Source organism: Saccharothrix luteola (assembly GCF_020859565.1).
Classification (GTDB): Bacteria; Actinomycetota; Actinomycetes; order Mycobacteriales; family Pseudonocardiaceae; genus Actinosynnema; species Actinosynnema luteola.
The window spans coordinates 105,014-162,684 of record NZ_JAJHUO010000001.1; the positions used below are offsets into that span (position 1 = coordinate 105,014).

The 57,671-nt window shown below is 70.5% G+C and carries 44 protein-coding genes and 5 pseudogenes (1 of these 49 cut by a window edge); 14 read left to right on the top strand and 35 right to left on the bottom strand.

Features of this window, described 5'->3' with window-relative positions; all coding sequences use genetic code 11:
• Positions 1-377: 377 nt before the first annotated feature.
• From LNK82_RS00400 to LNK82_RS00410, 3 genes are all read right to left on the bottom strand, one after another.
• Positions 378-3,752, bottom strand: a complete 3,375-nt coding sequence (locus tag LNK82_RS00400) for an NACHT domain-containing protein (protein ID WP_230564847.1) — start codon at positions 3,750-3,752, stop codon at positions 378-380.
• Between the two features lie 805 nt (positions 3,753-4,557).
• Entirely contained in the window at positions 4,558-4,935 is a 378-nt protein-coding gene (locus LNK82_RS00405; RefSeq protein WP_230564848.1) for a hypothetical protein, read from the bottom strand.
• Positions 4,936-5,210: 275 nt separating this feature from the next.
• Positions 5,211-5,777, bottom strand: coding sequence for a dihydrofolate reductase family protein (locus tag LNK82_RS00410; protein WP_230564849.1), 567 nt, complete (start codon positions 5,775-5,777; stop codon positions 5,211-5,213).
• An 865-nt stretch (positions 5,778-6,642) separates the two neighbouring features.
• Between LNK82_RS00410 and LNK82_RS00415 the strand changes: the two genes are divergently transcribed.
• Positions 6,643-7,650: a S1 family peptidase gene (locus tag LNK82_RS00415; RefSeq protein ID WP_230564850.1), complete on the top strand. Its 1,008-nt coding sequence runs from the start codon at positions 6,643-6,645 to the stop codon at positions 7,648-7,650.
• Positions 7,651-8,289: 639 nt separating this feature from the next.
• On the opposite strand, the gene LNK82_RS00420 is transcribed toward LNK82_RS00415, so the two are convergent.
• The gene (locus LNK82_RS00420) at positions 8,290-8,829 is read right to left on the bottom strand and encodes a hypothetical protein (protein WP_230564851.1); all 540 of its coding nucleotides are present in this window, start codon (positions 8,827-8,829) and stop codon (positions 8,290-8,292) included.
• A gap of 215 nt (positions 8,830-9,044) precedes the next feature.
• Between LNK82_RS00420 and LNK82_RS00425 the strand changes: the two genes are divergently transcribed.
• Complete coding sequence (locus LNK82_RS00425; RefSeq protein ID WP_230564852.1) at positions 9,045-9,416, top strand: hypothetical protein; 372 nt, start codon at positions 9,045-9,047, stop codon at positions 9,414-9,416.
• 153 nt (positions 9,417-9,569) lie between these two features.
• Positions 9,570-12,320 (top strand): AfsR/SARP family transcriptional regulator, encoded by a 2,751-nt coding sequence (locus tag LNK82_RS00430; RefSeq protein ID WP_230564853.1) that lies wholly within the window; start codon positions 9,570-9,572, stop codon positions 12,318-12,320.
• Positions 12,321-12,474: 154 nt separating this feature from the next.
• Here the strand turns inward: LNK82_RS00430 and LNK82_RS00435 are convergent, their stop codons facing one another.
• Complete coding sequence (locus LNK82_RS00435; protein ID WP_308257134.1) at positions 12,475-13,641, bottom strand: LLM class flavin-dependent oxidoreductase; 1,167 nt, start codon at positions 13,639-13,641, stop codon at positions 12,475-12,477.
• Here LNK82_RS00435 and LNK82_RS00440 point away from each other — a divergent pair.
• Positions 13,591-14,625 carry a hypothetical protein gene (locus LNK82_RS00440; protein ID WP_230564855.1) on the top strand — a complete coding sequence of 345 codons (1,035 nt, stop codon included), beginning with the start codon at positions 13,591-13,593 and terminating at the stop codon, positions 14,623-14,625. The genes LNK82_RS00435 and LNK82_RS00440 overlap by 51 nt on opposite strands.
• Before the next feature lie 115 nt (positions 14,626-14,740).
• On the opposite strand, the gene ileS is transcribed toward LNK82_RS00440, so the two are convergent.
• From ileS to LNK82_RS48175, 7 genes and pseudogenes are all read right to left on the bottom strand, one after another.
• A complete protein-coding gene (gene ileS / locus LNK82_RS00445) occupies positions 14,741-17,887 on the bottom strand; it encodes an isoleucine--tRNA ligase (protein WP_230564856.1) in 3,147 nt (1,048 codons plus the stop codon).
• A 347-nt stretch (positions 17,888-18,234) separates the two neighbouring features.
• The gene (locus LNK82_RS00450; protein ID WP_230564857.1) at positions 18,235-18,603 is read right to left on the bottom strand and encodes a carboxypeptidase-like regulatory domain-containing protein; all 369 of its coding nucleotides are present in this window, start codon (positions 18,601-18,603) and stop codon (positions 18,235-18,237) included.
• Positions 18,604-18,898: 295 nt separating this feature from the next.
• A complete protein-coding gene (locus tag LNK82_RS00455; RefSeq protein WP_230564858.1) occupies positions 18,899-19,699 on the bottom strand; it encodes an aminoglycoside phosphotransferase family protein in 801 nt (266 codons plus the stop codon).
• A gap of 346 nt (positions 19,700-20,045) precedes the next feature.
• A complete protein-coding gene (locus LNK82_RS00460) occupies positions 20,046-21,449 on the bottom strand; it encodes a hypothetical protein (protein WP_230564859.1) in 1,404 nt (467 codons plus the stop codon).
• Between the two features lie 38 nt (positions 21,450-21,487).
• Positions 21,488-22,537: a hypothetical protein gene (locus tag LNK82_RS00465; RefSeq protein WP_230564860.1), complete on the bottom strand. Its 1,050-nt coding sequence runs from the start codon at positions 22,535-22,537 to the stop codon at positions 21,488-21,490.
• Between the two features lie 349 nt (positions 22,538-22,886).
• On the bottom strand, positions 22,887-23,132 hold the full coding sequence (locus LNK82_RS00470; protein ID WP_230564861.1) for a CHAT domain-containing protein: 246 nt from the start codon (positions 23,130-23,132) through the stop codon (positions 22,887-22,889).
• Positions 23,133-23,232: 100 nt separating this feature from the next.
• Positions 23,233-23,565, bottom strand: a pseudogene (locus tag LNK82_RS48175) (CHAT domain-containing protein); the annotation flags it as partial.
• On the opposite strand from LNK82_RS48175, the gene LNK82_RS00475 reads away from it, so the two are divergent.
• A complete protein-coding gene (locus LNK82_RS00475; protein WP_230564862.1) occupies positions 23,500-24,069 on the top strand; it encodes a hypothetical protein in 570 nt (189 codons plus the stop codon). The pseudogene LNK82_RS48175 and the gene LNK82_RS00475 overlap by 66 nt on opposite strands.
• A gap of 201 nt (positions 24,070-24,270) precedes the next feature.
• Positions 24,271-24,429 (top strand): annotated as a pseudogene (locus LNK82_RS48675) (DUF8691 family protein); the annotation flags it as partial.
• A 55-nt stretch (positions 24,430-24,484) separates the two neighbouring features.
• Here the strand turns inward: LNK82_RS48675 and LNK82_RS00480 are convergent.
• Positions 24,485-25,180: a hypothetical protein gene (locus LNK82_RS00480; protein WP_230564863.1), complete on the bottom strand. Its 696-nt coding sequence runs from the start codon at positions 25,178-25,180 to the stop codon at positions 24,485-24,487.
• A 175-nt stretch (positions 25,181-25,355) separates the two neighbouring features.
• Here LNK82_RS00480 and LNK82_RS00485 point away from each other — a divergent pair, with 175 nt between their 5' ends.
• Together LNK82_RS00485 and LNK82_RS00490 are read left to right on the top strand one after the other, a co-directional pair.
• On the top strand, positions 25,356-26,708 hold the full coding sequence (locus tag LNK82_RS00485) for a sensor histidine kinase (protein ID WP_230564864.1): 1,353 nt from the start codon (positions 25,356-25,358) through the stop codon (positions 26,706-26,708).
• Positions 26,709-26,758: 50 nt separating this feature from the next.
• Positions 26,759-27,421, top strand: a complete 663-nt coding sequence (locus LNK82_RS00490; RefSeq protein WP_230564865.1) for a response regulator — start codon at positions 26,759-26,761, stop codon at positions 27,419-27,421.
• Between the two features lie 40 nt (positions 27,422-27,461).
• Here LNK82_RS00490 and LNK82_RS00495 read toward each other — a convergent pair whose 3' ends face one another.
• Both LNK82_RS00495 and LNK82_RS00500 read right to left on the bottom strand, forming a co-directional pair.
• Positions 27,462-28,334, bottom strand: a complete 873-nt coding sequence (locus LNK82_RS00495; RefSeq protein WP_230564866.1) for a DUF8832 domain-containing protein — start codon at positions 28,332-28,334, stop codon at positions 27,462-27,464.
• 317 nt (positions 28,335-28,651) lie between these two features.
• Entirely contained in the window at positions 28,652-29,371 is a 720-nt protein-coding gene (locus LNK82_RS00500; protein WP_230564867.1) for a TetR/AcrR family transcriptional regulator, read from the bottom strand.
• A 117-nt stretch (positions 29,372-29,488) separates the two neighbouring features.
• On the opposite strand from LNK82_RS00500, the gene LNK82_RS00505 reads away from it, so the two are divergent.
• Positions 29,489-30,865, top strand: coding sequence for a serine hydrolase domain-containing protein (locus LNK82_RS00505; protein ID WP_230564868.1), 1,377 nt, complete (start codon positions 29,489-29,491; stop codon positions 30,863-30,865).
• 146 nt (positions 30,866-31,011) lie between these two features.
• On the opposite strand, the gene LNK82_RS46450 is transcribed toward LNK82_RS00505, so the two are convergent.
• The 4 genes and pseudogenes from LNK82_RS46450 to aztB form a co-directional block, all read right to left on the bottom strand.
• Complete coding sequence (locus tag LNK82_RS46450; protein ID WP_268995570.1) at positions 31,012-31,137, bottom strand: hypothetical protein; 126 nt, start codon at positions 31,135-31,137, stop codon at positions 31,012-31,014.
• A gap of 212 nt (positions 31,138-31,349) precedes the next feature.
• Positions 31,350-32,510 (bottom strand): zinc metallochaperone AztD, encoded by a 1,161-nt coding sequence (aztD, locus tag LNK82_RS00510; protein WP_230564869.1) that lies wholly within the window; start codon positions 32,508-32,510, stop codon positions 31,350-31,352.
• 34 nt (positions 32,511-32,544) lie between these two features.
• Positions 32,545-33,453 (bottom strand): zinc ABC transporter substrate-binding protein AztC, encoded by a 909-nt coding sequence (gene aztC, locus LNK82_RS00515; protein WP_372470379.1) that lies wholly within the window; start codon positions 33,451-33,453, stop codon positions 32,545-32,547.
• A gap of 1,172 nt (positions 33,454-34,625) precedes the next feature.
• Positions 34,626-35,444: pseudogene (aztB, locus tag LNK82_RS00520) on the bottom strand (zinc ABC transporter permease AztB); the annotation flags it as partial.
• Positions 35,445-35,497: 53 nt separating this feature from the next.
• On the opposite strand from aztB, the gene aztA reads away from it, so the two are divergent.
• Positions 35,498-36,211, top strand: a complete 714-nt coding sequence (aztA, locus tag LNK82_RS00525; RefSeq protein ID WP_230564870.1) for a zinc ABC transporter ATP-binding protein AztA — start codon at positions 35,498-35,500, stop codon at positions 36,209-36,211.
• Between the two features lie 193 nt (positions 36,212-36,404).
• On the opposite strand, the gene LNK82_RS00530 is transcribed toward aztA, so the two are convergent.
• The 7 genes from LNK82_RS00530 to LNK82_RS00560 form a co-directional block, all read right to left on the bottom strand.
• Complete coding sequence (locus LNK82_RS00530) at positions 36,405-37,664, bottom strand: MDR family MFS transporter (protein ID WP_230564871.1); 1,260 nt, start codon at positions 37,662-37,664, stop codon at positions 36,405-36,407.
• 522 nt (positions 37,665-38,186) lie between these two features.
• The gene (locus LNK82_RS00535; protein WP_230564872.1) at positions 38,187-39,458 is read right to left on the bottom strand and encodes a tetratricopeptide repeat protein; all 1,272 of its coding nucleotides are present in this window, start codon (positions 39,456-39,458) and stop codon (positions 38,187-38,189) included.
• Entirely contained in the window at positions 39,451-40,056 is a 606-nt protein-coding gene (locus tag LNK82_RS00540; RefSeq protein ID WP_230564873.1) for an O-methyltransferase, read from the bottom strand. Before LNK82_RS00540 ends, LNK82_RS00535 begins: the two co-directional genes overlap by 8 nt.
• An 18-nt stretch (positions 40,057-40,074) precedes the next feature.
• Positions 40,075-41,445 (bottom strand): MATE family efflux transporter, encoded by a 1,371-nt coding sequence (locus LNK82_RS00545; protein ID WP_230564874.1) that lies wholly within the window; start codon positions 41,443-41,445, stop codon positions 40,075-40,077.
• A 26-nt stretch (positions 41,446-41,471) separates the two neighbouring features.
• On the bottom strand, positions 41,472-42,728 hold the full coding sequence (locus LNK82_RS00550; protein ID WP_230564875.1) for a hypothetical protein: 1,257 nt from the start codon (positions 42,726-42,728) through the stop codon (positions 41,472-41,474).
• The gene (locus LNK82_RS00555) at positions 42,712-44,592 is read right to left on the bottom strand and encodes a S9 family peptidase (protein ID WP_230564876.1); all 1,881 of its coding nucleotides are present in this window, start codon (positions 44,590-44,592) and stop codon (positions 42,712-42,714) included. Before LNK82_RS00555 ends, LNK82_RS00550 begins: the two co-directional genes overlap by 17 nt.
• Positions 44,589-46,781, bottom strand: a complete 2,193-nt coding sequence (locus LNK82_RS00560) for a SagB/ThcOx family dehydrogenase (RefSeq protein ID WP_230564877.1) — start codon at positions 46,779-46,781, stop codon at positions 44,589-44,591. The genes LNK82_RS00555 and LNK82_RS00560 overlap by 4 nt, the downstream gene beginning before the upstream one ends.
• Before the next feature lie 532 nt (positions 46,782-47,313).
• Here LNK82_RS00560 and LNK82_RS00565 point away from each other — a divergent pair.
• Together LNK82_RS00565 and LNK82_RS00570 are read left to right on the top strand one after the other, a co-directional pair.
• Entirely contained in the window at positions 47,314-48,273 is a 960-nt protein-coding gene (locus LNK82_RS00565; protein ID WP_230564878.1) for a transposase, read from the top strand.
• Positions 48,224-49,614: pseudogene (locus tag LNK82_RS00570) on the top strand (arabinofuranosidase catalytic domain-containing protein). Before LNK82_RS00565 ends, LNK82_RS00570 begins: the two are co-directional and overlap by 50 nt.
• A 254-nt stretch (positions 49,615-49,868) precedes the next feature.
• Here the strand turns inward: LNK82_RS00570 and LNK82_RS00575 are convergent.
• The 3 genes from LNK82_RS00575 to LNK82_RS00585 are packed head-to-tail and all read right to left on the bottom strand — an operon-like array spanning position 49,869 to position 52,149.
• Entirely contained in the window at positions 49,869-50,798 is a 930-nt protein-coding gene (locus tag LNK82_RS00575) for an ABC-2 membrane transporter-related protein (RefSeq protein WP_230564879.1), read from the bottom strand.
• Positions 50,799-50,851: 53 nt separating this feature from the next.
• Positions 50,852-51,757 carry an ABC transporter ATP-binding protein gene (locus LNK82_RS00580; protein ID WP_230564880.1) on the bottom strand — a complete coding sequence of 302 codons (906 nt, stop codon included), beginning with the start codon at positions 51,755-51,757 and terminating at the stop codon, positions 50,852-50,854.
• Positions 51,754-52,149, bottom strand: a complete 396-nt coding sequence (locus tag LNK82_RS00585; protein ID WP_230564881.1) for a GntR family transcriptional regulator — start codon at positions 52,147-52,149, stop codon at positions 51,754-51,756. Before LNK82_RS00585 ends, LNK82_RS00580 begins: the two co-directional genes overlap by 4 nt.
• Positions 52,150-52,966: 817 nt before the next feature.
• On the opposite strand from LNK82_RS00585, the pseudogene LNK82_RS00590 reads away from it, so the two are divergent.
• A pseudogene (locus LNK82_RS00590) lies at positions 52,967-53,122 on the top strand (integrase core domain-containing protein); the annotation flags it as partial.
• Here LNK82_RS00590 and LNK82_RS00595 read toward each other — a convergent pair.
• The 6 genes from LNK82_RS00595 to LNK82_RS00620 all read right to left on the bottom strand — a co-directional run bounded on the left by LNK82_RS00595 (position 53,119) and on the right by LNK82_RS00620 (position 56,981).
• Positions 53,119-53,646, bottom strand: a complete 528-nt coding sequence (locus tag LNK82_RS00595; protein WP_230564882.1) for a hypothetical protein — start codon at positions 53,644-53,646, stop codon at positions 53,119-53,121. The pseudogene LNK82_RS00590 and the gene LNK82_RS00595 sit on opposite strands and share 4 nt — an antisense overlap.
• Positions 53,647-53,879: 233 nt before the next feature.
• A complete protein-coding gene (locus LNK82_RS00600; protein WP_230564883.1) occupies positions 53,880-54,122 on the bottom strand; it encodes a hypothetical protein in 243 nt (80 codons plus the stop codon).
• Positions 54,123-54,402: 280 nt separating this feature from the next.
• Positions 54,403-54,924 carry a DUF3291 domain-containing protein gene (locus tag LNK82_RS00605; RefSeq protein ID WP_230564884.1) on the bottom strand — a complete coding sequence of 174 codons (522 nt, stop codon included), beginning with the start codon at positions 54,922-54,924 and terminating at the stop codon, positions 54,403-54,405.
• Between the two features lie 32 nt (positions 54,925-54,956).
• A complete protein-coding gene (locus tag LNK82_RS00610; RefSeq protein ID WP_230564885.1) occupies positions 54,957-55,616 on the bottom strand; it encodes a helix-turn-helix transcriptional regulator in 660 nt (219 codons plus the stop codon).
• A 91-nt stretch (positions 55,617-55,707) separates the two neighbouring features.
• Complete coding sequence (locus tag LNK82_RS00615) at positions 55,708-56,181, bottom strand: hypothetical protein (RefSeq protein ID WP_230564886.1); 474 nt, start codon at positions 56,179-56,181, stop codon at positions 55,708-55,710.
• A 32-nt stretch (positions 56,182-56,213) separates the two neighbouring features.
• Positions 56,214-56,981 carry a tetratricopeptide repeat protein gene (locus LNK82_RS00620; protein ID WP_230564887.1) on the bottom strand — a complete coding sequence of 256 codons (768 nt, stop codon included), beginning with the start codon at positions 56,979-56,981 and terminating at the stop codon, positions 56,214-56,216.
• Between the two features lie 431 nt (positions 56,982-57,412).
• On the opposite strand from LNK82_RS00620, the gene LNK82_RS00625 reads away from it, so the two are divergent.
• Positions 57,413-57,671, top strand: the start of a protein-coding gene (locus tag LNK82_RS00625) for an ABC transporter ATP-binding protein (RefSeq protein WP_230564888.1). The gene runs 1,490 nt beyond the window's last position; only the first 259 of its 1,749 coding nucleotides appear in the window; the start codon lies at positions 57,413-57,415; its stop codon lies off the right edge, out of view.

Here is a 57,671-nt window from a genome sequence, read left to right on the forward strand (position 1 = left end):
TTATGTAGTCGGAGGGCGCGTGCTAGCTGGGGGCCACCACCCGCCGGGGGTCGAACCGGACGGCGGCTACCGGGCAGCACCAGCCCGGTAGCCGCCGTCTTCGTCGTGGAGGGCCCGAGCTCAGCACCGGCGCCGCGTCACGGGCCCCCATCGCGATGCCACCGGGCTCCGATTGGCCGCACACGGCTCACGACCCCGACGTCGTCCGCATGAAGCAGTCGTGGTTCGACCTGCTGACCTGCATTCCGGTTCTGGCGGTGCTGCTCGTGATCACCATGACGACGACCTGGACGTCAACGCTCCACTGGGCAGCCGTGCAACACCAGCGGGCCGCAAAGGCCTTTCCGGCGTTCACAGGTGAGCGGCCCTCACCAAGGTCACGGAGTACCGCCCTGCCGATTGACCGGCAGCCACTCCTCCTCTATCAGGCGGTCGACGATGGGGTCGGCGGGGTCGAGGAGGAATGGTGGGCGGTGGGCGACAACACGGCGTGCGATCAATGCCTGCACGAACGGTTTGCGGCGCCACGGTCGGACGCCCGCCCAGAGTTCGGCGGGCGGTGTCATCGCGAGCAGTTGCAGGTCCGCCAAGCTCTTGGCCGCGGCGCCGACCACGCCGCCCATGACCAGGCCCAGGGCCAACTCGAAGACCGTGCCGAACCGGGGTTGTCCGTCGAACATCACGTACAGCGTGACCGCGTAGGCGAACAGCGGCCACTCGCGCACGGCCATCGCGGCGACCAGCACCACGCCGAGGGCGGCGGCGGTGGCGGTCGTCGGGGAGTCGCCGCTCTCGGTGAACGCCAGAGCGATCCCGCGCGCGACGGCCCACAGGCCGAAACCGGCCGCGATCCCGACCACGAGCCCGGTCAGGCGTGCCAGGACACCGATCAGCGGTGGCCGTCGCAATGGTGTCGCCACCGCACCGGCCAGTACCGCGGCGGCCCAGGGCAAGCCGAACGCCAGCGTGGTGGCGGTCATCGCGGCGGGTAGCAGGACGGCGGTGCGCAGCGCTTCGTGCACCAGCCAGCCCACCTTCGAGGTCAGTCCCGAATACCAGAGGCGTGCGGCCCGGGGGAAGCCGGTGAAACGTTCGTCCACATAGGACTCTCGCGAAACCGCCTCGGCGACTCGGCGCACGCGGTCCACGGTGTCCAGCGCGGACCAGTGGTCTGCGGCCAGCCGCAGGGCTGCTGGTCGGCCGGCGAGCGCCGCCTCGGCTTCGGCGCGGGTGAGCGGCGCGACGGTCAGCTTCGTCGTGCCTGCGGGCAGCGGTGGACCGTCCGCCCACCCCGCGATCACGGCGGGAACGTCGTAGGCGGCGAGGAACTCCTCGACCATGCCGGCGTTGCGCACCGCGTGCGGGCCTTGACCGTGCCCGTCGAGCAGAATCACCACGCGCCGTTCGGCCAGCCACCCCAGGACGGTGGCCGCGGGGACGCCTTGTTGCCGCACCAGCCACCGGGTGAACGGCCGCCGCACGCCGTCGACGGGCTCGATGCGGGCGGGCATGGTCGACAGATCCACCAGCAGCGTTCGCTCCCGCGACTCGTCCGCGAACTCCGACAGCAGCGTGGACGTCCCCGACCCGACCCGGCCCACTACCGCCACCCTGCCGGTCGGGAAGACGTCGGCTATCCGGACCGGCTCGTCGGAGCCTTCCAGCAGCAGTCGGGGCTCGATCCACAGGCCCGATCGCGGTCGGCGGGGTCTCACAGGCGGTGACGCGGTGTCCGGGGCGAAAGGCGGAACGCCGTCGAGCACGTCGATGCCGGCGACGTGGTCGCGTACCAGCGGGTGCGGGAACCGGAACCCCCGACCGGACGGGCTCACCAGTCCCCGGCGCGCGCACTCGTGGAGGAAGGCCCGTAACCGCAGCGGGAGCAGCCCGGTCCACACCAGTGCTGCCCGCCGCACGAGTGGGCCCAGCAAGAATCCGAGCAGGGCGCCTGCCGGCAACGTGAGCACCGAGCCCGGAACCGCCAGCACCAACGCGGTGAACTCGTCGCCCAACCGGTGCTCGCCGGGTCGGACGGCCAGGACGACACCGAGCCCGAGCCCTGCGGTCAACGCGACACCGGAACGGCTGGTGCGCCACTTCCGCCGAGCGTCGAGCACGTGCGAGTCGTCCGGCAGGAGCGCCACGGCGGTGGCCCCGATCATCCCGATCATGCTCACCAGCACCACCCGCTGGAGTTCCGGGTCGGTCAGGTCGAACCACCACAGCACGAGCGCCGCCCCGACCGTCACCGCCAGCGCAGTGCCGAGCTTGGCCGGCCCGCGGGCCGCGAGGACCGCCACGCCGAGCACGCCACCGAGCGCAAGGGTCCGGCCGACGTCCGGCAAGGCCCCGAGCACACCCGCGAGCACCGCGCACACCCCGCCCACCGCGCAGCCCAGCACCAGCCCCGCCACCACGCCCAGCGCCTTGCGCCACCACCGGTCCGCAACAAGGTCGACCGCGTAGCGCTCCGGCTGCGACATCCACCCCAGCACGACCGCCGCACCGGTCGCGAACAGCACGGCGAGCACACCGACGTGGAACCGGGCGACGAGCGGCAGCACCAGGCCGGTGAGCAGCGCGCCGGACAGCGCGGTCGGCAGCACCCACGCCCGCAGCACGGTGGCGACCTCGGCGGACGCGGGAGCGCCCGGCCGGGTCAGTTCGCGCGGGTCCACGCCGTCCGGGTCGGCGGTGTCACGGGCGAGGCGGGTCAGCAGGGCCAAGCGGCGCAGCACCTGGCTCCGGTCCCCGCCCCGCCGGTCGACCAACTCGGTCACGTAGGCGTCCAGCAGCCGTCGGCCCAGCTCGCCGGGACCGGCCGGCCTCGCGGACACGGTCCGCGCCACCCGCAGCCACAGGGGTGTGTCCACGACCTGCCGCAAGTCGTCGTCCAACGGGACGTCCAGGTGCCGTTCGACCTCGGCGGGCGTGAGCGGGGCAATGGTGACGGTCTTGCGCAGCAGCAGCGCCTGCGGCAGGTCGTGGTACGCGGCAGTGCGACAAGACACCACGACGAACGGCTTGGCGCCGGAGTCGACCACGTCGTTCAGTTCCCGCACACACCGCGTCCGCAGGTCGGCGCGGACCTCGTCCAGACCGTCGAGCAGCAGCACGGCACGGCGGGCGCGCAACCACTCGCGCGTGACCTCCGGCGGAACCCGGTACAGGGCGTACGTCCGCTCCAGCAACCAGTCCAGCAGCGCCTGCGGCTCGTCGTCGCGCCGCCTGCGCAGCAGCACGTCCACCGGGCGTGGCCGACGCGGCCGTCGCCCCCAGCCGGCCAGCGGCAACGGCAGCGGCACCGGGTCACCGCCGTCCGCGCGACGTGCGAGCAGGTCCGCGAGCCGCCACAACTCCGTCGACTTCCCCGACCCCGCCGCGCCCAGGACCAGCAGCGACTCCTCCGCGTCGTAGGCCGCGACCAGCGAGTCGGCACCGTCGATCGCGAGCACCAGCGGCTGCACGCCACCCAGGTCGTCCTCCAGCAACTCCCCCACCCGCGCCCGGATTCGCCGCAACGCACCGACCCGGTCCCGCTCCCCGCCGTCGGTCGCGTCAAGCCCGGACCTGCCGCGCTTGCGCAACTCCACCAGGGTCATCAGGCCACCCAGCACCAGCCACAACGGCAACAGCCACGGCCGCAACGGCTCCAGGAACGCCGGGAACTCGTCCGTCACGAGGTTCGTGACCAGGCCGGCGAGCAACGCGAGCCACACGCTCGCGACGAGCGGTCCACCAGGTGGTCTCATCAACGCGGCAGCGTACCGCTGCCCCGGCTGCCACCGGCCTGAACCGGCCGTACTGGTCTGGAAGCGCCGGTGGCCGGTCGGCCGGTGGTGAGCTGGGGTCAACCCCCTCAGCGGTGGGAGTTCGGGGTGAAGGGGGTGTCGTTGATCTTCTGCGAAGCTCAGACCGGTGACTCCTACTACCGCCGGGTCAGCGCGGTGTTCCGGGACGGGATGAACGGGGAACCCTGCCGGCGGACCGGCGACAGCGGTTGGCGGACGCACTGGAGGGCAATGACCCCAAAGCCTTCGGGCAAGGTCGTGTGGTCTCGGGCAGGCTCGCGATCGAGCCCGGCTTCCGCTTCGTTCACGGACCTCGGAACGCCGCACAGCACGTCAACGTCCGTTCCTCGGCTGAAGCGGAGGTCGTTCGCAGGTAGCCCGCGCACACCCACAGCTCCAAGGCGGCACCGGTGACCAGCGCATTGCGCCCGCCGCCGATCGCCGGCCGCATCCCGCCCCGATCAACAGCACCGCCGCCACCACTTGGACGAGGACCACCGACCACGCGAGCAGCGCGAACCGGCCCGTCCCCGATGAGCGTCCCGACCCCGACGCACACGCCAAGGACCGCGGCACAGGTCACCGATCCCGGCCGCAGCCCCGCCTCGTCCGACAACGCGTCCAGCCGTGTCACGGTGCTCCTCCGCCTCGACCACTCGATCTCCGTATCGTCGAGTTCCTCCCGACGGTTGCGCGTCGACGTGATCGCGCGGTGGATCGGGTTGCCGAGGACGCAGTGGGCCGGCGGGTCGAGGTTCGTACCGCCCTACGCCCGGAACAGTTCCCAGCGTGGCATCAGCACGAAGGCGAAGGCGCACAACCAGACGACCCGGCCGGCGACGATCAAGCCCGAGACGTCGCCCATCACCGATCCGACCACTCCGACCGCGACGCCGATCGCGAGCAACGACAAGCCCCACCGCTGCCACGACCACAGACCAGCCAGGGCGATCGCCTCACCCAGCAAGCCCAGGATCAGCAGCATCAACGGGATACCGAGCGTCCGCCCGCGGTCCACCTCCCCCACGGCCTCGACGAGGAACATCGCCCCGACCACGAGCACCCCGGCGCTGTAGATCGCCAGCCACGCGGTCAGCGCGAACCCGCGCCCGGAAGGCTTCTCCACCACACTGCCACCCATCACGATGCCGTCCTCCGCGTCCCCTGCTCGCCTCCGACGCAGGCGTCACCTCGATAGGTCCCCGACGACATCGCATTCCCCGGATCGGAGCAATGTGGAGACGGCGGTGCTCCGCGGTACCCCAACGGGCAGCGCAGACCCGAGCATGAAGAGCCAGGGCCCGCACACCCACCGGACATCGACCCACACCATCGACCCGCCTGGCGAGTACCCACGCATTGGGATGTGCAGGCGTTTCGGAGCAGGGAGCCTGCCCCTGGGGTGGTCGCCGGCGTCCTCTAGTCGCGGACGGTCTTGTAGCGCAGGAGGACCGCGCCCGATCCAAAGGTGCGGTTCTCCACCAGCTCCAGCTTCACCCAGTCGTTCAGCGACGGGAAGAACGGTGTGCCGCCGCCGATCGCGACCGGCGTCACCAGCACGTGGAACTCGTCCACCAGGCCGGCCCGGACCAGCGGTGCGGCCAGCGTCGCGCCGCCCACCTCCATCAAGCCGTCCGTCTCGGCCTTGAGCCTCCTGGCGGTCTCGACCACGTCACCCCGCTCCAACCTGGAGTTCCACTCGACCGACTCCAGGGTCCGCGAGAAGACCACCTTCGGCATCGCCAGCCACAGCCGCGCGTACTCGGCCTGCACCGGGGGCACGTCGGGCGCCTGACCGGCCGTCGGCCAGTGGGCCGACATCAGCTCGTACAACCTGCGCCCGTACAACGACAGCGCGACCTGCCCGGTCCGGTCGTTCCAATACTGGTGCAGCTCCTCGTCCGGCACGCTCCAGCCGAGGTCACCGTTCGCGTCGACGGTGTAGCCGTCCACCGAGACGTTCATGCCGTAGGTCAGCGTTCCCATGGCGGTACACACTGCCGCAGCGCGGCGAACCCACCGCGCCGCCACGCCGTCCCCCATCTCGTCGGGGCACAACGCCCGGTCCAGAGCAACACCGCACGGGCCCGACGCCAGGCATCGAACGCCGAGTAGACCTTCTCAGGCGACACGGTCAGAGTCCGGTAGTGCTCCGATGGCGAACCAGCGGGGTGTTCGAGCACAAGACCTCTGAACCATCCACCCGGCCGAACGGGTTCCAGCATGCCGCTCGATTTCGAGGAGGCCTCACCAATCGGCGGTCGTCGACTACTGGTACGCGCATGCCTCACCATGCCGTGGCCCGACCTCGGTGGCCTGAAATTCGAGAGACCGGTGGTCGATCGTGTACGTGGTCCGCCCGTTTCGCCGATGGTGACGCCGGGCCGCGTACACGGCACACGATCGGGTCGTCGCCTGGTCCGAGCAGGGGTGATCACGGTGGGAACGGCCGTGATGGCGGTCGGAGGACGCCGCCGTCGACCGGGAAGCGCAATCACCTGTCTTCCAGTTGCCGTGAATTGGTCGAATAGTCCGGGGAAAGCCACCGTCTCGGCGGTATGGGAGCATCGATCGGGAAAGTATCGTTTCGAATCCGTTGGTTCTCACCGGCGACATCAGCGGTTCCGGGGTCTCCGCGTGCACTTCCCCGCAACCGACTGGTGCACTTCCCTGCCCATTTGTGCGAAAGGCTGCCCAAGTGACTCCTTCTCGTGCTGCCCGATTAACCGGCGCGGTCGTCCTCGCGATCGGGCTGGCCATTCCTTCCCTGCCGGCGGTCGCCGCGCCCGTCGACGTGGCGACCGTTTCGTCCACCGCTGCGCCCCGCGTGTCCCTCGGCATGGCAGAGGCGATGAAACGCGACTTCGGCTTGAGCGCCGAAGGCGTCGAGACCCGCTTGGCCCAGGAGGAACGGGCTCGCGGGGCCGAGGTCGTCGCCCGCAAGCTCTACGGCTCCGCGTACGCCGGGAGCTGGTTCGACCCGGCGACCGGCAAGCTGGCCGTCGCGGTCGCGGGCGCGACCGCGGCCGACCGGACCGGCCTCGACGCCACCGTCGTGCCCGTCGCGCACAGCTACGCGCAGCTCGACGCCGCCAAGACCGCCATCGACCGGCAGGCGGGCCGCGCCGCGCCCGGAGGTGTGAACGGCTGGTACGTCGACGTGCGGACCAACACGGTGGTCGTGACCGTCAACCGGCACAAGGTCGACGCCTCGGTGAAGGCGTTCCTCGAGCGGGCCGAGGCCGTGCACGAGGCCGTCCGCGTGGTCGAGGAAGACCACTCGCCGGTGCCGTACGCCGACGTCGTCGGCGGCTGGCCGTACTGGATCAACAACGCGGGTCGGTGCTCCATCGGCTTCGCGGTGTACGGCGGGTTCGTGACCGCCGGCCACTGCGGCACCCCCGGCTCCCAGGCCACCGACCAGTACGGCGCGCTCTACGGCTACTTCGCGGGCTCCACGTTCCCCTACTACGACTACGCGTGGGTGCAGACCGGCGCGGGCGTGAACCTGTGGGGATACATGGAGGGCTACGACGGCTACTGGTACTACGTCCGCGGTTCCGCGCAGGTCCCGGTCGGCTCCGGCGTGTGCCGGTCGGGTTCGACCACCGGAATGTGGTGCAACTACATCCAGGCCCGCGGTCAGACCGTGAACTACCCGCAGGGTGTCGTCTACAACCTGACGCGCACCAACGTCTGCGCCCAGCCCGGCGACTCCGGCGGCTCGTGGCTGAGCTCCAACCAGGCCCAGGGCGTCACGTCGGGCGGTTCGGGCAACTGCTCCTCGGGCGGCACGACCTACTACCAGGAGGTCAACCCGATCCTGTCGGCCTACGGCCTGTCGCTGATCCTGACCTAGGGCGCTGACCACGTACTTCCACCGGCTCGGGGACGCACCCGGCAAGATCCCCGACACCGGCTCGTGGTGATCTCATGCTCGGTGGTGACGTGGTCGCCGCCGAGCATGAGGCCGGGTCGACGCCCGAACCGGTCAGGGCACGTCGATCAATATGTTCGCCCAAGCGGTCACCCACAGCCGCGGTGGCACCCGGACCTCCTCGCCGGCCGCGACTACGACCGCTCCTCGGACGACCTCCGCGCGCGGTTGGTGGAGTGCTCGCGTCGAGCGTCGCGCGCCACGACGGTGGAACGCCGCTCCACATGATCCTCGGCTACCCCGCCCCACCCACTGGTCATCCACCATTGCGGGTGGCGTCACCGACGACAGCCTTGGCACAGGCGGCGACCGGCCGCAGTTCGGCCGCGGTGGGGCCGCGGGCTTCACCGGCGAGTTGGCCGCGGTCGCCGGCGTGTCCGGATCGATCGGCGATGCCTTCGTGCCACGGCGCCGGCCCGGTGACTCGCCAGTGGACGACGCGTCGGCGGTCGGCCTCCTCAGGCCTCGAAGCCGGTGCGCACCGCGGTCGCGAGGCCGTGGTGCGCTTGACCGGAGGGCGTCCGAGCCGGCTCCGGTCGTGGGTTGACCGGTGCCGGCCCGCTACGCCCTTCCCTGCAAGTACGCCAACTGGTCGAGGTTGTTGGGGTCGTTGTTGTCGTTGACCGACATCGTGACCGTGGCGCCGTCGGTGATGCTGAGGTTGTAGGAGTTGGAGCCGTTGACCGGCCCCCGGTAGGGCCCGTAGGAGGCGCCGGATTCCCCGACCTGCAGGGTGGTGTAGATCGTGTCGCTGTCATCGCGGGTGTCGTAGGCCCAGAGCACTTCCCCGTAAGGGTGGAACTCGGACTTCGCGACGAGAGTGGAGCCGACGTACAGCTCGACCTTGATCGCGATGCCGCCGGCGTCCTTGCGGAAGAAGGTGCCGTCCCAGGGATCGTTGATCCGGCAGCCGTCGCTCTGGGCCACCACGGTCAGGGTGCCGGACAGGCGTTGGCAGTTGCCCGTGTCGACCTGAGCCCAGCGGACCGTGGGATTCGGGCTGTACGCCTGGGCGTTGCTCGTCGTGAAAGCGAACGAGCCCGTGAAGGCCAAGGCCGTGATGATGCCGGCCGCCAGTCGACGTCGGTGTGTTCCGCGCATGTTCTTCTCCATCGCTCGAGGTCGTCCGCGCCCTGGACTTGATGGGAGCGAGCGGTATCGGAGTCGTCGGGGACGAGCCTCTCGACTGGGTCTTCAGAAAATCTTGTGCGCCGTCGACCGGGCCGCGGACCCGGTGTCCGAGGTGTCCAAGGTTTCGACCAGGTCGCACGGCCATCGTCGGACACCTGGTCGGTGACGGAACAGAAGGGGGAACCATGCGAATCCGGCGGATCTTGACGGCCGCGGCGCTCGGAGCGCTGTTCGTGCTCGCTCCGGCAGGGGGCTCGTCGCAGGCCGCGCCCGTGGAGGCGGCGGCGGTGACCTGTGGCAACGCCCACTGGCCGCACGAGGTGGAAGACGGGAGGACGGGAGCCGTGCGGGCCGCGGCTGCGCCCGCGGCGGTCCACACCGGACCGTACGGGGCGTGCACGGTGGTGGGGTACCTCGGTGACGGGGTGCCGATCCAGTACGACTGCTACGTGGTCAATAGCTACGGCAACACGTGGACGTGGGTGCACGGGTTCGGGTGGGTGTTCGACGATTACCTGGTGGGCAACGGGGCTTACTACCCGTGCCCGTCGAGCTGACGGCCGGATGCGCCTGGTCGGCCGCACGCGACTCGCATCCGCGACCTGGAATTCCCGGCGCGGATGCGATCGCGCTTGGAATGCGTGCCGCCATTGGCGTGGCGGCCTGCGATTTGTGAGGTGGCGTCGGAAACCTCCTGCGACGATGCGTTGATGGGGGTTCGCTTCGCTGTGCTCGGGGACGTGGAGGCCCAGGTCGACGGGGTGCGGGTGGATCTCGGCCACTCACGCCAACGCTGCGTGCTCGTCGCTCTCCTGGTGGACGTCAATCGCGTGGTGCCGACCGGTCGGTTGATCGACCGGGTATGGGGTGATCGGGCGCCTGAGAGGGCGCGCACGACGCTGTACGGCTACCTGCACCGGTTGCGCAAGGTGTTCCCGCCCGGCTGCGGCGCCGTGATCGAACGCCGGTCCGGTGGGTACGTGCTGGTGGCGGACGCGCGGGAGGTCGACCTGCACCGGTTCGCCGGCCTGGTCGAGCAGGCCCGAACGACGTCGGACCGCGCCGAGGCGCTCGGCCTGCTGGACCGCGCCGTGGCGCTGTGGCGGGGCGAGCCGTTCGCCGGGCTGGACACGCCGTGGCTCGCCGAGGTCCGGTCGGAGGTGGAGCGCGGTCGCGTGGACGCGGAGGTGGACCGCGCGGAACTGGCGCTGGAGCGGGGACGGCACGCCGAGGTCGTGGACGTCCTGCGCCCGTTGGTCGCCGCGCACTGGACCGACGAACGTCTCGCCGTCCGACTGCTGCGGGCGTTGCACCGCGGCGAGCGCCGCGGGGAGGCGTTGACGTTCTACCGGACGTTCCGCGACCGGCTCGTGGAGGAACTGGGCGCCGAACCCGGGGCACCGCTGCGCGAAGCGTTCCAGGAAGTGCTGGTCGCCGATCAAGGGCTGCCCGCCAGCCCGGCGGGATCGGTGGGCGCCTGGCGGCAGCTGCCGATGGACGTCGAGGAGTTCACCGGGCGCGACAGGGACCTGCGGCAACTGCGCGAATGGGCGAGGATCGGCTCCCGCCCCGCCTCCTCTGCGCCGACGATCGCCGTCATCACCGGCATGGCCGGTGTCGGCAAGACGCGGCTCGCCGTGCGCGTCGCGCACAGCCTGGTGGCGGACGGTCGGTTCGACGAGGTCCAACTGTGGTCGGACCTGCACGGTTTTCACGAGGCACGCGACCCCGCCGACCCGTCAGCGGTGCTGGAGCGCTTCCTGCGGCTGCTGGACGTGCCCGGCGAACGCATACCGCAGGACCTCGACTCGCGGGCCGCGCTGTACCGGGACAGGCTCGTGGGCAGGCGCGCCCTGGTGCTGCTGGACAACGCCGCGTCGGCCGAGCAGGTGCGGCCGCTCCTGCCCGCCTCGCCAGGGGCGCTGGTGCTGGTGACGTCCCGGCACGTGTTGTCCGAAGTGGACGGGGCGCGCCTGCTGCCGCTCGACGTGCTCAGCCGCCAGGAGTCGGTGACCGTGCTGGCTCGCGTGGTGGACGACGGCCGCGTTGCCGTCGAGCCGGAGGCCGCCGCGAAGGTCGCGCAGCTGTGCGGGAACCTGCCGCTCGCGGTGGTGCTCGCCGCGCGGAGGCTGCGGACCCGGCCGAGGTGGACGGTGGCCGACCTCGCCGACCACCTGACGCCTTCCGGTCGGCGGCCGGCAACCGCGCTCACGAGCCTGGACACCGTGTTCGACCTGTCCTACCGGGCGCTGCCGCCGGTGGCGCGCAGGACGTTCCGGCTGCTGGCGCTGCAAGTGGGCGACGACTTCACCGCCGAGTCGGTCGCGGCGCTGTCCGGGCACGGGGTCGAGGACGCCGAGCAGCAACTGGAGCACCTGCTCGACGAGCACCTCGTCCAGCAGGCCGACGCGCGTCGCTACCGGCTGCACGATCTCGTCCGCGAGTACGCCCGGCGGCGCACCGCCGTCGAGGGCGACGAGGTGGACCGGGCGGTCCGCCGGCTGCTCGTCTGGTACCTGCACGCGGCCGAGTCCGCGCGTGGCGTGCTCGACCCGACCCGCGTGCGGATCATCGACCTGCCCGAGCCACCCGCCGACGTGGTGGTGCCGTCGTTCTCCGGATACGACGACGCGGTGCGGTGGTTCGAGCAGGAGCACGCCGCGCTGACGGCCGCGGTGCGGACGGCGGCGGCGCAAGACCTCGCGGTCGTCGCGTGGCAGCTGGCCTGGGTGCTGCTCAGCTTCCACTACCCGCGCAGCCACTGGGACGACTGGATCGGCTGCTACCACGCCGGCCTCGCCGCCGCCAAGCAGGCGGGTCTGCGTCGCGGCGAGGGCATCATGTGGCGCGGGCTCGGCGTCGCGTACAGCGACCTGCGCCGCTACGACACCGCCGTGCACTGCCACGTGCGGGCGCAGGGCCTCCTCGAGGAGGTCGGCGACGTGCACGGCCAGGCGTGGAACCTGAACAACCTCGGCGTCATCCACGTGGACCTCGGCGAGCTCGACCGCGCCGCCGACTGCTTCCGCCGCGCCCTGCCGATGTTCCGCGCCACCGGTGACCGGCAGGGCGAGGGCTTCGCGCTGAACAACCTCGGCGACACCTACCTCGGGCTCGGCCGCACGGACCTGGCCGCCGACCACCTCGAACGCGCTCTCGCGATCCAGCGCGAGACCGACGACCAGATGGGGCTGCAGTTCACCTTGAGCACCCTCGGCGAACTGCACCACCGGACCGGGTCGTACGGCGAGGCGCTGCGCTACCACCGCGAGGCGCTGGCGTTGAGCCGACGGCTCAACCACCCCCGCACGACCGCCCGCGCCCTCACCAACCTCGCCCGCACCCACGACCAGCTGGACGAGCCGGCCGAGGCCAGGCGTCACCGGCAGGAGGCTCACGACATCTTCCAGGAGATCGGCGACCCCCAGGCCGCGGAGGTGCAGGACCCCGTCAGGACCTGATCGCGCGCCGACCCGGCCGTCCTCCGACAGCTGTCCTGCACCCCCGTGAGGTGCGCGGGTCTTGGTGTTCGCGTGCCCGGATCGCCCGACGGGAGGGTGGCGGCGATCCACTCGGCGAACGTGGTGGGGCGCGGTGGTGGTCGTCGGGCTGGGGTCAACGGGTGAGTTGTCGGGCTTCGGCGAGGGCGCGGTGGGTGTGGTGGAGGTCGTCTTCTTCGGCGGGGACGTCCAGGACCAGGGTGCGGACGCCCAGCGCCAGGTAGCGGGAGAGGTAGGTGCCCACCTCTTGGTAGCCGCCGACCAGGTAGGGGCAGAAGGTGTTGTAGTTGCGGAACGGGTGGAGCCAGTACGGCGTGTCCGTGCCGGTGTGGGCGGTTTCGCGGGCTGCCAGGTGGCCGTGCCAGTGGGAGTCGGAGACTTCTACCGCCATCTCGTGGATCAGCCTGCCGGTCTCCGAGTGGGGGAACCGGGTGGTGGCGGCGCGCCAGGCCTCCGCGCTGTCGGGGCGGGCCAGGACGCCTATCCGGATGCCCTCGGGACAGGGTTCGCCGGCCTCGTAGTCGTGCACGGGACGGGGATAGGCCAGGCGGGGTACGCGCAGGTCCCGGGCGGCTCGTGCGGCTGCCGGTGAGGAGCCGGAGAGGAAGTAGCGCGGGGCCAGGTCGGGTCGCAGCGGGCGGGAGAAGTGGGCGTTGCGCACGCTGAAGTAGTCGCCGGAGTGGCTGTAGGTGGTGTTGCCCAGCAGACCCTGGACGATGCGGGCGTACTCGACCAGGCGGGTGTAGCGGGTGTCGTGCGGCAGGTGGTCGTCCAACGACTCCAGGTGTTTCACGAAGCCGCCGGAGACGAGGTTCACGTGGACGGGGCGTTCGTGCAACTGCCCCAGCGTGGTGATCATCTTGGCGACCGAGTGCGGGTGCATCGCGATGGGTTGCACGGCCACCAAGGGCACGGAGCGTTCGGTGTGCAGCATGGCCAGTTGGGCGAGCAGCCACGGGTCGACGTTGTCGTTGTCGCTGTAGATCAGGAACCCGGTGCAGCCGCTGCGTTCGGACCAGCGCATCACGTCCGAAGCCCGCGAGCGTCGGACAAGTCGGGCTCGGTGCGGCTGCTCGGCGCGCGCATCGGGCGGAACCTGGAGCTCGACGGTGCCCTCTTGCGCAACCCCGACGGCCCTGGACTGCACGCTGAGGGCGTCAGGGTGGGCCGGGCCCTCAGGATTCGCAAGGCGGATGTGAACGTCGAGTGCAAAACGGGTGCGATCCAACTGGTGAACGCACGGGTGGGCGGCGACGCGTGGCTGGACGGAACCCGGGTCCACAACGACTTCGGCCCGGCGGTGAACGCGGAAGGGTTCAGCGTCGGCGGCTCTCTTCTGCTGTGCCGGGGGTTCACCGCGACCGCGGAGTCGCCGGAGCTGGGGACCGTGCACCTCATGTCGAGCCGGGTCGGCTCACGACTCGACCTCGGCGTGGGCCGGAAGGACACGGGTGACATCGTGGAGGCGGCCGCAGGATGGGAGCCGACGGAGAATCCCGCGACGCTCTGCAACAAGGCGCAGAACGGGCTTGTGCTCGACCTGTCGTGCGCGACGACGAACGACCTGAGGTTGCCCCCGGAGGTCGTGTGCGAGCCCGAGGACGGGTGGTGTTCGACGGGGAACAAGGTGATCCTCGTCGGCCTGAAGTACACGACGTTGTCGAGGGAGTCCACCCACCGGCATTGGCCCCATCTGCTCGGTCACCACGTGGACCTCTTCGATGCCGAGCCCTACCAGCACCTCGCCACGGTCCTGCGAGGCAGTGGTCGGGCGGGTGAGGCGCGGCAGTTGCTGATCGAGTTGGAGAACGAGCGCCACCGCCGGAGGAGCCGACCGGTGCCGACCGGATCCAGCGCGTGGCACTGGACCAAGCGGATCGTCCTCGGGCACGGGTACAAGCCGGGGAGGGCCCTGTACTTCCTCCTCGGCGTGTTCGGGCTGGCTCTGCTGCTCTCACTGGCGGCCTGGTCGGCGGACTGGGTCCACAGACCGGCGATCCGGGTGGAAGGGCAGGAGCTCCCGGCAGCGTCGAAGTCTCAGGAACTGGACCACCGGTTGCGGTGCAGCATCGGCGCGACGGTGCGGATGGCTGTCGACCTGTCCGTACCGCTTCTCAACACCACCGGACGAGCAGGGTGCGATTTCCGACCGAACTACCCGCCCAACGTGATCGGCTTCGTGCTCGGGTTGTTCCTCCAGGTCATGGGCTGGGTGTTCGCGACGTTGTTCGTCGTGGGGTTCACCGGGGTCGTCCGCCGGGAGTGACCGGGTCTCTCCGCCACCAGCCACGTAGACCTACCAGGGGGCGAGAGGCCGGCGTGGGCGGTCTTCGTGCTCGGGCCGACCGCGGTATCCGCTGTGGACGGAACGCCCGAGCACCTCACGCCTTCGTCAGCCAGAACTTGATGCCCACTTCGACATCGCCGAGTTCGCCGGTGTCCGATGCCGCGGCGTCGGCCTCGGAGCGTTCGTTGATCTCCAGCGCCAGCACGGTCTCCGCGATGTCGCGGCTGTGCTCGCGCACCGCTTCCGCGACCTCGCCGGTCGCCACCCAGCCCAGCTTCACGCGGTCGGTCACCTCGAAACCCGCCTGCTTGCGCGCGGCTTGGACGAGGCGGATGACTTCGCGTGCCACGCCGGCCCGTCGTAGTTCCAGCGTGATCGTGGTGTCGAGGGCGACCGTCACCTCCTGGTTGCCGCCGACCTCCCAACCCTGCCGCGGCACTTCGCTGAGCAGCACGTCGTCCGGGGTGATCGTGACCTCTGCACCCTCCACCACGACGAGGCTCTCGCCGCTCTCCTTCAGGGCACCGGCCAGCGCGGCGTGGTCGGCGCCCTGGATCGCCTTCGCCACCACCTGCGTCCGCGAGCCGAACCGCTTGCCCAGCGCCCGGAAGTCCGGCTTGACCGTGATGTCCACGATCTCGCCGGCCCGGTCCAGCGGCACGACCTCGTGCACGTTGAGCTCGTCGGCGATCTCGGCGACCAGCTCGGCGGGCAGCCCGTCACCGGGCACGCCGACCAACGCCCGGCTCAAGGGCTGCCGGTTGCGGATCTTGGTGGCCTTGCGCACCGCGCGGCCCACTTCCACCACCTGGCGCGTGAGGACCATCGCCGAGCGCAGCGCGTCGTCGGCACCCGCCGGGTCGGGTTCCGGCCAGGACGCCAGGTGCACCGAGTCCTCCGCCGCCGGCTCGCCGGGCCGGATCACGTGCTGCCACACGTGTTCGGCGATGAACGGGACGAACGGCGCCATCAGCCTGGTCAGCACGTGCAGGCACTCGCGCAGCGTCGCGAGCGCGTCCGGGTCGCCGTGCCAGAACCGCCGGCGAGAGCGCCTCACGTACCAGTTCGACAGGTCGTCGACGAACTGCGCGAGCACTCGGCCGGCGCCGGCGGAGTCGAACTCCTCCAGCATGGCGCCGACCGACGACACGACCTGTGCCAACTCGGCGAGCACCCACCGGTCGGCGACGACCCGTCCGGCGATGGGCGACTGGGGCGACCGCGGCGTCCACGAGCTGGTGCTCGCGTACAGGGTGAAGAACGACGCGGTGTTCCAGTAGGTCAGCAGGACCTTGCGGGCGATCTCCTCCAGCGGGCCGTCGCCGACGCGGCGCGGCGACCACGGCGAGCCGGAGCAGAGCATGAACCAGCGCAGCGCGTCCGCACCGTGCTTGTCCATCAGCGGGATGGGCTCGACGATGTTGCCCAGGTGCTTGCTCATCTTGCGCCCGTCCTCGGCCATGATGTGCCCGAGGCAGACCACGTTCTCGTAGGGCGAGCGGTCGAATATCAGCGTGCCGACGGCCATCAGCGTGTAGAACCAACCGCGGGTCTGGTCGATGGCCTCGCAGATGAACTGCGCCGGGTAGCTCTTCTCGAACAGCTCGACGCTCCCCTCGACGTACGGGTAGCCGATACCGGCGAACGGCATCGCGCCCGAGTCGAACCACGCGTCGACCACCTCCGGGACGCGCGCGGCCCGCTGACCGCAGGTCGGGCAGTCGAAGGTGATGTCGTCGACGAACGGGCGGTGCGGTTCCAGCCGCGACAGGTCGGCGCCGGTGAGTTCGCCGAGCTCCGCGCGGGAGCCGACGCACACCTGGTGGCCCGAGGCGCACTGCCAGACCGGCAGCGGGGTGCCCCAGTAGCGGTTGCGCGACAGGGCCCAGTCGATGTTGTTCGACAGCCAGTCGCCGAACCGCCCGTGCTTGAGGTGACCGGGGTACCAGTTCGTGCGCTCGTTCTCGCGCGCCAGCTCCGCCTGTCGTGCCGTGGTGCGGATGTACCAGGAGAGCTGCGCGTAGTACATCAGCGGCGTGTGGCAGCGCCAGCAGTGCGGGTACTGGTGCTCGAACGCCAGCGACTTGAACAGCAGCCCTCGCGTCTTCAGGTCTTCGATGAGGGGTGCGTCCGCTTCCTTGAAGAACTGGCCGCCGACGAGGCCGACCTCCGGCAGGAACCTGCCATCGGCGGCGATCGGGTTGACCACCGGCAGCCCGGCACGGCGGCAGGCCGCGAGGTCGTCCGCGCCGAACGCGGGCGCCTGGTGGACCAGACCGGTGCCGTCCTCGGTGGTGACGTAGTCGGCGGTGATGACGATGTGCGCGTCGGGGATGTCGACGAGGTCGAACGGCCGCCGGTAGCGCACACCGGCCAGTCCCTCGCCCTTGATGCTCGCGAGGACCTCGACGTTGTCGCCGAGCACCTGCGCCACGAGCGGCTCGGCCACGACGAACGTGCCCTTGTCGGTGCGCACGACCTGGTACTCGACCGCGGGGTGCACGGCGACCGCGGTGTTGGACACCAGCGTCCACGGCGTCGTGGTCCAGATGAGCAGGTCGACGTGCGGGATGCCGTGCAGCTCGCCGTCGACCGGCAGCCGGACGAACACCGACGGGTCGACCACGGGTTCGTAGCCCTGCGCGACCTCGTGGTCGGAGAGCCCGGTGCCGCAGCGCGGGCAGTAGGGCGCGACCCGGTGGTCCTGCACCAGCAAGCCCTTGTCGCTGATCTGCTTGAGCGCCCACCAGACGCTGTCGATGTACTCGGGCGACATCGTGCGGTACGCGTGCGTCAGGTCGACCCAGTAGCCGACGCGCTCGGTCATCGCCTCGAAGTCGCCGACGTGGCGCTGCACGGACTCGCGGCACCTGGCGTTGAACTCCTCGACGCCGATCCTCTCGATGTCCTGCTTGCCCGAGAGCCCGAGCTCCTTCTCGACCGCGATCTCGACGGGCAGCCCGTGGCAGTCCCATCCGGCGCGACGGGGGACGTGGTAGCCCTTCATCGTCCGGAATCGGGGGAAGAGGTCCTTGAAGACCCGGGCCTCGACGTGGTGCGCACCCGGCCTGCCGTTCGCGGTGGGTGGCCCTTCGTAGAAAACCCACTCCGGGCTGGACGCCCTCTGCTCCACGCTGCGCGCGAAGATGTCCCGCTCACGCCACAGCTCCAGCACTTCGTGATCGACCGCGGGCAGGTCGACCCGCGAAGGCAGGGGCGTGTAGGGGGATCGGTCGGACACGGCACTCCTCCGGGACGAGGAACGGTCGGTACAACCCGCCGAGGATAGCGACTCTCCCGGTCGGACGGTCGCGAAATGCTGTTCGCCGGCGAATAGGCACGACCCGACGGGCACATTCCCGAGAAGTTGCCAGAGGCCCGGCCCGTCCGGCCGGCACCGACGGCCCGTCCGGTGCGTTCCGGCGGCGCTTCACGATCAGGACCAGTGCGCCCAGGGCGGGGGCTGGCGCTGCGGCTGCGCTGATCTCCGGCACGGGACTCTCGTCCACCGCCGTCCTCGCAGTGGACGACGGCGGAGTCTCGGTCGACGCGTCCACGGCGGCCAAGGTCAGCTCCACGCTCGCGGTGTCACCGGCGGAGCCCTGCACGGTCGCGCGGGTGGTGCGGTAGCCGTCCAGGGCCGCGTCGACCGTGATCCGACCCGCGGCGATCGGGCTTGCCGGCGCCCGACTTGATCGAGAACCGGCCGCTCGGGTCGCTCGTCGTGCGGTACTCGTGCCCGACGCTGTCCACGACGGTCAGGGCCACGCCGCCGATCGCCTTGCCGCCGGCGTCGCGGACCCGGCCGGACACGCCGTCCACCTCGGACGACGGCTTGTCCGCATCGGGTCGCGTCGCGCCCGCGCCGTGGATGGAGATCATCCTGTAGTCGTAGCTGTTCTGCCCGCCGAGCCGCACGGCGACCGAGATGTTGACAACCGAGGGTCTCGCCCGCACTCACCTCGGGCGCGACGACGGTGGCCGCGACGTCCTGGCCCTGGCCAGGTTTGAGGTTCGGCTCCGCCCGACAGCCGGCGGTGCACGGCAGGCCGCCACCGACCACCACGATGGCGGTGTCCGCCCCGCTCCCGCCGCTCGTGACGCGGAACCGGACTTGAACCTTGTCGCCGGGCTTCACGTTCTCGGCCGACACGCTCAGGATGCTGATGGGTGGTCGCGAAGCCGAGCCGGCGCCGCCGAAATCCGACGGCCCCGACTCCGCTCGATGTCCACCCGACCGGAACGGACCCGGCTAACGCCGGACGGCCCCTTCCAGCAGGCTCCGGTGGCTGATCATCCACCCGGCCGCCCGGGCCCGCCAGGACAACGCCCACAGCGGTCCCGGATCACTCGACTCCGGCGTGATACCCGCGTACGTGGCCTCCGCGGCGCAGTCCCGGATGGCGAAGTGGATCATCCGGTCGACCAGGCCGCCCCGTTGTCCCGACGGCAGGGCGTAGCCGTCCAGGAACAGCCCCAGCTGCCGGGCGCGGTGGACCGCGTCGGGCAGGCCGTTCCGCTCGGCGACGTCGTCGTCGTGCAGCTGGGCGTTCCACCACGCCGCGCCGGCGACCTCGTCGAGGCGGTCGACCGGCCCGGCGAGGGTCCAGTCGACGAGTCCGACGGGGAGGCCGTCGCGGGCCACGATGTGCCAGGGCCCGGCGTCGCAGTGCCCGATCACCGTCTCCGGGCCGGTGCCGTGCAGCCACCACGGCTGCCACACCGCGTCCACGGGCGGCCGGAACCCGGCGGTGGCGGTGTGCAGCTCGCGGAGCAGCGCACCGGCCCGCCAGACCCCCTCGTCGGTCCACGCGTGCGGATGCACGATCGTGCCTTCGAGGTAGGTCAGGACTTCGTTGCCCTCGGCGTCGAGGCCGTCGCCGACCACGCGGGGGGCGCCGGTGAAGCCGACGTCCTCCAAGTGGCGCAGCAGCGCGTGGACGGTCGTCGTCCAGCGCTGCGCGGGTCGCCTGACGGTCCGGCCGACGAGGGTGGCCTTGCTGGGTCCGCCTTCGGCCGCTGTCAGAGGTTGTGCGGATGGTTCGGGGTGCACGGATTTCTCCTCGTGGAGTGCGGGACCTGGTTCACGGCACCGCGGTGCGGTGCCGATCGGCCGGCTCGGGTGGTGACCCGGGAGCCGGCGAGGACCGCCACGAGGCGAGGAGTGCGCTGCGGCTGCTGCTGCCGGTTGACGCCGTGGCAGCGGTCAGGACGTGGTGCGCTCCCGCGCCGGGACGGTCGGGACTCCACCGAGGACCATGCACGCCATGTCTTCCCCCTCGAATCGTCGGATCTCGGACACGGTAACGATGTTCACGCGGCACGCCCAACGGTTTTGACCGCCGCCGGCTCCGCTGTCACGCGCCGGATCCCGGCTTTGCGCTCACACGGAACCGACGCTACCGACCGCGTGCCGCTTGTCGTTGATCGAACCGGACATTCGCCGACCTGGCCGGCGCCGCCTGTCGGATGATGACGTAGAACGGGTCCGAGTCGAGGATGTGGTCGTCGGTCAGCCATCGACCGTAGATCTGACCCGCCGTTTCATTGTGCAGGGCGTTGAGCGGCCTGACGGCATAAGTCAACACGCGACCCTCGTCAACCCTGGCGGAGTTCTCGTAGGTCGTGGCGAACGGGTATTCGTCGCACTGCAGCACTTCTCCGGCGTCGTTGATCGTGTAGTCGACCCCGAAGTAGTACTGGCAGGTGCGGCGGACCTTGCGATGCGAGCCGGCGATGTCCTTGTCGGTGTCGTAGTCCTTGTAGAGCCGATGCAAGGGCTCCTCGTTGATCCGACCGGGAACCTTCTTGCCGACCACGCCGGGCTTGGTCGAGGTGATGTCGGTCTGGGCGTCCCTGATGAACCGGGCCGATTCTCCGTGACGCGGATCGTCGGCGAAGAGCGACAGCGAGGAGGCGACGTGGGTGAACACGCACCTGCTGCCGCTCACGTACGTCGCTTCGTCGCAGCGGATGTGCTCGGTGGGGCTGAAACCCGTGTCGGGGACACCGATGGGACCGACGAGGGTGGAGACGAGGTCGAACGCGAAATAGCCGCGCTTCTCCGCGGCGTACTTGTCGGCCGGGACACCGGTGGTGGTCAACGTCGCGGTGAACCACACCGCACCCGACGCTCCGTCCAGTTCCCACTGGCGCACGGTCTTCTCCGCCGTCGGCGGGGACACGGCACAGCTGCTCTGCCTGTTGAGGTCGGCGTTGAGGCAGCCGACCTTGAACGACAACGGGCTGTCCTTGAACGTTTCACCGGTGTCGTACCAGTGGATCAGTCGCAGACCGAATTTGACCCTGTTCTCGGCGTTCTGCGCCACACCGACGAAGACCCGGCGGAAGAACGTGCTGCCGGCATGCTTTATCTGGCCGTTCTCCAGCTTGTTGTACCTGATTTCGAGGTCGGTTCCCCGGCAGATGTTGTACTTGTTCTTGAACCACCAGTGGGGCTCGTCGGCGCCGTCGTGCCTCTGATCACACTCGTCGAACGTGATCGGGTCGATGACATCGGCACCGGTCGCGTCGGACATCAGCTCGACCGTGTCGGCCGGTGTGTCCACCACGTACTTGCCGTCCTCTGCCAGCTTGTGCAGATCCTCGCCCTTGGGCCCGGCGGCGAGTCGCCTGGCGTGGATTTCCGCCGCCTGGGCCGACGAGCCGGTGTACCGGTAGTCCCGATTGACGTCGAGCGCCTGCGCCTCGACGGGGGCAGCCGGGTTGCCCGCAGCCACCGGAGGAGCCGTGATCAGGGTTGTCACGAGCAGCGCGGCCGCCAGTTTGCCGATGGTGTTCACGTGATCACCTGCCTTTCGCGCGGTTGTTGTCTGCAAGCTCAGGTGATCAGATCCATGATGAGCCACCCGTTTCCGATCTGCACCGGTGTCCCCAGCGCCGGCGACGCGCCCCAGCCTCGGAACGGGTAGTACAGCAACGCGCCACTCGGTGTCGATTTCACGACGTCGTTCCTGCCGTCGCCGTTCACATCCATCAGGAACACGCGGTGTGTCGTCGCAGCGGCGAACTGCCCGGCCGCGAAGGTCCACGGGTTCGAGTGATCCCACGTGTCCGGACCGTTGAGCTTGTGGGTGTGCCTCGTGGCCAGCATGTCGCCCTTCAGGAGGTTGAAACCGGCCAAGTCGGGATCTTCCCGGCTCCACTCGACAAAGAAGTCCCATTCGTTGATATCGGCGTGGCCGTCGAAGAGGTACTGCCGGGGCCGGAACGTCGACTTCCCGTTGAAGCTTCCACTGTGCAGGTAGACGTACGCCCTACCGTCGGCGTTGTCGACGCCCAGTATGTCGTCGAAACCGTCGGTGTCGACGTCACCGACCATCAGCTTCTCGTAGATGTTCCAGTTGGTCCCGACGACGACCGGATCCAACCACGTCCTGGTGCCGTTGAAGGTGCCGCTGTGCGGGTAGACGAGCAAAGCGCCGTCATTGCGGCGCGCGAGCAGGTCGGCCGGCTGTTCCGCGGTGGTCTCGTACTCAGGCGTATCGCCGGTGAGCTCGGCCACTCCGACCCAGTTCATCGTGTTCCAGTTCGTGCCCACCAGCGTCTTGGCCGAGAACACGTTTCCCTGAGCGCTTCCCGAATGGGTGTAGGCCCACAACGCACCGCTGTGCACGTCCGGCTGGCGAGCGAGGACATCCGGCCAGCCGTCACCGGTGAGGTCCCGGGACCGCGCGGTGGAGCGCTGGATGCGATCGCCGACCGCGGCCGGCACAGCACGGTCCGACTCGGCCGACGCCAACCCCACAGGCTTGGGAGTGGCCGATCTCGACGGGCCGGATGATGCCGACGCGACGGTCGACGCCGGCGCGCCTGACACGATCATGATCGCCAGGAACATCCGCAGGACCAACCCGCGTTTGGACAGCATTACCTCTACCTCCTCGTGGTGGTGCCCGGTCGGGTTCGGGTGACGGGCGCCCAACCGGCGGATCGCCGTAGTGCGGAGGTGACCGCCTCGGACCGGGCGGTGAGCGTTGCCGCCGTTGTCCGGCAACACCCACTCAACCCCACGTGGACCTCGCGCCGTAAAGCATTCGAACCAGTTCGAATCCACCACGACGGGCGACCCGCACTCGCACCGCCTCCGCGCCCATCGACCCCGATCCGGCCAAGAAGAGGGTGGTCGGGTGCCGAACGCGTCGCTCCGCGGGGCGCGGGGCCGGCGGTCGGCAGTCGGCATGTGTGCCCGGTGTATCGGCTGGTGAACGACCTGGTGGTCACGGACCGCTGTGGACGTATGCCGCCCACGTCGTCGGGGTGTCCGGACGGGCGGCGCGTCCGGCTCGCACGGCGTGGTGGAGCGCCGCCGCGGCCGAGGCAGCGCGGAGCACGTCGTCGGACATCATCGCCGAGTACGCGTGGTCGGTGAGGTAGGGGGCGAAGTCGTCCGGGACCTCCCACAAGGTCGCGATCACGTGGGTGAAGCCGATCGCGTGCAGCACGCCGGCCACGTGGTCCTCCACGTCCGTTCACCGGCTGATGTGCACGAACGCGCTCCACAGCGCCGGACGCGGGGTCGGCGAGGTCGGCCAGTGCGTGACAGCAGAAGTGCACCACGCTGGCATCGGCGAGCGCGGAAGACACCGCACGCGGGGTGGCCTGGCTGTCGGCCAGGACGCGCACCGGTCCTCCGAGCAAGCCGGCGACCGCGGCTGCTTCCTCCGTCGCACGCGGGAGCGGTCGACTGGGTGCCTCCGATATGGCCACGACCACCGCACGAGCGTCGGTGATGCCGACTGGCGGCCGGGAATGCGCGTCGACCAGCGCGCGCAGCGTCGTGGTCGTCGACGACACGAGGTCGGTGCGACCCGATCCCAGGCTTGCCGCGGCGTGCAGCGGCAGCGCGCCGAGCACCCCTGTCGGCATCCACCACACGCGTCCGCAATCGGGCCCCAGGGCGTCGACGACCGGGCCGGCGGTCGTTCTCCGGAGCCAATCGAGCGTGGAGTGCATGACCGAGTCGGTGCCGCCGTCGGCGGCCTCCACCGCCCGGACGAACCGCTCGACCCGGCCGGCGACCTCGGCGTGGTCCAGGTCCGGCAGCGGGACGAGCCGGACACCGGATTCCCGGACGATGAGGGCGCCGCACCCGAAGCGGGACACGTTGACCACGACCACCGGTCCCCGGGCGGCGGGCGCGAGGTCGTCGAAGCGCAGCGGCGCGCGGAACCGCTCGAGGCCGGGCACCTCTCGCCGGATCCGGTCGACCACGTGCTCCCACCCGGCCGCGATCTCGCGGCGCGCGGCGGCGGGGTCCGCCATCGAGGCCGGGTCCGCGTCGAACCCGGTGCTCGACGCCGTGTCCGCGCTCAACAGGGCGGAGAGGCGATCGAACTCGTCGGCGAGGGCGATGGCGAGGGGCGGACCTCGTCGGCGGCACCACGCTGCTCGGTCGGCTGAAAGGCTTCAGCTGCTGACGGGTGAACCCGGACAGGACGCGCGCTGTGACGGTCCGACCGAGGGCCCGAGCCAGCGGCCGCCGCGTCCGCTGTTGGGGATGAGGGTGCCGCCTGGGCGATCAACCTCGCGGTCGCCGAGCGGCAGATCCGCAAGCGGCCCCGCCGTGGCACCCCCCGCGGCGCCGGTCCAGGTGTCACTGCCATGACCGGCCGGATCACGCCGGGCGATGGGGTCCCAGGCTACGAGCTCCCGCTGGAGGGACACCTCGACAACCATTGGTACGACTGGGATTCCGGCCTGACCACGCACGACGAGAACGACGGCACCACCACGCTACGCGGCCCAGGACTCGACCAGGCGGCCCTCCACGGAGTCCTCGCCCGCGTGCGCGACCTCGGCACCGCCCTCATCTCGGTCACGACCGGACGAGGCGCACGCCGGTCGCGAGCAGCCAGACGAGCCAGGCGGCGAACCCCAGGAGCCCGACGAAGAGCAGCGGCGAGCCGTCGGCGATCGCGAGGTTGCCGAGCCCCGCGGCGAGCAGCAGGCTCCCGCCAACCAGACCCAGCAGGCGCTGCCAAGCCGGAGTCAGCCCGCTCGCGTGCGCGGCGAGGGCCGCGCCGATGAAGGTGGTGCCGAGCGTCGGCAGCGCCAGCGCGAACGCCGCCGCGTGAACCTGCCAGACGAGCGCGAACTCGGGCGTCGGCCCGGCGAGCCCGCCGGCGGAAAGCGCGAGCCCGATCTGCAGGACGTTGACGAGCACGAAGATGGCGGACAGCGTCGCGCCGGCGGCCAAGGCGAGGCGCGACCAGTCGGCGCCCGCTCCGCCGCGCCGCTCCACGAGGCCGTGCAGGCCCGTCACGAACACGAGCAGCAGCGGCAGGTACAGGGCCACCAGACCGGACGCGATCGCGACCGAGTCGCGGTTGGCCGCGTAGTAGGCCAGCACTTCCTCGATCGGAGCGTCGAAGGTCGGCGCGCCCGTTACCGCCAACACCGCGTTCTCCACCACCACCGACACCACGAACGCGATCGCCGCGGCGCCGACGAGCCGGCCTCGAACGAACCGACTGCGGGCCGGCGTGGTGGCGGTGTTCTGCGGTGATCTCATCTCTTACTCCTTCGTTTCAGTCGGATGGCGGGTTGTCGAGCAGGTTCGGGGTGTTCGTTCGGATGTCGCTCATCGTTTCTCACTTCGTTTCCGCGCCATTCGTCGGCGCAGGAATGGCCGGAATGCCGTTTCGGAGGTTTGGTTGGGCCGTCCGTTCCGGTTGTGCGGAACAAGGTTGCTGGAGCGGCCGCATGCGCCGCGACGAGCCGAAGTCGATGGCGGCGGGCCGAAGGTCTACACCTCGGGTTCGACTTTGGTCGGATGCCGTGGGGCCCGACCCGGCCGTACCCTAGTGATCATGGTGGTCCCGGCGGACCCGCAGGATCGGAGCCCGCTAGCGGTGGGCTTGATCAGCGATGCTGACCACGATCCGGTACGCCCGGCCGAGCGCACGGTCCGCGGCCGGGTGGTCGACGCGGCGTGTTTCCTGCTGGCCGTTGGCGTGGTGGTGCTGACCCTGGCCGACGACCGCGCGCAGCACATCGCGCCGGGCCCGCTCACCGTCGACCTCGTCCTCGGCGGCCTGTGCAGTCTGGGGGTGTGGCTGCGCCGGCGCTGGCCGGTCGGCCTGGCCGTGGCCGTGGGTCTGGTCGGCGTCTACGCGACGTCCGCCGGGGGCGCGGCGCTCATCGCGCTGTTCACCGTCGCGGTGCACCGGCGCTTCGCGGTGGTCGCCCCGATCGCGGCCGGGTGCGCGCTCGTACCGTTCCTGACGCTGCTGGTTCGGCCCGACGTCCCGGTCGGGTCCCCGTCGGAGATCGTGCTGGGCGTCGTCTTCGGCGTCGCGGCGCTTGCGTGGGGCATGTTCGTACGGGCCCGACGCCAGTCGCTGCGAGAGCGGGCTGGGCGGGTCGAGGCCGAACAGGAACTGCGCGTCGCCGAAGCCCGCCAGGGCGAACGCAACCGGATCGCCCGGGAGATGCACGACGTGCTCGCCCACCGGCTGACCCTGCTGAGCCTGCACGCCGGGGCGTTGGAGCTGCGCCCCGACGCCGCGCCCGAGGAGGTCGCCCGTGCCGCCGGGGTGGTCCGCGACAGCGCCTACCAGGCGCTGGAGGACCTTCGGGAGGTGATCGGCGTCCTCCGCACCGGTGTCGACCGGTCCGACGAGACGCCAGAACGGCCGCAGCCCACTCTGGCCGACCTCCCTGACCTCGTCGACCAATCGCGGCGCGCCGGGATGCGGGTACGGCTCGACTGGCAGACCGACGCGCTTTCCGCCGTACCGGCTGGTGTGGGGCGCAGCGCGTACCGGATCGTGCAGGAAGGGCTGACCAACGCCCGCAAGCACGCCCCCGACGGCGAGGTGGCCGTCACCGTCCGGGCAACCCCGGGCGACGGCGTGACCGTCGAGATCCGCAACCCGTGCCCGATGGGCACCGGCGGTGGTACCGGGATTCCCGGCGCCGGCATCGGCCTCATCGGGCTCACCGAACGGGCCGCCCTCGCCGGCGGACGCCTCGAACACGGACCCACCCCGGGCGGTGAGTTCCGGCTCTGGGCCTGGCTGCCGTGGCCTACCCTCTGATCGCGGCCGGGGTCGGTCCGTGGCCCGGCTGGCAGAGAGAAGGAGCCAACGTGAACGCAGCGGTGCGGGTCCTCGTCGTCGACGACGACCCGCTCGTGCGGGCCGGCCTGGCGATGATCATCGGCGGCTCACCCGACCTGATCGTGGTGGGCGAGGCCGGCGACGGAAGCGAAGTAGCCACTGCCGTCAACGCCTGCGCCCCGGACGTGGTGCTGATGGACATCCGCATGCCCACCCTCGACGGCCTCGCCGCCACCGAACAGCTGCGTGCCCGACCCGACCCACCCGAGGTCATCGTCCTGACCACCTTCGACGCCGACGAGCACGTCCTGCGCGCGCTGCGCGCCGGGGCCAGCGGCTTCCTGCTCAAACACACCCCACCTGCCGAGATCCTGCGCGCGATATCGCGGGTCGCAGCCGGCGAACCCATCCTGTCGCCGACCGTGACCCGACAGCTCATCGCCCACCTCAGCGACACCGGCGCCGCCGCCCGGCAACGGCACGCCACCACCGCGCTGGATCAGCTCAGCGAACGCGAACGCGAGGTCGCCATCGCCGTCGGGCGGGGCAAGTCCAACGCCGAGATCGCGGGCGAGCTGTTCATGAGCGTGGCCACCGTGAAAGCCCACATTTCCCGCATACTCACCAAACTCGATCTCAACAACCGTACCCAGGTCGCCCTGCTCGCCCACGACGCCGGCCTCACCGACTGACACCGGAAGCCTTCCGACCCCACGCACGAGCCGCTTCGCATCAGACGTCCGTGACGGGGAACGTGAGTTCGGCGGTGTGCAGTTGCCCGTTGTGCCGGAACTCCAGGAACAGGCGGTGGTCGCCGGGGTCGCCGAACCACACGTCGAATGTCAGGGTTCCTTGCAGGACCGGGATGCCCACCATCTCCACCGGGTGCAGGTGGGTGGTGGACAGCTGCTCGGTGTGGAACGCGGTGACGTGCCCGTAGGCGCCGAGATGAGGTTCCAGCGACTCCACCCGGGCACCCCCCGGCTCGCTGATGGCCAGCCGTATCTTCGCCGGGCCCCTCAGCGGGAGGGTGAGACCGCCCTGCACCGCGACCCGGTAGCCGAACTCGGTGGTGGTCTCCGTGCTCGGCGAGGGCAGCGCCGCTTTCGTCGTGTCACCGGGAATCTGGAACGGCGCGCCGAGCACGACCGGCTCGGGGTGCCGGGCCGTGCTGGGAGGGATGAACTCGGCGTACATCCGGAAGTGACCGTCGCCGGGTAGTGAGACCGTCGTGCGCCAGATGTCGCCGTCGGGCTCGGGGTGCACGTGCCGGTACACGCTGAGGTCGTCCCGAACGACGAAGAAGTGCAGCTGCTTGGTCATGTTGAGCTGGAACCCGGTGGCAGGCCGCTGGTCCGGGCCGATGATCCGGAACGCGAGCGGCACGTCCTCACCGCGCCGATCGGGCACCTCGACCGGCTCGAGCCGGTACCCCTCGAACGAGTCGGACCGCCCCGCACCCGACGCCACGCTCGTCACGGGGGCCGCCACGTGGTTCCGGTGCGCCGGCGCGGCGTCTCCCCGGAACACGACCAGCGCCGCCACCACGAGGATCACCGCGGCCAGTCCCGCGATGACAAGGTCGGCAACGCGAAGCTTGCGCACGGTCGGTCCTCTCGAATCGGCAGAACGCCCCTGCGGTCGCGACAGCGGGAAGGCCGGCAAACCCGTACAGCAGAGTCGTCCGAAACTACAGGCCGGTAAGGGACCAGGATTGGCGAGTTCCCGCCAAACACGGCCGACCTCACCTGCCACTCCCGCCGACGCGCCACGCCACCGACCTGTCCGGCTCGACGAGAAGAACCCCTGCCGCCTCCGAGTGGCGAAGAGGGGTCGGATCGGGCGCCCGTGGTGGGGACCGGACATCGGTGGGCGCTCACCGGTCCTGGCCCCGAGGTGCAGCCGCACCTGCCGGCCGAGGGTCAGCCTCGGCGGCCGGCCAGGCCGTCCAGCACGCGTTCGAGCCCGTAGCGGAACGCGTCGCCGCGCGACTCCTCCGCCGGCACCTCCGCCGCCGTCGCCAGGGCGTGCAGGCGCGGGTAGGGCTTCGTCGCCTCGACCAACGCCGGGCGGAGCTGTCGCACCCACTCCTGCTCGCCGCGCCCGCTCCGGGCCAGCGCGGTCAGCCACGCCGCCTCCGTGGTCGCCGTGCCGATCACGTACGCCATCACGGTGCTCAGCGCCCGGTCCGCCTCGGGCAGCGCGAAGCCGGCCGCTTCGAACAGGGCCAGCATCCGCTCGTTGAGGCGCATCACGTTCGGCCCCAGGTACGCCAGCCCGGCCTGACCCAGCACCGACGCGATCCACGGGTGCCGCACCAGCACCGTCCGCGCGCTCTCGGCGCAGGTCGTCACCGCGGTCCGCCAGTCGTCACCCGGGGCGTCGGGAACCTCGATCTGGCCGTAGACCTCGTCGACGACGAGTTCGAGCAACTCGTCCTTGTTGGCCACGTGCCGGTACAGCGATGTCGCGCCGGCGTCGAGGCGCGCGCCGAGCTTGCGCATGCTCAAGGCTTCGAGGCCATCGGTGTCCAGCAGGTCGAGGGCCTCGGCCACGATCTGCGCGCGGCTCAGCGCGGGCTGGTCCCGTCGTCGTTGCGGACGCGTCCACACCGACGCCACGCGCTGCTCCTCGGCCGGCATCGGGCCTCCTCTCGTGACCCGAACCCTAACGCACGATGTGCGCGTGTTGCGTACAAAGAACACGTCTGCGTACAGTGTTCGCATATCCGGAACACCGTACGCAGGAGGCGAACCCTGATGGCTTTCGACCACGCCCACTGGCAGCGTCGGTTCGATGAACTGCGCGCCGCGCACCGCGTCCCGGGCGCCGCCCTCGCCGTGCTCGTCGACGGTGAGCTGCACGAACTCGCCACCGGCGTCCTGCACCGCGGCACCGGTGTGGCGGTGACGACCGACTCGGTGTTCCAGGTCGGCTCGATCACCAAGATCCACACCGCGACGCTGGTGATGCAGCTCGCCGAGGAGGGCGCACTCGACCTCGACGCGCCGGTCCGCGACGTGCTGCCCGACTTCGAGGTGGCCGACCCGGAGGCCTCGAAGACGATCACCGCCCGGCAACTGCTGTCCCACACGAGCGGCCTGACCTGCGACTTCACCCACGACACCGGACGCGGCGACGACTGCCTCGCCGCCTACGTCGACGCCGCCCGCGACGTGCCCCTCGACTGTCCACCCGGGACGGCGATCTCCTACAGCAGCGTCGGCTACAACGTGCTCGGCCGGATCGTCGAGGTGCTCACCGGCCAGACCTGGGACGCGGCCCTGGCCGACCGGCTCTGCGCACCCCTCGGCCTCACGCACACCGTGACGCTGCCCGAGGACGTGCTCCGCTTCCGCGCGGCGATGGGCCACCTCGGGGAGGCCGGCGCAGATCCCGAGCCGGCGCCGGTCTGGAACCCGCTGCCGCGCTCGGCCGGGCCGTACGGCGGGGTCCTGTGCGCGACCGCGGGCGACGTCCTCCGCCTCGCCCGGATGCACCTCGACGGCGGGATCGCGGCGGACGGCACCAGGGTGCTGCGCGAGGAGACCGCGGCGGCGATGCGGCGCCGCGAGGTCGACTGCCCCGACAAGTGGACCGTCGACTCCGACGGCTGGGGCCTCGGCTGGACGCTCTACGACTGGGACGGCACCCACGGCTTCGGTCACGACGGCGCGACGATCGGCCAGTACGGCTTCCTGCGGGTAGCCCCGGAAGCCGGGGTGGCCGTCGTGCTGCTGACCAACGGCGGCGGCGCCCGGCGGTTCTGCTCCGACCTCCTGCGCGACCTGCTCGGGGAACTGGCCGGCATCCGGCTGCCCGAGCCGTTCGGCCCGCCCGCGCGGCCGGTGGCGATCGGACTCGGCGACCGCGCGGGCACCTACCGGCGGGAAGGCGTCGAGATCACCGTCTGGGAGCACGACGGCCTTCCGCGCCTGCGCTACGCGTTCGTCGACGGCATGGCGGGTCTCGCCCCGCCGATCGAGTCGGACCTGGTCCCGGTGTCGGAGGCGGTGTTCGCCGGCCGCGCCGACGGCGCCTTCAGCGACGACTGGATGCCGGTCGTGTTCTCGACCCTCACCGACGGCACCGGCTGCGTCTACGTCGGCATGCGCGCGACACCGAAGACCGGCTGACCGGGTCGACCTCGGCTCACCTCCAGGACCAGACGCCGGGCGTCGGCGAGGTCTGTCCCTCGCTGATCGTCTGTCTTCGCCGCTGAGCGAGGAGAACGAGTCCGGTCGGACCAGCAGTGCTCACGTGCAGCTCCGGACGTGACCGGTCAGAGCGGGGTGTCGATGAGGAGGTCGAACCACGCGACGAACCGCTTGCCCGCGTTGACGAGCTTCGTGCGGTTGGACCGCATGAACGTGGTGATGCCGTCATCGGCGTTGCCTCCACCCTTCACGTGATCGGGTACTTCTCGTCCATCCCGTCGGCGCCGTCTCCACGATTCGACCGGATCCGGGGAACGAGGTGGCCGCCGGACTGGTCGTGACCGCCGGCGCGGCAGCGGTACGCGCGCCGACACGGTCACGCCCTGCCGCCGGTTCGCCCACCGCGGCCGACGAAGCGCGTCGCGGGGCACCGAGAACCGGCTCTCTTACCCGGTCGTGGTGCTCAGGTGGTGACGCCGCTGAGTTCGTTCGGCTTCTGGGCCAGCGACGCGCTCGCCGTGATCGTGCCGGCGGCGAGGTCGATCCGGTGCAGCTGCTGCTTGTTCGGGTCCGACACGTAGACGGTGCCGCCCCTGACGAAGATCGCGGGCCTCGGCTGCTGCCACTCCAGGGGTTCCTGCCAGGTGTCCGTCACCGGGATGGTGCGGGTGACCTCGGCCTTGACGGGGTCGATCACGTGGATCTTGCCGTCGGTGCCGAGCACCAGCGCTTCACCCTGGGGACCGCGGGCCAGCGAGCGGAAGGTGTAGCCGGCGCCGAGGTCGACGAGCTTGAGCGTGCCGGTGGTGGTGTCGATCAGCGAGATCTGCGTGGGGCGTTCCAGCTCGGCGTCGGCGTCCTGCTTGTAGTCGCCGAGGACGATCGGTGAGTGGTCGCTGCCGGCCTGATTGCCGATCCGGCCGTACTCCGTGGGGCTCTTCACCTTGGTGATCGCGCCGTTGCGGTAGATCAGCACCCCGTTCTGGCAGCCGATGACAACGACCTCGTCCTTCGCGGTCGCCTCGCCGTGGACGCCGGGGCAGTCCTCGTTGCGGGTGATCTCCTCGCGGTTGGAGTCGAGGACCTGGATGCCGACGCGCTTGTCCTTGTTGCCGAGGGTGGAGATCAGTTCGCCGTTGGCCAGCTCGATCGCGACGCCGTGGTGCGGTTCGGGAGCTTTGTAGGTCTCGACCTTGCGCTCCGAGCTGTCCAGCGTGGCTGGATCCACGATCCGGACCTCGCCGGTCGCGTCGGTGAACAGCACGGTGCGCCCGGCGTGCCGGACGACGTGGCCCGGCTCGGCGCCGGGGAACTCGATGTCGGTCAGCTCGCCGCGGGCGGCGTCGAGCACCCGGAACCCGTTCGACGTCGACACCACCAGGTGCTTGTCGTCGCCCGCGGGGTTGAGCCGGTTGAAGCCCGCCAGCTTGACGTCGGCCTTGACCTCCAGCGTCTTGCCGTCCAGCACGTAGATCCCGCCGTCATAGGTGACGGCGACCGGTTCGGCCACCGAGCCGCCCGAAGCGGGCTGCCGCGCCTGCCCCGCGCCGCACCCGGCCAGGACCAGCGTCGAGGCCACTGTGGACACCACGGCTGCCGTCCACGTTCGCGACCAGCTCTTCATCTGCTTCTCAACCTTCTCTTCACTCGGTGTCGGGTCAGTCATCGGTGAGGCCGCGCACGATGGCCTCGGTGTTGGCGCGCGTCATCTCCAGGTAGGTCGCGGCTCCGCCGCCGGCCGCGGTGAGCGACTCCGAGTACAGGGGGATGACCTCGACGTGCACGCCGGCCTGTTCGGCGAGCACGCGGGCCAGGCGGTCGGGTTGCGAGGAGTCGGCGAAGATCGCTCCGACACCTGCCGTGCGGACGGCTTCCGCGAGCGAGGCCAGGTCGGACGCGCTGGGCGAGGCGAGCGTCGTGCCGCTGGGGATCACGGCACCGACGATCCGGAAGTCGAAGCGCTGGGCCAGGTAGCCGAAGACGTGGTGGTTGGTGACGAGCTTGCGGCGCTGCGCCGGGATGGCCGCGAACCGTTCACCCGTCCAACTGTCGAGCTCGTCGATCTCGGCGAGGTAGCGCGCGGTGTTGGCCCTGACGGCGTCGGCGTCGATGCCGTCGACGTGCTCGATGACGCGCTCGCCGATCACCTCGACCGCTCTGCGCACGCGCTTCGGGTCCGTCCAGAAGTGCGGATCCGGCCGGCCGGCCACGTCATCGGCGGTGTAGCGGATCGGGTCGACCTGGTCGCCGACAGCCAAGGTCGGCACGTCGGCCTGCTCGGCCGCGTGGACGTGCCGGAGCACGCCCTCCTCCAGTCCGAGTCCGTTGTAGACGACGAGCGCGGCGCTCTCCAACCGGGCCGATTCCTGCGCGGAGATCGCGAACGAGTGGGGGTCGGCGTCCGGTTTCATCAGCACCGTGACCGGGGCCGCGTCGCCGACGACGTTCCGCGTGATGTCGCCGAGGATGTTGGTGGTGACCACGATCCCGTTGCGCCGTCCGTGTGCGCTGCCGCACCCGGCGAGCACCAGCAGGAGGGCGCAGGTCACCGCGAGGAGTCGCTTCACCGTCCGGTCTCCACCATGTGCGCCGGCTCGATCTCCAGCCGGATGGTCCTGGCGACCCGCAGGTCGTCGTTGTAGTCGATCTCGTGGACGGCCCGCGCGCGAGCGTCGTTGACGTAGGCGCGGTTCGGGTCGACCTCGATCACCGGTGGCGCATCACCGTCGGGGACGGGCTCGCCGAGAACCTGGCGTTGTGCGATCTGCCTGCCGGTCCTGGTGTCGTAGGAGTGCAGGACGCCGTCCGCGGTCAGCGTCAGCAGCGGTCCCCCCTCGCCGACCGCGTTCACGGCGGTGACAGGTCCGGTCTCGACCAGCGTCCACTTCTTCGCCCGCACGTCCAGCGACCAGACGCCCGGGTGCCCGGCGTTGGCGGCGAGCGTCGTGCTGCCGGGCCGGTGCCTGAACTCGACGGCGCGCTCGGCCTCGGGCACCGCACGGGGATACGGGATCGCCTCGCCCGCGAAGGAGCCGTCCTTCCCGCTCACCACGAGCGCCCCGTCGGCGCAACCGAAGACGACGCCCCGCCGGGTCACCGCCTGGCCGCGCGGGCTCTGGCACGCCTGCTCGATCGTCGTCACGTCCTTGCCGTCCCTGGTCTTGACCGTCACGCGATCGGATCCCGCGACCAGCAGGTGCTCGGCGTACGGCACCGCGACCCCGCTCTTGAGCTCGCCGCGCGCGGTCACCGCGCCGGTGTCGAGGCCCTGCCGGTCCAGCAGGGTCGTGTCGCCACGGTCGAACGCCACGGCCGTGACGGTGGGGTCGCTGTCCGCGTTCACCACCCCGTTCCCCGCGACCGAACCGACGTCCCTGGCCTGAGCGCGGTAGTAGTGCACGTGGTCGCCGTGATCGACCATCCAGGCACCGCTGTCGACGATGCGCACCGATCCCCTACCGGTGACGTACGCGAATCGGCCGTCGCCGGTGATCGCCCGGACGCCGTCCACCCGGCCGACCTCGGTGACTTCCTCCGTGATCAGGTCGACGACCCGCACCGCCCCGGTGCGCCCGTCGGCAACGACCAGCCGGGACTGCGCCTCCCCCGTCTCCTCCGCACCCTCGACGTAACCGTGCGGCACCTCCTCTTGCACGCGCTCCGTGCCACAACCGGCCAGCGGCAGCACCATGACCACCGCGGCGATCAGCACCGCGTGCTGCCCGCCCGCGCCGGACACACGCACCCGGTCACGCACCTGGGCACCCAACGCCGCCAGGAAGAACAACGCGACGGCGACCAGCGCGATGGTCGCCCCCGCGGCGGTGCCCGCGTGCCACGAGACGAGCAGGCCGGCGACGGTGGCGGTCACACCCAGCACCGCCGCGCCGAGCATGATCGTCGGAATGCGGCTCGCCCAGTACGTCGCGGCGGCGGGTGGCGCGATGAGCAGACCGAACACGAGCAACGTGCCGACCACCTGGAACGACGCCACGATCGCCAGCGTCACCAGGCCGAGCAGCACCGCGTGCGCCAGCCGCGGGCGCATCCCCAGCGTCTGCGCCTTGCGCGGGTCGAAGGTCGACGCCACGAACGCGCGATGCCCCCACAACGCGACCGGCGCGGCGACAGCCAGGGCCACGGCGAGGTGACCGAGGTCCTGCGCGCGAACGGCGAGCACGTCGCCGAAGAGGAACGCGGTCAGGTCCACCGCGAACGACTCGGAGTGCGACACGAGGATCACGCCCAGCGCGAGCATGCCCACGAACAGCAGCCCGATGCCGGTGTCCTGCGAGAACCGCCGGGTACGTCCGAGTGCCGTCACACCGAACGCCATCGCGCCCGCGCTCGCCGCGGCACCGACGAACAGGTTGCCGCCCAACAACGACGCGATCGCAACGCCGGGCAGCATCCCGTGCGACATCGCGTCACCGAGGAACGCCATGCCGCGCAACACGACCCACGTCCCGGCAAGCGCACACAGGCACGAGACGAGCACGCCGGCCCACAACGCCCGCTGTACGAACGAAACCTCGAAGGGGGCAAGCAACCAGTCCACGCCGAGGACCGTATATTGAAAATGAGAATCATTACAAGAACGTGGAGGGTGTCGTGGCACACACGTCGGAGCAGTCCACTTCGGACCAGTCCGCCGTACGGCTTCGCGGGCTGTCGGCCGGCTATGCCCGGCACACGGTGCTGCACGAGGTGACAGCGGAGTTCCCGCGCGGCAAGGTGACGGCGGTCGTGGGCCCCAACGGCTCCGGCAAGTCCACGCTGCTCGGCGTCCTCGCCGGAGTCATCACCCCCGCGATGGGCGACGTGGAGATCGGGACGCGGCGCCCGGCGTTCGTCGTCCAGCACAGTGCCGTCCCGACCGGACTGCCGATCACCGTGTGGGAGACCGTCGCCATGGGCAGGTGGGCGCACCGCAGCCCGTGGCAACGGCTGACCAGAAAGGACAAGGAGTTGGTCGGCGCCTGCCTGGACCGGATGGGTATCGCCGACCTCGCGCAGCGCCGGCTCAGCTCACTGTCCGGAGGGCAACGCCAGCGCGCACTCCTCGCGCAGGCGTTCGCGCAGGAGTCCGACCTGCTGCTCCTCGACGAACCCGACGCCGGTCTCGACGCGCGGGCCCGGCGCGACATCTCCATCGCGATATCCGACGCACGGGCCAACGGCGTGACGGCCATCCACGTCACGCACGACTTGGACGAGGCATCGCGGGCGGACCACTGCCTGGTGCTCCGGAACGGACGGCTGGTCGCCGATGGAGACCCGCACGCCGTTATCCAAGACCTCCGGGTGGAGCAGATGCCGGCATGAGACCGACAGGACGGATGCGCACCTGGAGCTTCCAGAAGCCGTTGGCGGTCTCCGCGGACGGTTCACCGTGACGGAGGTCTGCCAGTCGGGCTCGTTGCGGTCCCGGCACCCGTGCGCACGCTCTGCCAGAACTCGCGGTTTGCCGGGTGTGGCGCGGGTCACCGGTCACACCGGTGTTCCGCTCGCCCTGATGTCATTGACCGCTGTCGACGCCGCGGGGCAGCAGCATGACGGCCAGCGCCGGGATCGCGGCGAGGACGAGCCAGGGCACGGCGTGCGGGAGGCCCAGGTCGAGCAGGGAGCCGGTGGCCGTGCTGCCTACGAGGACGATCAAGCCGGAGACGGAGGACAGGGCGCCGGTGTAGAGGCCGAGCCTGCCCTCCGCGGCGAGGTCGGGAACCCAGGCGCGGGCTGTCGGGACCACCAGCATCTGGCCGACGGTGAGCAGGACGACGAAGCCCGCCGCCGGTGCCAGTCCGGCGACTCCCGTCCACGCGGTCGGACCGACGGCGACGACGACGAAACCGGCGGAGATGAGCAGCAGCCCGATGGCCATGGACCTGCGCAGGTCCAGCCGGTTCGCGGCCCAGCGGGTGACCGGCAGCTGGGCGGACACGACGAGCAGGGAGGACAGGGCGAACAGCCACGCCAGGGGCGCCTGCGAGCCCGCGGCGCGCGTCACCTCGTCCGGTAGCGCGAGGTAGAACTGGTTGTAGGCCAGCAGGTAGGCGCCGTACGCGCCGCACAGGGCCAGGAAGCGGCGGTTGCGCAGCATCGCCCGCACGCCGCCTCGCCCGGAGACCCGGGTCCGGCCGGGGATGTGTTGCGGCATCAGCCACGCGTGCCCGGCGAGGACGAGGACGAAGACCACGGCGCCGGCGAGGCAGACGGTGCGGAAGTCCACGGCGAGCAGCAGCGCGCCCAGCAGCGGGCCGACGAACGCCCCGGCCTGGCCCGCCACGGTGAACAGGGCCAGCACCCTGGTCCGCGGCCCGGTGCCCGCCTGCTCCCACGTCACCGCCTGCCGGGCGACCTCGGATTCGACCGCCGGGGAGAACAGCGCGGCGGCGAACCCGATCAGCAGCACCGCGCCGATGACCGTCGCGGGCCGCTCGGCGTAGCCCAGCCAGGCGAACCCGGCGATCCGCAGCGTGCAGCCGGCGAGCACCACCGGCCGGACCCCGTAGCGGTCGACGAGCGCACCGCCCAGCACGAACAGGCCCTGCTGGCTGAAGGTCCGCAGCCCCAGCACCAGCCCGACCAGCCAGCCGACCATGCCGATGGAGCCGAGGTGTTCGGAGAGGAACGGCAGGACGGCGTAGAAGCCGACGTTGAAGGCGAGTTGCGTCAGGATCAACAGACGCAGCAGCGGGGACAGGGTCTTCCACGTCCGCTCGCGCCGTAGTCCTTGTTTCCGGGAACGCTTCACCGTCCCGGAGATCAATTCCGTCATGCGGAACCCTCACGGGCGGTGACGGCTGGGGTGTGTCGCATCGGGGTCGCTTCGGGCCCTGGTCGCCGCGGTGTCACCGAGGCCCCGCGTGCCCGTGTCCACCGTGGTGGGCGGACTCCGCCGGCCGCGGTGACCGCCGACGCACCCGGCAGGGTCAGCCGGCCGATCCCGGGGACGTCGAAGATCTGCTCGACCGCGACGGAGCCACCGGTCAGGCCGACGACGAACAGCCCGAGGTTCGGCAGCAGCTCGCCCACCGTCCGCCGTGCCAGACCAAGCCGCCGGTGCCCGGGGCGCACCCTGATGCAATGCTTATGCACCTGCAAACCATATGCAATAAATTCCCCACAGTGAAGATGCACCAGTGACCAGCGGCTTGATCGGCGTCACAGCGAACACGAAGAACCGAAATCCTGGCGTTCGTGGACCTGCCTCGTGATCCTCTTGGTGCGGGTGTCGACGCCTTCGGTACAGCCGTTGCGTAGGGCAGGGTGAGGCCGGCCGCGGCGAATCTGGTCCTGACTAAGCGTAGCCGGCCTCGAGCAGTTCGCGCGGTTCGACGGCGGTCGCGTCCAACTCGAGGCAACGGCCCATCGCGTGGCGCGCCGCTCCCCCGTCACCGAGGGCCAGGTGGCACTGTCCGGCGCGGTACCAGGCGACGGCGCCGGCGCCGGTGGCCAGTTCCCCGGCGTGCTCGTACCAGCGCGCCGCCTGCTCGACGTGGTCGATCGCCAGGTAGGCGTCGCCGACGGTGGACCGGGCCTGCACGCAGTACGGGTCCAGAGCGATCAGCCGCCCGCACAACGCGGTCACCTCGTCGTGATCGGCCGGCTCGACCCCGAGGGCAAGACGCAGCCGCATTTCCACCAGGTAGCGCTCGTCCTCCAGGACGATCAGCTCGTCCGCCGCGTCCCGACCGCCCCGGGAGACCATCTCGGCGTGACAGGACTCCGCCAGGTCCGCCTCGTCTGCCGCACGTGCCCGGTCCGGTTCCGCGGCACTCAACAGCGCGACCGCACGGTGGAACCGGCTCCGCACGAGCGCGGCCTCCCAGGAGTCCTCCGCCGCCGGCACGGCGGGGAACACCGACCGGCCGATCCGTTCGAACCGCCACGCCACCGTCAGGTCGAGCCCGCCGTGCAGCGTGTGCCCGATGCCCTGGAACGCCGACGCAAGGCGTACGACCGGGTCCTGAGCGTGTTCCGCGAGCTCGCGGAACACGGCCAGCGCACGGTCCCGCAGGCCGGGCGTCGCCACGGCGACCTTGGCGAGGTCGTACCGAAATCGCTGGTGGGCCGCCGACCCGTCGGAGGACCGGTCCAGGTCGGCCAGGTCCAACGCGAGCCGGTGATAGGACAACTGCGCCAGCTGGACCACGACCAGGCTGCGTCGCCGCCAGTCCAGCGTGTCGATCCGCTCGATCGAACGCACCAGCGTCCGCCAGGCGGGTGTGCGCCGCTCGGACGGCAACGCGCTCGGCGCGCCGGCGTCGTAGCCGGCCAGGCCGGCGTGCCGGATGACCTGGTGCCGCAGACCGGGCACGCTCACCCGGGAACACCACGACCACCGGTCGGACGTCTCGTCCAGCCACTCGTTGACCGACCGGATCAACCGCAGCCGCACCGGCGCCAGGTCGCTGGCGCCCATGTCGACCAGCGGGCGCCAGAACGGCTCGAGCCGGTTGTGCGGCGGTGCCGGCCGACCGGTCACCGTGGGCAGCGAACCACGCCGGTCCGACCGGGTGTAGACGCGTCGGAAGGCGCCCGCCGGCCTGCCGGCCGTGCTCTCAGTCACCGGACGGGCGGCGGTAGGTGGCGACCAGCAGACCGGAGGCCCAGTCGACGAGCGTGGCCACCAGGTCGGGTTCCCGCACGATCTCCTCGCGCAGCCGGTGCACCCGCGGCAGGTGCTCGTCGGTCCACTTGGGCTGCGGCAGCAGGTCGTCGGCGAGGAACAGCGCCCCGTCGGTCAGGTGCCGGTACACCAGGTCGCGCCGTTCGAACTTGGCCGTGGTGGTGTCGACGAAGACCAGGTCGAACGGCGGCCCGTCATAGGTTTCCAGCCATTCGGTCGCGTCGGCCGTGACGACGTGCACCCGCGGATCACCCGCGAAGGTCTTCCGGCAGGCGTCGGCGATCCTCGGCGACTGCTCGATGGTGGTGAGCGTGGCGTCTTCGTCCATGCCGTCGAGCATCCAGCCCGTGCCGACACCGGTCTGCGAACCGAGCTCGAGCAAGCGGCCGCCCGGTTTGCTCGCCGCCATCGTGCGCAGGAACGCGCCGGTCTCCGGTGTGGACGCCAGGGTCAGGTTGGCCCGACGTGCGATGTCCCGTGCCCGTGCCGCGAGCGGCGGCTCCGGCACGACCACCGCGTCGGTGGTTGGTTGCGTCATCTGCTTTCCTTCGCTGTCTCAGTTTCCCTTGGCCGCCGCGGTTTCCGACTCGCGGACGAATCGCCGCGCCCAGATCTCCAGCAATGAGCCGCGCAGCAGCCAGTACGCCACGACCCCGCAGAAGACCCCGACGACGCCGAAGTCGAGTAGCTCACCCAACAGCCAGGCGATCGGGAGCTGCGCGACGATCGCGGCGGTGAGGTTGCCGTACATGTCCAGCTTCGTGTGCCCGAACGCGCGGACGATGCTCACGTTGGTGAGGTTCCAGGCAATCAGCGGGATCACAACTCCGATCACGATGAGCGCCTGACCTACCTGTGTCCGCACCTCGGGGAACGTGGTGAACACCGCCGCGATCTGCTCGCGCAGCAGGATCAGGGCAACGCCGACCGCGAACCCGGGCAGCAGCAACGTCGACCGCCCGGCCCGCCACGTTCCCCGCACCCGGCTGGTGTCACCGGTCCCGATCGCACGTCCGACGAGGATCCGCACCGCCGACGAGAACGCGGTGCCCAGCCCGTAGCACAGCACCATCACGTGGAAGGCGATCCGGCCACCGCCGAGCGCTGCCGTGCTCAACCCACCGACGATGGCGAAGAACACCGCCGTGCTCGCGTAGTCCAAAGCGGTCGACACCATCGCCGGGACGGCCAGGCGCGGGATCGACGTGTCGAAGCCGACCGGTTCGGGATTGCTCGTGCGCAGCCGCTGCCACAGCTTCGCGCGCACGGCCAGGGTGACGAGCAGCAGCAGGCTCAGCAGCGAGGACAGACTGGTCGCCAACCCGTTGCCCACCGCGCCGAGCCGGGGGAACGGTCCGGGGCCGTAGATCAGCAGCCAGTCCAGCACGATGTTGCTTCCCGCGGTGAACAGTCCGGCCAACATGGGCAGCCGGGCCAGCTTGTAGGCGTTGAACGTGGCGGCGACGGCGCCGAAGATCACGCCGAACACCAACGTCGGCGCGACCGCGGCGAGGTACTGCCCGCCCATGACCGCGGCATCCGGTCCGGCGTCCGACGCGACCAGCCGGGTCAGCTGACGGCCGAACAGCACGGTGACCGCGACCACCAGCACCACGACGACAGCGGACAACTTCGCGGTCGACCGAAGCGACGCGGCGATCCGCCTGCCGTCGTCCCTGCCGGCCAACCGCGCGGCGAGGATCTGGTGGCCGGCCACGGTCGCGAGTGCGAGCGTGCTGAACACGTCGAAGACCGCGGCGGCGCTCGCCACCGCCGCGAGCGGCAGCGCGCCGTAGTGGCCCATCATGGCCGTGTCGATGACCCCGGCCAGCACGGAGGACAGCACTCCGACCACGAACGGCAGGCCTAGTCGGAGGATCGCGCGCCGGTCGGAGTCCGGTGCCGCGTCCGTGGCATTGGTGCTCATGTCGCTCCCGCGTCCGGTTCGTCGGGTCAGGCGGAAACACCGGCCTGTTCGAGGTACTCCCGCGGCTGCACGGCGGTCGTGTCCAGCTCCAGGCACCGGCCCATCGCGTTCACCGCGTCGCCCAACCGGCCGAGGATGTGGTAGCACTGCCCGGCCCGGTACCACGCCATCGCACCGGCACCGGTGCCGAGCTCGCCGACCCGCGTGTACCAGCGTGCCGCCTCCTCGTAGGAGCCGATCGCGGCGTATCCGTCGGCGACGACCAGCCGCGCCTGCAGGCAGTGGGGATCGATGGCGAGCAGCTGATCACACCGCCGGCGGACCTGGGCGGTCAGCTCCGGGTCGGGTGCCCGGCTCACCGCTTTGATCAACGACTCCAGCACGATCCGGCGGTTCTCCACCGCCACGTACTGGTCCGGGCCGTTCTCGGGCACGGAGGAGAACAGTCGTTCGCTGAGTTCCCAGGCCAGCATGACCTCCGTGTGCGTTTCGGCGAAGTTCCGCTCCCGCATGCGCAGCAGGGCGGTGGCGCGGTGAAACCGGCTGGTCATCAGCAAGTCGAGCCAGGTGGCGTCGGCGCCGACGGATGGCTCGCCGTAGGACTCGAACCGGCGCGCCAACTCCAGGTCGCGCCGCATCCGCACCGCGTAGCTGATGCCCTGTCCGGCCGCGGCCAGCCGCAGGACCGGATCGTCGGACCGAGTGGCGAGGTGCTCGAACAGGTCGGCCGGTGACTGGGTGGGCGCGGACAGGTAGACGTTGGCCCTGGCGACCTCGTACAGGTAGTGGTCGGTCTCCACCGACCCGTCCGGCCGGTGGTCGGCGGACAGCGCCGCGGCGACGCCGTTGAACGACAGCTGCACGAGTTGGAAGATCACCAGCCGCCGGCGCAGCGGCGGCAGGTCGGCGAACCGATCGAGCGCGTCCACCAGCACCCGCCACTGCCTGGTGCGCAACCGGTCGGGCAGCTCGCGCGGGTCACGGCAGGCGTACTCCGCCAGGCCGGCGTGCCGGATCACCTGGGTGCGCAGGCCGACGACGGAATGGCGGGCGAACCACGCCCACGAGGTCGACTCCTCGTCGGCGAGCCAGTCGTTGACGTAGCCGATGGCCTGCAACCGCATCGGCGCGTACCGACTCGGCGCCATGTCGATCAGCGGTCGCCAGAAGATGGCGAGCCGGTTGTGTTCGATGCCGGGAAGGCCCGTCGGGCAGGGGAAGTAGCCGTGCGGATCGGTCCGGTCGTACACCGGGTTGATCTCCGGCTCAGTTCGCGCGGCCATGACTCTCCACGAAGGACTGGATGTGATCGAACAAAACTGCCCGGTTCCGGTTCGACGTCACCTGGTGGCCCTCGTCGTCGAACCGCAGGTAGGTGACGTCGACGCCGAGATCACGGGCGGCGGCGACGAACTCGTCGACTTCGTCCACCGGGATCCGCGGATCGCGCACGCCGTGGGCGATGAACAGCGGCGGGCAGTCCTCCGTCAGCCGGTGACGGGGAGACCGCTCACGCAGCACTTCGTCGGCGTCCTCGCGAGGTACGGCGCCGAGGATCTGCCTGCTCAGCGAGCCGGCGATCGGGCTGAAGAAGGCAGGCGACCGAGTCGCCAGCCGCACCAGGTCGCACTGCGGGCTGATCGCGATCGCATAGCGGACCAGGTCGGGCCGCGTGGTGGCGGCCACCAGCGCGGCGTAGCCGCCGTACGACGAGCCGAAGAAACCGACCCGATCCTGGTCGACCAGGCCGCTCGCGACGCCGTGCGCGACGCCGTCGTAGAGGTCCTGCTGCATGGCGCCGCCCCACTCGCCAAGCCCCGCCCGCCGGAACTCCCTGCCGAACCCGCGCGAGCCGCGGAAGTTCAGGTGCAACGAGGTGAGCCCCAGCAGCGCCAGGTACTGGGCATCCGCGTGGAACCGCCAGTAGTCCCGTGCGGCCGGTCCCCCGTGCACCATCACCACGGTGGCGGCCGGCTCGGCGGGCGCGTCCCGAGGCGCGAGGCGGTAGCCGACGATCGGTTTCCCGTCGGTGGCCCGGTAGCAGAACGAGGTGAGCTCCGGTAGTTCGCCTCGTGGCAGGTCCGGGCGGTTGACCAGTAGCGTGGCGTGTTCTCCGGTTGCCGGGCGGCACCGGACGTACTCCAGCGGCCCGTCGTCGTGCACGACGCAGACCAGCCACACCTCGTCGGTCGCGTCGCGGTCCAGTATCAGCGGTTCCGCGCCGTCCGCCGCACCGAGGTGGCCGGCGACGGCCGCGACCTTCTCGGCCATCCGGCTGGTCAGCGGAAGCTGCTGGAACCGCTCGCCGAACACCGCGCACAGGTCGGGCGTCGCGGTGATCGGGTCGAACCACACGCCGTCCGGGCCGATCGGGTAGCCGGCCAGGTCGAGTTCGTCGTGCCGGGCGATCTCGGTGATCTCGCCCGTCTCGGTGTCGATCCCGAGCAGTCTCCTGGTCGGGGCGTCCGTGCTGGTCAGGAGGTACAGCGTGGTGCCGTCGGCGTTGAACCCGGGCACGGCGAGGTCGGCAACCGCGTCCGGTTCGATCGGGATCGTGGTCTCGCGCGCCCCGCCGGACGCCCTGACGACGACCGTCGAGGCGCCGTCACGACCGAGGCGCACCCCGCCGCGCGGACGGGACTGCCGGTCGACCAGCCAGCGGTGGTATCCGGGGTTCGGCTCGTCGAGCAGGACTGGCCGGGGATCGTCCAGGTCGACGTGCCAGAGCCGCGTCACCCGGCTGCCGGGTTCGCGGGCGCTGTAAACGACACCGGCGTCCCCCGGCCAGTACTCGGTAACCGGACCGGTGGCCACCGGAACCACCTGGTCGGCGTCGAGGTGGTAAGCCGTCAGTGCCCAGGTCTCCCGGCCACGCGGTGCGTGCAGGAAGGTCAACCACCTGCCGTCCGGTGTCCACCGCGGGTCACGCACCGCGCCGTCCTCATACGTGGCGACGAGCCGAACGGGGCCGGGACCGTCGGCCACGGACGTCATCACGCACACGGCGTCGCCTGACCCGGTCCGCCGCACGAACACGACCGCGGTGCCGTCAGGCGAGAGCCTGGGCGAGGTGTTGGTCTCCAGCGCCCGCAGCGCCGACCTGAGCACCGGCGAGATCGGCGGCCGGCGCGGTGCGGCGCGGGTCATCGCGATGCCCCGGTCAACTCGTCGCCCAGCGGGTCCTCTTCGGGATACACCCCGGCGGCACCGCGGGACACGCCCATGGTGAGTGTGTAGATCGGGCCGTGGCGACGTCGGGACAAGCCGTGCATCGCCAGGTAGGCGCTGTCCTGCTGAGCCGGGGTCACCAGCGTGCTCAGGCCGTAACCGGCGCCGAGGACGATCAGGTCCTGGGCGACGGCGCCGGACCACGTGTACAGGCTGCGCAGCCCGGTCTCGCCGGGCCGCCGGCGCTGGTAGGCCGGGAAATCCGCGACCAGGCCCAGCGTCCAGCTGGCCGATGACGGGGAGCGCATCCCCTGGAGAGCCGCGATCATGTCGGTGCGCAGGTCGCCCGCGCGCACCAGTTCGATGCTGTGCTCGCGCGGGTGGTACCGGTAGGCGCCCGGCTCGACGCCGCTCACCCGGTACGCGGCAACGCAGATCTCCCAACCGGCGCCGATCGCGTCGGCACCGTCACGCAGGTGTGCCAGGCCGTACCGCAGCAGGCCGGACAGCACCGCCGCGGGCACCGGGCGCCGGACGTAGCTCCGACCGGACCGCCGGCTCAACAGCAGGCGCGAGATCGGCACATCAGCGGGTTCGGCGGGGTCGGGCAGCGCCACCGGGCGACCGCCGGGCGGCTCGGTCGACGCAGGTGCCCCGGAGGGGTCGGCGTCCGCTGCGAAAGGCCGGGCACCCGGGCGCCGCGATGCGACGTAGAACTGATCCGACGGATGCCACCCGCGACGCTGCCAGTGCCGCAGGCCGGGCACCAGCGCCGCCCTACGGACCTCGTCGGCCGGGTCGGCCAGGTCGGCGTGCGGGCGTTCGTCACGGAGGATCGCCTCGGCGAGGTCGACCGGGAGATGGCGGGTGGTCCGGCCGGTCACCGTGTCAGCGACCTCGATCTCGGCCTTGTCGACCTGCGCCACCGGCCGGATGCGCGTGCCCACCGGCCAGTCGACGCCATCAGGCCTGATCGTCTCGGGTGGGAGAGCGTGGATGATGGCTGGTCCGTCGGGTTCCGCGGGTTCAGCGGGTTCGGCAGGGCGGGCCTCGGTGGTTTCCGACTCGACGCCGCCCCACAGACCGACGCTCATCAGGTATCCCTCGGCCATGCCGTCGAGTCCGAGCAGCGACTCGACCGTTGGCGCATCCGTGGCGTCGTCGACGACGGCGCGCAGGCCCGCGGACTCGGCGGCGAGCCGCACGGTGCCTGCGACGTGTCCGGCGTCCATGTGCACGGTGCGAAACGTCCTCGGCTCGCGATAGCGGTACATGTTGCGCTCGAAAACGCTCGTAACGACGACGATCGCGGCGGCGGAGGCGATGTTCGGGAACACCGACCGAATCGTCTTCTCGTCCACCCCGTCGGACCTGACGAGGCGAAGGCTCAACGGCCGCGTGGTCACGTGGTACCAGCCGGAACGCATGCCGGGTACCTGGCGGACGGCGACATATCCTTCCGTGGGATGACGCCCACCACCGGACGGTGACGTGCGACGCAGCAAAGGCGCGGAATCGGTGATCGGAATACGTTCCCTGATGACGCCGAAGGCAAGGGAAACCGTGGCCAGAAACGCGTCTTCGCTAAGGGGGCGCTTGAGCGTCGACCCCCTCCAGAACGTCGAGGCGGGCGCGCTCTCGACAATGTCGTCGTGCGGCTCTGGAACGTCGATGCCCGGCTGCTCGAGGTAGTCGGCCTTGTACCGGTCGTCGTCAGGCTCGACGGCCTGGTAATCGCGCATGCGCGACTGATCGATACCGATCGCGGCGGCCTCCGAATAATCCACGCAGGGATAGTCGAACGCCAGGAAGTGGTACTCGGCAGCTTCCCGCCAGCCGGCGCGGTCCCACTCCTCGACGAGTTCGACCAGCCATTGCTGGTCGGGATCCGCCGATATCGACTCCGTGTCCACGAGCAGGCCGCGGGCGACCAGATCCGAGATGCGCGCCGACCAGGCCTCTACACCACTGGTAGATCCGGTGAACTGGGCCAACCTGGCCGCCAGCGCGCCCGGTTCCGTCGGCTCCGCAGCGGCGGCGAGCACGGCCGCGATCGACCGCGTCACGGTGAACCGGCGCTTGCGAAGAAGGTCGTCGACGACCCAGCGATTCCCCGTGGCGTCGTTTGGCGGAATGATCCGGGCCGCCGGATTGAGCCGCACGAGCATTGTCCCCCCATAACTGGTTCGACATTGACTACAGGGGCGGAGCATGGCCGACCACATTTACCTGATCGGCCATGCCCCGCCTATCTGACCGATCAGTAGATGTCGGCCTGCAGGAGCATGACCTCGTACTCGGCCGTCTCCTCGACCTCGTTGGCCACCTCAATCGCCACAGCTGCCTCCATTGCATTCACCCCCTCTGTTCCGTGGATAACATCGACCGCGACCGACACCGGAAATGGGTGTCAAGCATCACGGCCAGGACAGTGGATTGGCAAGGAATGCCACGAACGCCCATCCGCAACGTTCAGCGCTCGCACGACGGCCACGCCAGGTTGTAGTGCCATGAATCCCCCCGGTCCATTGCAGCACTCATGTTGAACACCTGGCCGCCGCCTCGCCGATGAGCGGATGCTCCCGGCGTCGCTGCGGTATATCCCGATGGTGTCAGGTCAGCGGTTCCGTCTGTGTCGGGCGAACACCCGACAACCGGAGATGGCCCGTCCGCTGCCAACCGGTTCGCGTACTACGCGGGATGATCCTTTACGACGCGGTCGACAACGGCGTGATCGACACCGAACGAGTACGCGACGCGTTCGCCAGGCTGCCGCCGCCCAGCGCGGCGGACGGTCGACTGGTGCTCGCGGTGGACGTCTCACCCTGGCTGCGCCCGCACGGCAACACCTGCCCGGACCGCTCCTTCCGCCACACCTACGGCAACGCCTGGATCGACCACACCGCACCACTGAGCCGAAGACTCCCGTCTCCTGGTGCGAGACGGGCCGGCCAGTCCACCGCCTCGTTCGACGCGGTCTTCTCCGACGCAGGTACCTGCCCGCTCATCATCAGCGAGTTCGGCGGCACCGAACCGGTAGACCTCCTGGCCGCTGAGCTTGAACTCGCGGTCGGCGCGCGTGGTCCCGGCGTAGACGTCCGGGTCCACTCGGTCATCTGTTGCATGAGGTCGAACCGATTCGAGTCGCCTCGACAAGTGTCATCGCAGTATCCGGCACAGCACAAAGCTGGGATGAGCCCGGAACGCCCATCGGCACCGTTGACAGCTTTCGCGATCATACCTAGGCTCATGCGAACCGGTTCGATACGGTTTCTCGCCGATCCCGCGCCTTCCTCCCTCTTCTGGAGGACTCCATGGACGCTGCTGTCCAGACCGACCCAGGCACACCTCGACATCGGCGACCGGGCGACCAACGACCGCACCGAAGTCGTGCGATGGTCCACCCATCGGGCGCGCCGACCGGCGGTGCCGATTCGTCCCAACCTGATTCCGAGAAGCCGATCCGGGTCCACGGCGGGGCTTCCGGACACGGCGGGCATCCCCGCCGTGGTGCACACGAAAGGCATAGATTGGTATGAGAAGCCGATCCGGCCGCCTCACGGCGGCCGTCGCAACTGCATTCGCCCTCGCCATCACCGCCGGACCGGCCGTGCTGCCCGACGCACCGAGCGCCCAGGCCGCCGCATCCGGACCGTGTGACGTCTACGCCTCGGGCGGCACACCGTGCGTGGCCGCGCACAGCACGACCCGGGCGCTGTACGGCGCGTACAGCGGTGCGCTGTACCAAGTAAAGCGGTCCTCGGACAACACCACGCGGGACATCGGCGTGCTCAGTGCGGGCGGTGTGGCCAATGCCGCCACCCAGGACTCGTTCTGCGCCGGCGCGACCTGCCTCATCAGCATCATCTACGACCAGAGCGGCCGGGGTAACCACCTCACGCAGGCGCCCCCAGGCCACTGGCCCGGCCCGCTTCCCGGTGGGTGGGACAACCTCGCCGTCGCGACGGCCGCCCCGGTCACCGTCGGCGGCCAGAAGGCCTACGGCGTCTACATCTCGCCCGGCACCGGTTACCGCAACAACCGGACCAACGGCGTCGCGACCGGCGACCAGCCCGAGGGCATCTACGCCGTCGTCGACGGCACCCACTACAACCAGTGGTGCTGCTTCGACTACGGCAATGCGCAGACCGACGGCGTGGCCGACGAGCGCGCCATCATGGAGACCGTCTACTTCGGTGCCAACCGGCAGTGGGGTTACGGGGACGGCACAGGTCCCTGGGTCATGGCCGATCTGGAGTGGGGCCTGTTCTCCGGCGTGAACGCGGGTACAACCGGAACCCGCCCATCAACCACCGCTTCGTGACGGCGATCGTCAAGGGCGAGCCGAACCACTGGGCGATCCGGAGCGGGAACGCGCAGTCGGGTGGCTTGACGACCGTGTTCGACGGGCCACGCCCCGCCGGCTACCACCCGATGAAGAAGGAGGGGGCGATCCTGCTGGGCATCGGCGGCGACAACAGCGTCTCCGGCGCCGGTACGTTCTACGAAGGCGTCCTGACCTCCGGCTACCCGTCGAACGCCACCGAGGAGGCCGTACAGGCCAACATCGCGGCTGCCGGGTACGCCCCACCCGGCGGCGGCACCCCACGGCAGAACGTCCAGGTCGTGGGCAGCCAGTCCAACCGGTGCGTCGAGGTGCCGAACGGCTCCACCGCCAACGGGCTCCAAGTGCAGCTGGCGGACTGCCAGAGCGTCGACCGGCAGCGCTGGACCTACACGTCCGACCGAAGGCTCCAGATCTACGGCAGCAAGTGCCTCGACGCCAACGGTCAGGGCACCGGCAATGGCACCCAGGTGATCATCTGGGACTGCAACGGCCAGGCGAACCAGCAGTGGAACGTCAACTCGAACGGCACCATCACCGGTGTGCAGTCCGGCCTGTGCCTGGACGCCGACGGCGCCGGGACGGCCACCGGCACGAAGATCATCCTTTGGTCGTGCCACGGCGGCGTGAACCAACGATGGGGCCTGCGCGGTTGACCGGATCCCGTCGCCGGGCTTCGTTCCCCTCCCGACCGGCCGGGTCAGCACAGCCGATGTCACCACGGGCCTGGCGCCCGACAGCGGCGGCACCGCTGTCGGGCCCGGTCGTGCTCGGACAGGCCGCGACCGTCGACGGCCACGCCGGCGCGTTCCACCCCTGGCACGGCATCGCCGGCTCGTCCCGGTTTCGTCGAGCCCGGGGACCAGCACCTCACCGCGATGGGTGCGCATGGCTGGTGAGCGCGGTGCTCTCAGGAAACGCGGCGTTTGATCCGCCACACGACGAGTGCGAGCAGGGCTGCCGCGAGGCCGACGAAGATGGCCGCCTCGATGAGTTGGAACACCCAGAAGCGATCGGCCGGGTGGTACAAAACCCATTGCTGGATACCGCGCTCGTGCAGGTACGCGCTGAAATCCACTCCGGCGGCCCGTGCCGCGACATCCATCTCCACGGCGTCGTAGACCGAGAGGTGACGGCCTGACGGATCCGCGTAGCCCGACGCGATGATCCAGTCGGCGCGATCACCTGTCGATATCCGGGAACCTCCGGCGTCGAGAGTCACATCGTCGGCGGCCACGCGTTCCATGATGCTCCGCGGCGCCTGGACGTTCGGACGCAACCAACCCGCCACGACGACGCGGACGGCGAGGTAGGCGCCGAGCGCGACCGCGAGCGCGGGCAGGCTGCGCCGCAGCAACACGCCCGCCGCCGTGGCGGCGGCGAACGCGAACAGCGCGTACCCCGCCGGAACGAGTCCTTCCAGGTCGAACGCGTCGGTCGTGAACCGGCTGTTGAGCGAGTCCAACGGCTGCCGGTACCAGGTGATCGACGCCGAGAGCGCGACGGCGAGCGTCGCGGTCAGCGCGCCCAGGGCACCCAGTTTGACCGCCAGCCAGCGCATCCTCGGCACCGCCTGGGTCCAGGCGAACTGCCAGGTGCCGGCTTCCAGTTCGCGGGCCACCAACGGCGCGCCGAGGAACGCGCCGATCAGGAACGGCACCAGGTTGAGCAGGGACAGCACCTTGGACGCGTACCCGTGCTCCTCGTTCAACCGCCTGATAGCGGTCGAGCACGCGTCGGACCCGTCGGTCAGCCCGCCCGCGCAGGCCGCGGCACCGTCGGGGAACAGGGAGCGCATCGACGACCCGGCCACGAGCAGGAAGAGGCCGATCGCCGCCACCAGCAGGGTCAGCGTGAACACTTCGGCGCGGTGTTGCCGCCAGGTCAGCCACGTCATGCCGGCACCCCTGAGACGGTCGGTGCCTCGATGTCGTGCCGGGTCGGGCGACGCAGGTAGGCCAGCACCAGCTCTTCCAGCCCGATCGGGTCGGCCTGCCAGCCGGGCGCGGTCGGCCCGCCGCCATCGCGCACCAGCAGCGTGGTGTGCCGGTCGCTGTGGGATGCCTCGACGACCGTGCCCGCCTTGTCGAGATCGGCGGTCGTGCGCGGACCGACGAGCAGCCGGTGCTCGGCCAACAGCGTCTCGATGTCGCCAGCGAGCGTGACCCGGCTGTGGTTGAGCACGATCAGGTGGTCGCAGACGCGCTCCAACTCGGGCACGACGTGGGACGAGAACAGGACGGTCATGCCGTCGGCGGCGACCGCGCCCATCAGTGCCTGGAGGAATTCGAGTCGGGCGACGGGGTCGAGGCTGGCCATCGGCTCGTCCAGGACGAGCAGGTCCGGCCGCTTGGCCAACGCCAATGCCAGTGCCACCTGGGCTTGTTGGCCACCGGAGAGGGCACCGGCCTTGCGGTCCAGCGGAATGTCCAGTTGCGCCAGCCGCCGTTCGGCGAGGCCCTGGTCGAAGCGCAGGTTGCAGGAGCGGCCCATGTGGAGCAGGTCCGCGACGGTGAAGTGCTTGTAGAGCGGGTGCTCCTGGGCGAGGAACCCGATGCGGGACAGCACCTGCGGGGTATTGGCGGCCGGGGACTGGCCGAGCACCTCCACGGTGCCGGACGTCGGCGCGATCAACCCCACCACCAGGCGCAGCAGCGTGCTCTTGCCCGCACCGTTGGGGCCGACCAGAGCGATCACCCGGCCGGTCGGCACGGACAGGGTGCAGTCGCGCAGCGCCCACGTCCGACGGTAGCGCTTGCCCAAACCGTCGGTTCGGAGCGCGTACTCGGTTGTTGTCATGCGATGTTCTCATTCTTCGCTCGGTTGACGACAGCAGTGAAGAGCGCGTTGACCGCCTGCTCGTCAAGTCCGGCGGCGCGGGCCCGGTTCAACCAGGTCTCCAGACCGCGTCGCAACGAGGTGTACGTCGCGGCGGACATCCCCGCCGTCGGCGCCTCGTTGACGAACGTGCCCTGCCCGGGGCGACCGGTGACGAGATCCTCCTGCTCCAACTGCCGGTACGCCTTGGCGACCGTGTTCGGGTTGATCGCCAAGGTCTCGGCCACCTCGCGGATCAACGGCAGTCGGTCACCTTGCCGCAGGAAGCCCAGCAGGACGGCTTGACGCACCTGCTGGACGAGTTGGAGATAGGGCGGCACACCCGAGCGGGTGTCGATCCGGAAGACGAACATGAACCCTCCCACTGCTTTACTAGTGACATAGTAAAGCAGTAAAGATCACCCGTCGGCAAGCAGGCGCGTCGAGTGCGGCAGGGGGATCCGAGCCCACCGTCGGGCCCGTCGGTGCTGCTGCGCAGCGAGCCGGCGAAGGACGCCGAACTGCTCGTGCTGCGGCACGAGAACGCGGTCCTGCGGCGGCAACTCGCAGGTCCGGTGCGCTACGAGCCCTCAGACCGGTCCTGGTTCGCGGCCTCGTCCGGATTGGTGGATCGTCGCCGTTGGCGAGAGGTCTTCCCTGTGCCGCCGGGCACCCTGCTCGCCTGGCACCGCAGACTCATTGTCCGAAAGTGGGACTACAGCGCCCGGCGACGCGTCGGACGTGCACCGACCCGGCCGGCGATCAAGTCGCTCGTACTGCGGCTGGCCAGGGAGAACACGCGGTCGGGTCATCGGCGGATCCAAGGCGAACCGGCCGGGTCCGGCTACGGGATCGCCGCCCTAACGGTCTGGCAGATCCCGCACAACGCGGGCATCGACCCGGCGCCCCGCCGTACCGGTCCGGCCTGGCGGGAGGTCCTCACCACGCAGGCCGAGAGCATCATCGCGGCGGACCTCGTCCACCTCGACACCCTGCTCGGCAGGCACCTGTGCGTACTGACGTTCATCGAACACGGCACCCGGCGGCTGCACATCACCGGCGTCACCGCCCACCGGACACAGGAGTGGGCGACCCAGCAAGGCCAGGAACCTCGCCGTCGACCTCGGCACGCGCCGGGAACCCCTGTGCCTGCACGTGATCACAAGCGCGCCGCAGGCACCGCGGATGAACGCCCACGTCTGGACCAGCGAGCAACACCGCATCGACGCCTTAGCGGTCTGGAAGGTGCACTACAACTACCATCGCCCCCACACCGCCGCCGGAAACCGACCACCAGCCACACGACTCCACACCGGCGTCACCAACGTCCTGGCCTCGTACAACTAGTCGGTGATCTCGTAGGGGCGGCCGCTGCACGTCATCGCCTGGATGTAACCGCTGTTGGTGTTGGTGTCGACGGTACCGTCGGTTGGGCACACGTGTGCTCGCAGCAGGCACCACGAACCGGCCTGTTCGTTGATCATCAGCAGGAGGTCGGTATTCGTGGTTTCCACGGCGACGGTGGCCCGATAGTGCCTTTTCTGCCCGCTCTTCCCGTCGGAGCGGTTTTCGCCTGGGTAGTACTTCAGGCCGCGCAACGTCACCGTCAGCGTGTTCTTCGATATCACCGGTGGAATGGCCCTCACCGGGTCATCCCGGATGTCGGTGCACAGCAACGATGCGTACGCCTCCGAGTCACCGTCGCGCAACGCCTCAACGACACCGTCGGCCACCTCGCGCGCGGTCCTGTCGGACCAGTCCAGCAGCGCGACCACGAGCCCGCAGACGACGATTCCCGCCGTAGCAAGGTGCCACCACCGGAACCGGCCGCGGCCTGGGGACATGTCGTCGGGTATCGCTTCCACCGTCACAGCAGACCAGGTTGGGGTGGCAGGGGTAAGCAGCTGTCCGGTTGATGACACACGAAGACGCGCCGTCGGGTGGAATCTGGAGCACGTCCTGGACCACCCCTGCTGGACGGGATCCGCCTCCCGCCCAGCGCCGACCTCGCGGCGGTCACCGTCGCCCCAGGCGCCCGGGGTTCAGTCGCCGACGTGGCGGCGGTGGCCCAGCGGCCACCGCCGGCCGACACCGGTCGTGGTCGTCACGGCTTCCCTTCTGACAGCTTCGTCATCTCGGCACCCGACGACCCCGCAGGCTCGAGCACCGGCACCGGCCCACCGGTTTTCCGCCACCGGACACCAGCCCCCGCGATCAGCAGCGCGAGCACACCGGCGGCGGCCGGGATCAGGAAACCGGACGTGCCGCCGTAGTGGGTGACGAGCATTCCGCCGACCGCCGCGCCGACGGCCATGCCGACCACCACGCCGGCGTCCGCGAGAGCCATGCCCTCGTTCATCCACTCGTCGGGACGCGACCGCTGAACTGTTGGCACGCACGGACGCGTCGCGTCAGGACGCACCGCCCCGGACAACGTCACAACCGGCCCAGGCAGTCGGCGACCTGTGCGGCCTGATCAGCAAGTCTACGATCTTCCGACACCTGTGTCGGCGTCCACTTGCCGTTGGACGAGCGCCTGAGTCGTCCGGCGAGGCGGACGTATGGCGCAGCGCCCGGTCTTCGGTCGTTCAGCCCCGACCTCGAGGTCGTGCATCGGACGGTGCCGGTCAGCCGGTGGCGCTCAGGCGGCGGTCTGGGCCTTGGTCGTGCCCGTCCGTGGTTACGACGCCGAGGCCCGCGTCCTCGGGCGTGTACGTGTCCCTGAACCCGAAGGCGCTGGGCGACGGGCCGTGCGCGCGCAAGTGCTGCAGCCGCTCGACCGCCTCCTCGACGGTGGGCACGTGGCCGGCCGGGATCCACCACATCACCTGGAACGCCGCCTTCGGCAGCTCGAACCACTCGGCGCGGCGCCGGAGCACGTCCAGGTGGCCGCTGCGGTAGACGTAGTCCCACAGGCTGTCGCGACTCTCCCAGACCGACATGTTCACGATGACGTCCGCGCCGAGGGTGGTCCGGATCGCGGTGGCGTCATTGCTCTCGTCGCCGACCAGTCGCCACACGAACCCGGGCGACCGGTCGGCGACGTCGTTCAAGGTGTCCAGCATCGACGTGAAGCCGTGCGTGCGCGGGTCGTCCAGAGGGTGTCTCAAGGTGCCCACGTTGAGCTGGGCGAGGTGGTGTCCGGCCATGCCACCCACCTCACCACCCCCACCCTTCTATGTCAATCATCATTACTTTTAGAAGTCTCGACGGTGACGCAGCACATCCCGGGCTGCGGATCCATACGGGCCCGCAGCCCTTCGGCGCCCTCGAGGAGACCTTCCACCAGCGCCAGGTTCATGCCGCAGATCAGCGCGGGATACCGCTCCGAGAGGACGTGGAACGGGCAGTTGACCAGGCGAAGGACGGCACCGTCCGCGTCCGTGCGCGGCTCGTAGCCACGCACGGACAGAACGGCCCGCGCCGCGTCGAGGTCCTCGATCGGTCCGGCGGCGGCCCGCGCGGCCCGTCCTTCCCGCACGGCGGCGGCCCGCAGCTCGACATCCAGCCGGGCATCGTCCGCCACCGCGGCCAGCAGGTCGGCGGCGGTGCGGTAGTCCCGGGCGGGGAGCGAGACGTGGTGTTCGGCGCCGGACCGGCGGTAGAGCTTGGCCGGCCGCCCGGCACCCGGGCCCGAACGCCCGGTGAGTCGCCGGCTCTCGGTGACGAGCAGCCCGGCGTCGACGAGCTTGTCGAGGTGGAACGCGGCGAGCGTGCGGCCGATCCCGGCGCCCTCGGCCGCCTCGTTCCGGCTCACCTCGTGGTCCTGGGCGACCACGTACTCGTACAGCTGACGCCGCACGGGGTCCTGCAGCACGACGATCGCCTCGATGTCCTCCATCCCACCATTCTAAGAACAACGCAGGCTTCCGTTAGAAACCCGGCGCCCGGCCTGCGGCAGACGCGGATGTCGGTGGCGAGATCGGCACCGGTCAGGAGGGAACGCGCCGGCTGAAGAGCAGGTACTCGCCGGTCATCGGGCGCAGCGCCAGGATCAGGGCCGTCGCCGCCGCGGCTGCGACCACGACGGGAACCCCGACGAAGACCGCAGCCGTGCTCGGCGGCTCGCCGGCATCGGGTGCCACCACCGCCAAGGCGTGGAACAGGTAGCCCGCGCAGACCCACAGCTCCAGCGCGGCACCGGTGATCAGCGCGCCTCGCCCGCCACCGACCGCGAGCCGCACCCCGCCAGTGATCAACAGCACCGCCGCCACGACCTGGGTGACGACCACCGACCACGCGAGGAGCGCGAACCAGCCCGTCCCGGCAGGCTCGGACAGCACCACACCGGCGAGCACGCTGCCGACGAGCGTCGCGATCCCGACGAGCACACCCAGGATTGCGGCGCAGGTCGCCGACCCCGGCCGCAGCCCCGCCTCGTCCAGTAACGCGTCCAGCCCGGTCATGGCGCTCCTCCGGCTTGCTCGCTTCACCCTCCCTATCGTCGAGTTCTCCCCGGCCGTTGCGCTGGTCGGCATGACCGTGCGGTGGTTCTCCATGGTGGTGACGTTGGTGTGTCGCAGCAGGTGTGGGCGCAGATGGACCCGGCCCAGCATCGGTGACTCGCCGGTGACCCCACCTGCGCCCGCCCGAGCGCGAACGGCGTCAACTCCCGCTCCGAACGCCGTGCGGATGTCCCGTCACGATCGTGGTGGCGCCGGTGCAGGATGAGTGCTGCCTCGCAGTGGTCACGGGCGGTGTCGTACTCGCCGACGCCGGCGGCGTACCAGCCCACCGAGTTCAGCGCCACGGCTTCCCGCCCGGGCAGGCCCAAGGCGCGGTACAGGTCCAGGGCCCGCCTGGCGTGCGCCGGCGCCTGCCGGTTGTCACCACCCGACTCCCGACTGGTCGCCGGCTCGTGGTGGGTCAGTGCCTGTTGCGTGAGGTCGTTGCCATCCTCGGCCAGAGCGAGAGCGCGGTGCAGGTGGCCCAGCGCCTCCTCGTGGCGACCTAACCCGGCACAGGCGAAGCCGACACCCCGGTGGGCCCGCACGGTGGAGAGCGGATCGGGCAGATCGGCGGCGGCGGTCAGCGCGGCTTGCCACGCGGTGAGGTCGCCCGAGAAGTCTCCGCGCTGGTAGTGGAAGGTTCTCAGCACCTGGGCCAGGTGCGACACCGCCCGGCGACGGCCGAGAGCGGCGGCGCTCTGCTCCGCAGAAACACGGATGGGCCGGTTCGAGCGGGTCCCGCTCCTGATCGGCAGCACCCGCCACGAGGCGGTCCCCCCTGGCCGTTCGCGTACGCGACTGCGGCCCCGCTGAGCGGCTTCCCCACCCCCGAGACGGCGACCTACGCCTTGGGCTCGGCCTGGCTGGGATCCAGCGCCGCTCGATGATCCTGAAGACCCGTGGCAGCACGACGTGGGCGGGCATCATCCGAGCGGAGACCATTGTGGACGTTTGGTGGCCTGCGCGACCCGGTCGCGGCGGAGACGCCACTGTGTATGCCTTCACGGGCCTTCCGACGCCCCCCGATCGGGGGGCGTTGTCCAGCCACCCGGCCACCTGGTCCAGCCGGTCCGCCGGTGCCGCGGGGCGTGCCCCGTGGCCGAGGATTGGAGAACCGGTCCACGGCCGCATCACGCGCGCCCCGGATCGGGTCCCCGACCACGACCCGAGAAGACGGAGTTGTTCCACCGTGCGCACCCCGATCGACCGCGCCGCCTGGCGAACCCTGGTGGGCTACGTCAGGCCACAGCGGCGAACCGTCCTCTTCGGAGGGATGCTCGTCCTGCTGGGCGGTCTCGCCGCCGCCGCACAGCCACTGGCGGCCAAGGGGCTGGTGGACCGGCTCGGCTCGGGTGGCGGGATCACCGGTCTGCTGGCGCTGCTGGTCGGCTTGGCGCTGGCCGGTGCCGCGCTCGCGGTGGCGGGTGACTACCTGCTCGAACGCGCCG

Coding starts and splice junctions, on each gene's coding strand:
- LNK82_RS00565 (WP_230564878.1), top strand. CDS start 47,314: ATGATCCTTTACGACGCGGTCGACAACGGCGTGATCGACACCGAACGA.
- LNK82_RS00425 (WP_230564852.1), top strand. CDS start 9,045: ATGCGAATCCGGCGGATCTTGACGGCCGCGGCGCTCGGAGCGCTGTTC.
- LNK82_RS00500 (WP_230564867.1), bottom strand. CDS start 29,371: ATGCCGGCCGAGGAGCAGCGCGTGGCGTCGGTGTGGACGCGTCCGCAA.
- LNK82_RS00400 (WP_230564847.1), bottom strand. CDS start 3,752: ATGAGACCACCTGGTGGACCGCTCGTCGCGAGCGTGTGGCTCGCGTTG.
- LNK82_RS00505 (WP_230564868.1), top strand. CDS start 29,489: ATGGCTTTCGACCACGCCCACTGGCAGCGTCGGTTCGATGAACTGCGC.
- LNK82_RS00420 (WP_230564851.1), bottom strand. CDS start 8,829: ATGCGCGGAACACACCGACGTCGACTGGCGGCCGGCATCATCACGGCC.
- LNK82_RS00530 (WP_230564871.1), bottom strand. CDS start 37,664: ATGACGGAATTGATCTCCGGGACGGTGAAGCGTTCCCGGAAACAAGGA.
- LNK82_RS00560 (WP_230564877.1), bottom strand. CDS start 46,781: ATGCTCGTGCGGCTCAATCCGGCGGCCCGGATCATTCCGCCAAACGAC.
- LNK82_RS00580 (WP_230564880.1), bottom strand. CDS start 51,757: ATGACAACAACCGAGTACGCGCTCCGAACCGACGGTTTGGGCAAGCGC.
- LNK82_RS00480 (WP_230564863.1), bottom strand. CDS start 25,180: ATGAGATCACCGCAGAACACCGCCACCACGCCGGCCCGCAGTCGGTTC.
- LNK82_RS00545 (WP_230564874.1), bottom strand. CDS start 41,445: ATGAGCACCAATGCCACGGACGCGGCACCGGACTCCGACCGGCGCGCG.
- LNK82_RS00555 (WP_230564876.1), bottom strand. CDS start 44,592: ATGACCCGCGCCGCACCGCGCCGGCCGCCGATCTCGCCGGTGCTCAGG.
- LNK82_RS00465 (WP_230564860.1), bottom strand. CDS start 22,537: ATGCTGTCCAAACGCGGGTTGGTCCTGCGGATGTTCCTGGCGATCATG.
- LNK82_RS00430 (WP_230564853.1), top strand. CDS start 9,570: ATGGGGGTTCGCTTCGCTGTGCTCGGGGACGTGGAGGCCCAGGTCGAC.
- LNK82_RS00410 (WP_230564849.1), bottom strand. CDS start 5,777: ATGGGAACGCTGACCTACGGCATGAACGTCTCGGTGGACGGCTACACC.
- LNK82_RS00540 (WP_230564873.1), bottom strand. CDS start 40,056: ATGACGCAACCAACCACCGACGCGGTGGTCGTGCCGGAGCCGCCGCTC.
- LNK82_RS00550 (WP_230564875.1), bottom strand. CDS start 42,728: ATGGCCGCGCGAACTGAGCCGGAGATCAACCCGGTGTACGACCGGACC.
- aztD (WP_230564869.1), bottom strand. CDS start 32,510: ATGAAGAGCTGGTCGCGAACGTGGACGGCAGCCGTGGTGTCCACAGTG.
- LNK82_RS00415 (WP_230564850.1), top strand. CDS start 6,643: ATGAAACGCGACTTCGGCTTGAGCGCCGAAGGCGTCGAGACCCGCTTG.
- LNK82_RS00605 (WP_230564884.1), bottom strand. CDS start 54,924: ATGGCCGGACACCACCTCGCCCAGCTCAACGTGGGCACCTTGAGACAC.
- LNK82_RS00585 (WP_230564881.1), bottom strand. CDS start 52,149: ATGTTCGTCTTCCGGATCGACACCCGCTCGGGTGTGCCGCCCTATCTC.
- LNK82_RS00610 (WP_230564885.1), bottom strand. CDS start 55,616: ATGGAGGACATCGAGGCGATCGTCGTGCTGCAGGACCCCGTGCGGCGT.
- LNK82_RS00600 (WP_230564883.1), bottom strand. CDS start 54,122: ATGGCTCTCGCGGACGCCGGCGTGGTGGTCGGCATGGCCGTCGGCGCG.
- LNK82_RS00615 (WP_230564886.1), bottom strand. CDS start 56,181: ATGACCGGGCTGGACGCGTTACTGGACGAGGCGGGGCTGCGGCCGGGG.